At 44.0% G+C, this 57,671-nt stretch carries 56 protein-coding genes, 1 pseudogene, 2 riboswitches and 1 other annotated feature (1 of these 60 running past the window's edge); of the genes and pseudogenes, 9 read left to right on the forward strand and 48 right to left on the reverse strand.

The window, feature by feature from the left end; translation table 11 throughout:
- Positions 1-122: 122 nt before the first annotated feature.
- The 12 genes and pseudogenes from GPK81_RS18550 to GPK81_RS09480 all read right to left on the reverse strand — a co-directional run.
- Positions 123-503 (reverse strand): LysR substrate-binding domain-containing protein, encoded by a 381-nt coding sequence (locus GPK81_RS18550; RefSeq protein ID WP_334300540.1) that lies wholly within the window; start codon positions 501-503, stop codon positions 123-125.
- 9 nt (positions 504-512) lie between these two features.
- Entirely contained in the window at positions 513-1,511 is a 999-nt protein-coding gene (gene add / locus GPK81_RS09430; RefSeq protein WP_242997058.1) for an adenosine deaminase, read from the reverse strand.
- Between the two features lie 175 nt (positions 1,512-1,686).
- The gene (locus GPK81_RS09435) at positions 1,687-1,995 is read right to left on the reverse strand and encodes a hypothetical protein (RefSeq protein WP_442860744.1); all 309 of its coding nucleotides are present in this window, start codon (positions 1,993-1,995) and stop codon (positions 1,687-1,689) included.
- Complete coding sequence (locus tag GPK81_RS09440; protein WP_021976957.1) at positions 1,947-2,423, reverse strand: hypothetical protein; 477 nt, start codon at positions 2,421-2,423, stop codon at positions 1,947-1,949. The genes GPK81_RS09435 and GPK81_RS09440 overlap by 49 nt, the downstream gene beginning before the upstream one ends.
- Positions 2,424-2,554: 131 nt before the next feature.
- On the reverse strand, positions 2,555-4,345 hold the full coding sequence (locus GPK81_RS09445; protein ID WP_021976956.1) for an aminopeptidase P family protein: 1,791 nt from the start codon (positions 4,343-4,345) through the stop codon (positions 2,555-2,557).
- Between the two features lie 4 nt (positions 4,346-4,349).
- On the reverse strand, positions 4,350-5,153 hold the full coding sequence (thiD, locus tag GPK81_RS09450; protein WP_021976955.1) for a bifunctional hydroxymethylpyrimidine kinase/phosphomethylpyrimidine kinase: 804 nt from the start codon (positions 5,151-5,153) through the stop codon (positions 4,350-4,352).
- Complete coding sequence (locus tag GPK81_RS09455) at positions 5,150-5,830, reverse strand: HAD family hydrolase (RefSeq protein WP_021976954.1); 681 nt, start codon at positions 5,828-5,830, stop codon at positions 5,150-5,152. The genes thiD and GPK81_RS09455 overlap by 4 nt, the downstream gene beginning before the upstream one ends.
- Before the next feature lie 109 nt (positions 5,831-5,939).
- Entirely contained in the window at positions 5,940-7,046 is a 1,107-nt protein-coding gene (locus GPK81_RS09460) for an FUSC family protein (RefSeq protein ID WP_215706945.1), read from the reverse strand.
- Between the two features lie 11 nt (positions 7,047-7,057).
- Positions 7,058-7,933, reverse strand: a complete 876-nt coding sequence (gene citG, locus GPK81_RS09465) for a triphosphoribosyl-dephospho-CoA synthase CitG (RefSeq protein ID WP_215706946.1) — start codon at positions 7,931-7,933, stop codon at positions 7,058-7,060.
- 47 nt (positions 7,934-7,980) lie between these two features.
- A complete protein-coding gene (locus GPK81_RS09470; protein WP_174087712.1) occupies positions 7,981-8,145 on the reverse strand; it encodes a hypothetical protein in 165 nt (54 codons plus the stop codon).
- A 219-nt stretch (positions 8,146-8,364) separates the two neighbouring features.
- Positions 8,365-9,897 (reverse strand): citrate lyase subunit alpha, encoded by a 1,533-nt coding sequence (citF, locus tag GPK81_RS09475; protein WP_215707025.1) that lies wholly within the window; start codon positions 9,895-9,897, stop codon positions 8,365-8,367.
- Positions 9,864-10,058: pseudogene (locus tag GPK81_RS09480) on the reverse strand (hypothetical protein); the annotation flags it as partial. The gene citF and the pseudogene GPK81_RS09480, both read right to left, overlap by 34 nt.
- Positions 10,059-10,273: 215 nt before the next feature.
- Here GPK81_RS09480 and GPK81_RS09485 point away from each other — a divergent pair.
- Positions 10,274-10,918 (forward strand): fibronectin type III domain-containing protein, encoded by a 645-nt coding sequence (locus GPK81_RS09485; protein ID WP_021976946.1) that lies wholly within the window; start codon positions 10,274-10,276, stop codon positions 10,916-10,918.
- Between the two features lie 74 nt (positions 10,919-10,992).
- On the opposite strand, the gene GPK81_RS09490 is transcribed toward GPK81_RS09485, so the two are convergent.
- The 12 genes from GPK81_RS09490 to GPK81_RS09545 form a co-directional block, all read right to left on the reverse strand.
- Complete coding sequence (locus GPK81_RS09490; protein ID WP_021976945.1) at positions 10,993-12,405, reverse strand: amidophosphoribosyltransferase; 1,413 nt, start codon at positions 12,403-12,405, stop codon at positions 10,993-10,995.
- Positions 12,406-12,604: 199 nt separating this feature from the next.
- The gene (locus GPK81_RS09495; protein WP_021976944.1) at positions 12,605-13,072 is read right to left on the reverse strand and encodes a TspO/MBR family protein; all 468 of its coding nucleotides are present in this window, start codon (positions 13,070-13,072) and stop codon (positions 12,605-12,607) included.
- A 184-nt stretch (positions 13,073-13,256) separates the two neighbouring features.
- Positions 13,257-15,815, reverse strand: a complete 2,559-nt coding sequence (locus GPK81_RS09500; RefSeq protein WP_215706947.1) for a heavy metal translocating P-type ATPase — start codon at positions 15,813-15,815, stop codon at positions 13,257-13,259.
- 36 nt (positions 15,816-15,851) lie between these two features.
- Positions 15,852-16,163 (reverse strand): metal-sensing transcriptional repressor, encoded by a 312-nt coding sequence (locus GPK81_RS09505; RefSeq protein WP_021976942.1) that lies wholly within the window; start codon positions 16,161-16,163, stop codon positions 15,852-15,854.
- 190 nt (positions 16,164-16,353) lie between these two features.
- Complete coding sequence (gene miaB / locus GPK81_RS09510) at positions 16,354-17,781, reverse strand: tRNA (N6-isopentenyl adenosine(37)-C2)-methylthiotransferase MiaB (RefSeq protein ID WP_118062870.1); 1,428 nt, start codon at positions 17,779-17,781, stop codon at positions 16,354-16,356.
- A gap of 101 nt (positions 17,782-17,882) precedes the next feature.
- On the reverse strand, positions 17,883-19,457 hold the full coding sequence (gene cls, locus GPK81_RS09515; protein WP_021976940.1) for a cardiolipin synthase: 1,575 nt from the start codon (positions 19,455-19,457) through the stop codon (positions 17,883-17,885).
- 80 nt (positions 19,458-19,537) lie between these two features.
- Positions 19,538-19,714 carry a 30S ribosomal protein S21 gene (gene rpsU / locus GPK81_RS09520; protein ID WP_004222305.1) on the reverse strand — a complete coding sequence of 59 codons (177 nt, stop codon included), beginning with the start codon at positions 19,712-19,714 and terminating at the stop codon, positions 19,538-19,540.
- Between the two features lie 165 nt (positions 19,715-19,879).
- Positions 19,880-22,522 carry an alanine--tRNA ligase gene (gene alaS / locus GPK81_RS09525; protein ID WP_129975869.1) on the reverse strand — a complete coding sequence of 881 codons (2,643 nt, stop codon included), beginning with the start codon at positions 22,520-22,522 and terminating at the stop codon, positions 19,880-19,882.
- An 86-nt stretch (positions 22,523-22,608) separates the two neighbouring features.
- Entirely contained in the window at positions 22,609-23,835 is a 1,227-nt protein-coding gene (gene tyrS, locus GPK81_RS09530; RefSeq protein WP_174087708.1) for a tyrosine--tRNA ligase, read from the reverse strand.
- A 48-nt stretch (positions 23,836-23,883) separates the two neighbouring features.
- Positions 23,884-24,164 (reverse strand) — a binding site (T-box leader).
- Positions 24,165-24,245: 81 nt separating this feature from the next.
- Positions 24,246-24,725, reverse strand: a complete 480-nt coding sequence (gene rnhA, locus GPK81_RS09535) for a ribonuclease HI (RefSeq protein ID WP_021976937.1) — start codon at positions 24,723-24,725, stop codon at positions 24,246-24,248.
- A 231-nt stretch (positions 24,726-24,956) separates the two neighbouring features.
- Entirely contained in the window at positions 24,957-26,693 is a 1,737-nt protein-coding gene (locus GPK81_RS09540; RefSeq protein ID WP_215706948.1) for a MutS-related protein, read from the reverse strand.
- 77 nt (positions 26,694-26,770) lie between these two features.
- The gene (locus tag GPK81_RS09545) at positions 26,771-28,102 is read right to left on the reverse strand and encodes a cell wall hydrolase (protein ID WP_243003864.1); all 1,332 of its coding nucleotides are present in this window, start codon (positions 28,100-28,102) and stop codon (positions 26,771-26,773) included.
- A 176-nt stretch (positions 28,103-28,278) separates the two neighbouring features.
- Between GPK81_RS09545 and GPK81_RS09550 the strand changes: the two genes are divergently transcribed.
- Entirely contained in the window at positions 28,279-28,590 is a 312-nt protein-coding gene (locus tag GPK81_RS09550) for a hypothetical protein (RefSeq protein WP_215706949.1), read from the forward strand.
- Positions 28,591-28,614: 24 nt separating this feature from the next.
- On the opposite strand, the gene GPK81_RS18160 is transcribed toward GPK81_RS09550, so the two are convergent.
- A complete protein-coding gene (locus tag GPK81_RS18160; protein WP_021976439.1) occupies positions 28,615-28,749 on the reverse strand; it encodes a hypothetical protein in 135 nt (44 codons plus the stop codon).
- 106 nt (positions 28,750-28,855) lie between these two features.
- Between GPK81_RS18160 and GPK81_RS09555 the strand changes: the two genes are divergently transcribed.
- The 6 genes from GPK81_RS09555 to folK all read left to right on the forward strand — a co-directional run bounded on the left by GPK81_RS09555 (position 28,856) and on the right by folK (position 32,629).
- Positions 28,856-29,212: a hypothetical protein gene (locus GPK81_RS09555; protein WP_021976438.1), complete on the forward strand. Its 357-nt coding sequence runs from the start codon at positions 28,856-28,858 to the stop codon at positions 29,210-29,212.
- Positions 29,209-29,484, forward strand: a complete 276-nt coding sequence (locus tag GPK81_RS09560; protein WP_021976437.1) for a hypothetical protein — start codon at positions 29,209-29,211, stop codon at positions 29,482-29,484. Before GPK81_RS09555 ends, GPK81_RS09560 begins: the two co-directional genes overlap by 4 nt.
- Before the next feature lie 221 nt (positions 29,485-29,705).
- A riboswitch (THF riboswitch) is annotated at positions 29,706-29,802 on the forward strand.
- Between the two features lie 144 nt (positions 29,803-29,946).
- Positions 29,947-30,504 carry a GTP cyclohydrolase I FolE gene (folE, locus tag GPK81_RS09565; protein ID WP_021976436.1) on the forward strand — a complete coding sequence of 186 codons (558 nt, stop codon included), beginning with the start codon at positions 29,947-29,949 and terminating at the stop codon, positions 30,502-30,504.
- On the forward strand, positions 30,504-30,980 hold the full coding sequence (locus GPK81_RS09570; protein ID WP_118071432.1) for an HD domain-containing protein: 477 nt from the start codon (positions 30,504-30,506) through the stop codon (positions 30,978-30,980). The genes folE and GPK81_RS09570 overlap by 1 nt, the downstream gene beginning before the upstream one ends.
- 11 nt (positions 30,981-30,991) lie before the next feature.
- Positions 30,992-31,798, forward strand: coding sequence for a dihydropteroate synthase (gene folP, locus GPK81_RS09575; RefSeq protein ID WP_173761674.1), 807 nt, complete (start codon positions 30,992-30,994; stop codon positions 31,796-31,798).
- A gap of 9 nt (positions 31,799-31,807) precedes the next feature.
- The gene (gene folK, locus GPK81_RS09580; RefSeq protein ID WP_021976433.1) at positions 31,808-32,629 is read left to right on the forward strand and encodes a 2-amino-4-hydroxy-6-hydroxymethyldihydropteridine diphosphokinase; all 822 of its coding nucleotides are present in this window, start codon (positions 31,808-31,810) and stop codon (positions 32,627-32,629) included.
- Positions 32,630-32,874: 245 nt separating this feature from the next.
- Here the strand turns inward: folK and putP are convergent, their stop codons facing one another.
- The 20 genes from putP to GPK81_RS09675 all read right to left on the reverse strand — a co-directional run bounded on the left by putP (position 32,875) and on the right by GPK81_RS09675 (position 55,044).
- Entirely contained in the window at positions 32,875-34,383 is a 1,509-nt protein-coding gene (putP, locus tag GPK81_RS09585) for a sodium/proline symporter PutP (protein WP_178087509.1), read from the reverse strand.
- A 197-nt stretch (positions 34,384-34,580) separates the two neighbouring features.
- The gene (locus GPK81_RS09590; RefSeq protein WP_118071434.1) at positions 34,581-35,828 is read right to left on the reverse strand and encodes a hypothetical protein; all 1,248 of its coding nucleotides are present in this window, start codon (positions 35,826-35,828) and stop codon (positions 34,581-34,583) included.
- 18 nt (positions 35,829-35,846) lie between these two features.
- Positions 35,847-36,812 (reverse strand): ABC transporter ATP-binding protein, encoded by a 966-nt coding sequence (locus tag GPK81_RS09595; RefSeq protein WP_021976430.1) that lies wholly within the window; start codon positions 36,810-36,812, stop codon positions 35,847-35,849.
- Positions 36,805-37,590, reverse strand: coding sequence for an ABC transporter ATP-binding protein (locus GPK81_RS09600; protein ID WP_021976429.1), 786 nt, complete (start codon positions 37,588-37,590; stop codon positions 36,805-36,807). Before GPK81_RS09600 ends, GPK81_RS09595 begins: the two co-directional genes overlap by 8 nt.
- 14 nt (positions 37,591-37,604) lie before the next feature.
- Complete coding sequence (locus GPK81_RS09605) at positions 37,605-39,173, reverse strand: ABC transporter substrate-binding protein (protein WP_118071436.1); 1,569 nt, start codon at positions 39,171-39,173, stop codon at positions 37,605-37,607.
- 60 nt (positions 39,174-39,233) lie between these two features.
- Entirely contained in the window at positions 39,234-40,064 is an 831-nt protein-coding gene (nikC, locus tag GPK81_RS09610; protein ID WP_118071437.1) for a nickel transporter permease, read from the reverse strand.
- Entirely contained in the window at positions 40,065-41,003 is a 939-nt protein-coding gene (gene nikB / locus GPK81_RS09615; RefSeq protein ID WP_118062895.1) for a nickel ABC transporter permease, read from the reverse strand.
- A 189-nt stretch (positions 41,004-41,192) separates the two neighbouring features.
- Positions 41,193-41,382, reverse strand: a riboswitch (cobalamin riboswitch).
- A gap of 288 nt (positions 41,383-41,670) precedes the next feature.
- On the reverse strand, positions 41,671-42,630 hold the full coding sequence (locus GPK81_RS09620) for a M14 family metallopeptidase (protein ID WP_118062897.1): 960 nt from the start codon (positions 42,628-42,630) through the stop codon (positions 41,671-41,673).
- A 95-nt stretch (positions 42,631-42,725) separates the two neighbouring features.
- A complete protein-coding gene (gene hisIE / locus GPK81_RS09625; protein ID WP_021976579.1) occupies positions 42,726-44,006 on the reverse strand; it encodes a bifunctional phosphoribosyl-AMP cyclohydrolase/phosphoribosyl-ATP diphosphatase HisIE in 1,281 nt (426 codons plus the stop codon).
- A 19-nt stretch (positions 44,007-44,025) separates the two neighbouring features.
- Complete coding sequence (hisB, locus tag GPK81_RS09630) at positions 44,026-44,613, reverse strand: imidazoleglycerol-phosphate dehydratase HisB (RefSeq protein WP_215706950.1); 588 nt, start codon at positions 44,611-44,613, stop codon at positions 44,026-44,028.
- Positions 44,613-45,923, reverse strand: coding sequence for a histidinol dehydrogenase (hisD, locus tag GPK81_RS09635; protein WP_021976577.1), 1,311 nt, complete (start codon positions 45,921-45,923; stop codon positions 44,613-44,615). Before hisD ends, hisB begins: the two co-directional genes overlap by 1 nt.
- A gap of 79 nt (positions 45,924-46,002) precedes the next feature.
- On the reverse strand, positions 46,003-46,641 hold the full coding sequence (gene hisG / locus GPK81_RS09640; RefSeq protein WP_118062901.1) for an ATP phosphoribosyltransferase: 639 nt from the start codon (positions 46,639-46,641) through the stop codon (positions 46,003-46,005).
- Positions 46,641-47,762 carry an ATP phosphoribosyltransferase regulatory subunit gene (gene hisZ / locus GPK81_RS09645; protein WP_215706951.1) on the reverse strand — a complete coding sequence of 374 codons (1,122 nt, stop codon included), beginning with the start codon at positions 47,760-47,762 and terminating at the stop codon, positions 46,641-46,643. The genes hisG and hisZ overlap by 1 nt, the downstream gene beginning before the upstream one ends.
- A 109-nt stretch (positions 47,763-47,871) precedes the next feature.
- Positions 47,872-48,405 (reverse strand): Holliday junction resolvase RecU, encoded by a 534-nt coding sequence (locus tag GPK81_RS09650; RefSeq protein ID WP_215706952.1) that lies wholly within the window; start codon positions 48,403-48,405, stop codon positions 47,872-47,874.
- Positions 48,406-48,421: 16 nt separating this feature from the next.
- Entirely contained in the window at positions 48,422-48,979 is a 558-nt protein-coding gene (gene lepB / locus GPK81_RS09655) for a signal peptidase I (RefSeq protein WP_021976573.1), read from the reverse strand.
- Entirely contained in the window at positions 48,963-49,931 is a 969-nt protein-coding gene (locus tag GPK81_RS09660; protein WP_215706953.1) for an RluA family pseudouridine synthase, read from the reverse strand. The genes lepB and GPK81_RS09660 overlap by 17 nt, the downstream gene beginning before the upstream one ends.
- Positions 49,932-49,944: 13 nt before the next feature.
- Positions 49,945-50,565 (reverse strand): hypothetical protein, encoded by a 621-nt coding sequence (locus GPK81_RS18020; protein WP_021976571.1) that lies wholly within the window; start codon positions 50,563-50,565, stop codon positions 49,945-49,947.
- A complete protein-coding gene (locus GPK81_RS09665; RefSeq protein WP_252196636.1) occupies positions 50,528-52,447 on the reverse strand; it encodes a YgiQ family radical SAM protein in 1,920 nt (639 codons plus the stop codon). Before GPK81_RS09665 ends, GPK81_RS18020 begins: the two co-directional genes overlap by 38 nt.
- A 48-nt stretch (positions 52,448-52,495) precedes the next feature.
- Positions 52,496-53,308: a GTP pyrophosphokinase gene (locus GPK81_RS09670; RefSeq protein ID WP_021976569.1), complete on the reverse strand. Its 813-nt coding sequence runs from the start codon at positions 53,306-53,308 to the stop codon at positions 52,496-52,498.
- Between the two features lie 290 nt (positions 53,309-53,598).
- Positions 53,599-55,044, reverse strand: a complete 1,446-nt coding sequence (locus tag GPK81_RS09675; protein ID WP_021976568.1) for an aminoacyl-histidine dipeptidase — start codon at positions 55,042-55,044, stop codon at positions 53,599-53,601.
- Between the two features lie 81 nt (positions 55,045-55,125).
- On the opposite strand from GPK81_RS09675, the gene GPK81_RS09680 reads away from it, so the two are divergent.
- Positions 55,126-56,061, forward strand: a complete 936-nt coding sequence (locus tag GPK81_RS09680) for a hypothetical protein (protein WP_021976567.1) — start codon at positions 55,126-55,128, stop codon at positions 56,059-56,061.
- Here GPK81_RS09680 and GPK81_RS09685 read toward each other — a convergent pair.
- The 3 genes in view from GPK81_RS09685 to rsmD are tightly spaced (at most 15 nt apart) and all read right to left on the reverse strand, a layout consistent with a single transcriptional unit that may run on beyond the window.
- Positions 56,038-56,676, reverse strand: coding sequence for a hypothetical protein (locus tag GPK81_RS09685; RefSeq protein WP_021976566.1), 639 nt, complete (start codon positions 56,674-56,676; stop codon positions 56,038-56,040). The two genes, GPK81_RS09680 and GPK81_RS09685, sit on opposite strands and share 24 nt — an antisense overlap.
- A 13-nt stretch (positions 56,677-56,689) precedes the next feature.
- On the reverse strand, positions 56,690-57,184 hold the full coding sequence (gene coaD, locus GPK81_RS09690; RefSeq protein WP_021976565.1) for a pantetheine-phosphate adenylyltransferase: 495 nt from the start codon (positions 57,182-57,184) through the stop codon (positions 56,690-56,692).
- Between the two features lie 15 nt (positions 57,185-57,199).
- Positions 57,200-57,671, reverse strand: partial view of a 16S rRNA (guanine(966)-N(2))-methyltransferase RsmD gene (gene rsmD, locus GPK81_RS09695; protein ID WP_021976564.1) — the 3' portion only. The gene runs 77 nt beyond the window's last position; the window shows 472 of its 549 coding nt (coding positions 78-549); its start codon lies off the right edge, out of view; it ends in the stop codon at positions 57,200-57,202.

Below are 57,671 nucleotides of genomic sequence, written 5' to 3' on the forward strand. Positions count from 1 at the left end.
AAATAACACCCCTTTTTCTTTTATTTTACTAGAAAAGGGGTGTGTTCACAATTTATTTACTCATGCGTTTGTCGTGCGCAGGAGTTCATGAACCTGGAAGATTTTTCTTTCCGTAAATTTCATTAAGCACAATTTTCCCCACAAATTTCCCTGTTTTTCAGCTTTTCAAATCTGTTTCCACCGATCAGGATGTCCCTGTATTTTTTTACGATCTTCATTTTCAGAGGAGGGGTTACCTGCAAGGTTGCCGATACAACAGCCAGGTCTACTTTGCCCTCTTTCAGAGCATTTACGGAATCTGTCGTACTGTTATTCAGAATTTTAAAATGTACATTCGGGTACAGGATATTGAAATCCCGGACCGCCTCAAACAGATAACAGTGAAGAGCCGTTTCAGTTGCACTGATATAGATGGTTCCGTTTTCCAGGCTGATCAGGTTACTGAGATTGTTTTCTCCCTTAAAAAACTGAGCACATCCGGCAGCTATATATTCATAAAAAATTTATCCGTTTTAAAAGAGAAACTGTTCTTTCAGCTCCCTTTTTCGTTTACCGGAAGTAAATGCTGCTTCCACGGAATTCAGGAGCAACTGTTTTTTCTGTTCCTCTGTAAGGTTTAACAGGGAATCCATATACTGAAACTCATGGGAAAGGGTTGTTCTTTCAATGGCAGGATCATCTGTATTTAGTGTTACCTTAAGTCCCTGTTCCAGAAAATTTTTCAACGGATAGGAAAACATATCTTCCACTGCCCTGGTCTGCCGGTTGCTTGTGGGACACATTTCCAGAAAAATCCCGCTGTTTTTTACAAGTTGGATCACCTCTTCATTTCCTGCGATACGCACTCCATGCCCGATCCTGGATGCTCCCATACGGATGGCTGTTTTGACATCCTCGGCATCGCCGGCTTCACCTGCATGGATCGTAAATGGAACGTTGTACTCTTTTGCTTTCGCAAAAAGATTCTTATAGCTTTCTGTTGGAAAAAGTGCTTCTGCACCTGCAAGATCCACGGCAACTACTCCTCCATCCTCTGTGAGATATCTGCGAGCCAAGTCCAGAGTTTCCATATTTTCCTGCTGATTGGAGCTTCCACGCATGCAGCATAAGATCAGATTGCCTGGAATCGGAGATTTTTTCAGGCCACGTAATGCAGACTGGATCGCCGTTTCCTGGGTCATTCCTTTTTGTGTATGGAACTGTGGTGCAAAACGAAGTTCTGCGTAGATCACACCGTCTTTTCTCATTTCAGAAAGGATAAGATAAACGGCTTCTTCCAGTGCTTCTTCTGTCTGAAGAAGGGAAAGAGGCAGGTCAAAGCATTTCAGAAAATCATTGAGATTTTCGCAGGTATCCGGAACGGAAAGAAGGGAAAGAAGTTCCTCGTCTGTTGCAGCCGGAAGCGTGATCTGCTGCAATGCGGCAAGTTTTTTTGCAATATCCACGGTAATACAGCCATCCAGATGTGCATGTAGATCGATGTAGTGATTGGTTTTGTTTTCTGTTTTCATAGGCATTAAGTACCTCGCTGTTTGTATTTTTCTATATTATAACACAAAAATGAGCGCATGAAATTCCACATTTTATGGATACATGCGCCCTTTTCTGTTTTAACCAAATCAAGCAAGTAGCGAAGCGGATTGCGAATATCCGCTTGACTGCTTCTTCACATTTTATGAAATATTCTTATCCCTGAAATGGTTTTACATTCTTTACGGCATCTGCAGAGAGGATCTCTTTATCATCCTCATCAATGTTGATAAGATGATATCTGTCATTTCCCATGTGCATTTCTTTCATATAGCTGAGCTGGCGAAGTCCGTGACGTGTCTCGATCCTCTCTACCAGATCTTTATGATCAGAATCCTTCAGTGCATACACAAGATCTACAGAAGCCTGGTCTGCTGCAAGGATATCTGTAGATGCCACGATTCCGATATTCGGTGTTACGACAGGTGCTGCTCCAACACCCTCACAGTCGCAGGAAACAGACATATTTCGAAGAACGTTGATAAATACAATACGCCTTTTACCGGGAACTTGGCAGTTCCGTCCTCATCCAGGATATCTACCGGGCAGAATGTCCAGCCATTTACCTTCAGAGTTTCACGATGCTTCTCCGTTGTGTAACGGTCTCCCTCGTAGTAGGTGTTTGTCTCTACGATATGGGCTTCCGGGATCTTATCTGCGATCAGTTCTTTTACCCACGGTGCAGGGATGATATTCGGTCCATGCTGCTCTCCTGTGTGAAGCTTGACTGCAATCTTACCCTTAAGGATGCCGCTTACACGCTCAAAAATCTTCTTCAGTCCCTCTGCGGAAAGATCCTCTGTAAAATATACGGTGGATTTTTCTCCGGAACGGTCCTTATAAGGAATGTAATGTTCTCCACCTGTTCCAGGTACGATTTTTTTGTGTGCCATTTGTAATCCCTCCTGTGTTATATTCATAAAAAATCTCACTGCTTTTATGATACAAACTAAACTCAGGTTCAGGTCAAGGATTTTTTGTTAAATATAAAGGTTAATTCCAGACTATAAAATTTCATTCCGGTTTATATTGCCTGTGTGGCTTCTTTTAACCAGCCTTTTTCATCCTCATCCAGATACGGAGAAATTTTCTCATATACAAAGGCATGATACTGGTTGAGCAGTGTGCGCTCTCCGGTTTCCATCTGTTCGGGATCTATACCTTCCAGGTCAAAGGGTACCAGCGTCAGAGGTTCAAATTTCATAAACTGACCGTAGGCTGTTTTTTCGGCCTTTTTGCAGACCACAAGGTTTTCATGGCGGATACCAAATTCATTTTCCGCATAGTATCCTGGTTCATCGGAGGTGATCATTCCTTCTTCCAGAACAGGAGCCGGACGATCCACGAGATTTTTCCAGCGGAAGCTCTGAGGACCTTCGTGTACATTGAGAAGATATCCTACGCCATGACCGGTTCCGTGATTGTAATCCTCTCCCATAGCCCAGAGTGGTCCTCTTGCCAGGGCATCCAGATTCAGTCCGGTACAGCCATAGCGGAATTTTGCGGCTACAAGGTTCAGGTGCCCACGAAGTACTGCTGTGAAATATTTCTTTTCTTTTTGGGTAACCGGGCCAAGTACAACGGTGCGGGTGATGTCTGTGGTTCCCTCCAGATAATGGCCGCCGGTATCCATCAGAACCAGTCCCTCTGGTTTCAGAGGAATACTGGTTTCTTCTGTGGCACTGTAATGAACAATAGCTCCATGTGCACCGTAGGCAATAATGGGATCAAAGCTGTTCCCCTGGAAGTTCTCCTGTCCGGAGCGGAACTCATAGAGTTTGTCCGCTGCGGAAAGCTCGGTGATCTCCTGCTTTCCCACATTCTTTTTCAGCCAGTGGATAAATTTTACCATTGCCACGCCGTCTTTGATGTGGGCTGTTTTTTCATTCTGGACTTCGATCTCATTTTTGATGGCTTTTGGAAGAAGGGACAGGTTTTCTCCATTCAGGATTGTTACTCCATCCGGAATGCTGCTGACCAGACGGCTGTTTACATTACTTTTTGAAAGATAAACCCTTTTCGATTCAGGGATCGTCTGCACATAAGTGTAAATATCATCATATGGATAGATGGTAACGCCATCTATGGCCAGAGCTTCTTTTACAGAATCCGGAAAAGCCCTCTCATTGGCAAAAAACCGGATTTCTTTCTCATCCATTACAAGATAGGAAAGCACTACCGGGCAGCAGTGGATATCATTTCCGCGAATGTTCAAAAGCCACGCAATATCATCCAGTGACGTGAGGACAAAGAGATCTGCGTCTTTTTCTTTCAATTTGCTGCGGATTTCCCGGATCTTGTCTGCTCTGGATCTTCCAGCCCATTTTTCGGATAATTCCATTACCGGTTCACAGGAAAGTGCCGGACGGTCATCCCAGATATTTCCAATCAGATCCTCATTTACAGAAAAACGTACCTGTTTTCCCTGAAGGATTTTTTTCAATTTCCCGGCTTCCTCTGCGCTGACAGTACGGCCGTCGAAGCCGAGGCACATCCCTTCTTTCAGGTTTTCTTCCAGAAATTTATGGATCGTCGGTACATCCGGTTCCCCCATCTTAAACAGGGTAACCGGTGTTCCCTCTAACTGCTGTGCGGCCTGGATAAAATATCTTCCGTCTGTCCAGAGTCCCGCCATATCCGGCATGATGACAGCAGTTCCGGCAGAACCGGTAAATCCGGTAATATATTTCCTGCATTTAAAATAATCTCCCACATACTCGGAACCGTGGAAATCATCGGTCGGAACCAGATAAGCATCGATTCCCTTTTCTTTCATCTGTTTTCGAAGAGCGGTAATCCGTTCTGTAACTGTCATAACCTTATGCCTCCTCTGTATAACTGTTCTTTACTGCAAAACCATGATCCATAGGACCGCTTCCTTTTCCGAGATCCAGCATGGCAGCAAGAGCTCCGGAAATATAGTCTTTGGCACGATTTACAGATTCCACCATGGAAAATCCTTTTGCAAGGTTGGATGCGATGGCCGAGGAAAGAGTACATCCTGTTCCGTGGGTGTTGGGATTGTCGATCCTTTTTCCCTCAAACCACTGATATGTTCCATCCTCATAGAGAAGATCATTGGCATCATTAAGCTTATGGCCGCCTTTGCAAAGAACTGCACAGTGATACTGTTCGGAAACCTGTTTTGCAGCTTCGATCATATCATCGGCGTTTCTGATCTTTCGTCCGGTAAGCACTTCCGTTTCCGGGATATTGGGAGTGAGAAGATCCGCAAGAGGAAACAGTTCTTCTTTCAGAACATCCACAGCTTCTTCACTGATCAGCCTTGCACCGCTGGTAGCCACCATAACCGGATCCACTACGATATTTTTCGCCTGATACTGCCGGAGCTTTTTGGCGATCATGCGGATCAGATCACTTTCGGAAACCATTCCGATCTTTACTGCATCCGGAAAAATATCTGTAAAAATACTATCCAGCTCCTGACCAAGAAATTCTGCCGTTGCATTCTGGATGGCTGCGACACCGGTGGTATTCTGGGCGGTCAGTGCGGTGATGGCACTCATGGCGTATACCCCGTTTGCCATCATGGTTTTGATATCGGCCTGGATCCCTGCGCCTCCGCTGGAATCGCTGCCTGCGATGGTTAATGCTGTTTTCATTTTTCGTTTCCTCCGTTTTCTGTAAATATATAATTCTGTAACTCTGTCAGATTTTGGCAGTAGATATGTGCGTCCTTTTTTAGCTGCTCCTGATCCGGTTCTCCCAATGCGTCATAGATGCCTGCAGTCAGAAATCCTGCTTTTCCTGCGGTCTGCAGTGCATAGAGAGAATCTTCCACTACCAGTGTCATGGATGGCTCCGTTCCCAGCACTTTCGCTGCTGTAAGATAGATCTTCGGAGAATATTTGCTTTCTCCGATCTCACTGGTGGTATAAATTTCTTTTAAAAAAGGAAGAAGTCCGTTTCGCTTTAGTGCCCGGCGGATATGTTCTTTTGGGCTTGAAGTTGCCACCACAGCCGGGATTTTCTGGCTAGCAAGATATTGAAAAAGTTCTCTGGCACCTGATTTTGCAGGAACTTCTTCAAAATAGTAGTTTTGGATCCGAACTTTCAGATCCTCCACGATCTTTTCTTCGGAAAACCCAAGAGCGAACCTGCTTTTCAGCCATGCCGCTCCCTGCTCCATACTCATGGGAAAAAGGATCTCTTCCATTCCCGCAATTGGGTGATATCCAAGATCTGTAATATATCGTTTTCCAAGTTCCCTCCAGATAGAAAGAGAGTCCAGAAGGACACCGTCCGCATCAAATATTATGGCTTTTACGGGAGAAATCATGTTTTTCCTCCTGAATAAAATTTTTTATGATATAAAAAACACGGATATACCACAAAAGATATATCCGCATTTTATTATAAGCCGCAGGTCCCCAAAATGCAACCGGGAGTTATCTGACAGTTTCTTTTTCCAGGCCAACTGGTTCGTACAGCTTTTTTAATGTTTTTACCATTTCATCTTTACCGGTATCTTCGATACAGACATCGTATCTGCCTTCCACACTTCCGAATGTAATGACTTTGTCCAGATTCAGCAGTGCCTTTAAATTTCGGAGCATGTTTTCCCGGGTAGCATCTTTGATGTAGATCTTGATGTTGGCACATCCGGGATATCGGATGGGATCGTGAAATGCCACGCGGTAACTGTCGATCCACTCTTGTTCCATCAGTTCCCGGTAAAGTTTTTCCATAATTTCTTTTTTATCCAGAAGATACAGATATACCACGTTTTCGTATACCGACTGGGTTTTCTGGACGTAATTGCGATGAGGGGACCGGTGTCTCCGTTCATAAACTTCCTGGTGAAGAGGTGAGATCAGCTGATCATAATAAATCACCAGAAGATCATCCACCACACAGTTTGTAAAATAGGAAATTCCTTTCCGGTCAAGAAAATCACAGATCGTCTGTGCCTGGGACGTTGACATCTGATATTTCTGATTGAGAAGGGTGTCATCAATTCCGGAAACAAAAAGAATATCTTTCTGCCGTTTTCTTGGAAGATGCACGGTATTTACGATCAGTGCGATCTCAACTCCGATCAGGGTATCCAGTACACGGTTAAATACAAAGAGAAACGGACTTTCGTCTGTCATATGCATGACCGTTATACTTAAAAACACCACGCATGAAAAATAAGCAGTATTTTTACAGTTCAGAACAACGGTAGAGTAAATAACAATTCCCGTAAAAAGTGAAATCAGCATGTATCCGGGAAAGGTATCCATAAGACTTCCGTGAAACAGATACATCTGGATCAGAATGATCACCAGTCCCCAGAAAGCGCCTACAAAAGTTCCTGTGACTCTTTTTTTTGCCACCTGAGCCATACTGTCCTGATAGGGCTGGATACACTGAAGAACTGCCAGTGCGGAATAAAACGGGATTCCTTCTCTGTTTCGAAGATAAAACACACAGAAGCAGCATGCCACAGCGATCACAGAGCGGACGATCCGCTGTCCTGGTTTTGGAAAATGGAAAGTATTTTCAGCAGCCATATCCTTTTCTCCTATATCATTTTTTCCAGCTGGTATAAGAACAGGGTTGCCGCCAGCAGATCCGCCGCGCCGTCGGGGCTTAGATTTCTGCGGATGCATTCCTGATTCAGCTTCTCGATCTTTTTCATGCCGGTTTCAAAAAAAACGCCGCCCGGTTTCCAGATTTTTTCTGCCTGCTCCTGGATCCATATGACATCTGCATAGAATCCGCGGCTCCAGACATTGGTATCCTTTAGTTCCATCATGATCCGCAGCAGAACATTGATATTGGAACGGTTCTCATCAAGCCCGATGGCACGGTACTGTCTCATCAGAGGAAGCGCTGTTTCTCCAATGATGGGAAACCCTTTCTGGGCCTCTCCACGGATTCCACGTTCTTTGTATTTCTGAAAAAGGATCTCTCCATGAGTTACCGGTGTTCTCTGACTCATTTCAAAGAAATCCGCTTCCAGCGCTTTTTCCGTCATTTCGCTGGCAGAAGCAAGGATTTCTGCAGTATCAAACCGGCGGATCCTGGCATAGCAGTGTCCGGCACAGGCAGACAGGATTCCCATGGTAAAAATCAGTCCTTTATGTGTGTTGACCTGGCCTGTTGCACGAAACATGGCTTTTTCTGCCAGCACTCCTGTTCGGCGGATCCTGGGAAAAAGGTTCTGGAGATTCCTTTTCCAGAAATATCCTTCAAAAAACATTTTTGCCAGATAGGGAGTGATGGCATCGGCGCTTCTTTCAAAAGTATACACGTTCATATCATGGTGAGCACCATTGTCATGACGATCTACAAGTCCTGGCTTTGGAGTGGTATAAACTTCTCCAAGGATCGTACTTTTGATACACTGTTCTATTTCTGCAGAGGTAAGCACTGCCGCATTCGCTCTTGCATACATGAGATCACTCCTCCCTATCAGTCTTATGTTTTATGGAAGAACAGGAATTATGCCTGCTCTACATAATCGTCGATCACCTGAAACAGCTGTCTTTCTCTGTCTTTTTCTTTTGGGGTGTTGGAACATCTGCGTCCCGGAACCTGTCTCATTCTTAAGATGTATGGTCCAAAGATATTTGCGGTTGCGTAATTTTTTACTGTTTTTGTCATCATGATCATTTCCTCCTTATCCGGTTTTTCGTCCGGCTGCTTTTCTTCTTAAGATAACTATAACAAAGCTCTTCCACGAAATCTAATTCTCTGTCATTATGCTGTTATGCCAAAAAGGAAAGTCCCGGGAAATTTTGTGCAAAAAAAGAAAGCTCCATGGCAGCAGAGCTTTCTTTTCATAGAGAGGTTTATAATTTGTGGGTGGTTAACAATAGATTTGATTTATGCTTCTTTAAAGGTAAATGGTTTTACCTGGCGGACAACATCCATGATGGTGCCGTCACGACCTTCGATAATACCTACAACTCTGTCACCAAACTGAACCGGTTCAGGCTCACCTGTGATAGAATATGCGATATCGCGAAGTTCCTCAATGGTCTTTAACGGTACGCAGTTTGCTTTTTTCAGTGCATCCAGAAGATCCTGACGTGCCGGATTTACCGCAACACCGTAATCTGTGACAACAATATCTACAGATTCACCTGGTGTGGTAACGGTTGTAACATTGGAGCAGATCGCCGGGATACGTCCCTGTACCAGCGGAGAGATCACGATGGTACATTTTGCGCCCATGGCTGCATCCGGATGGCCGCCCTGTGCACCTGTGATCACACCGTCAGAACCCACAACAACGTTGCAGTTAAAGTTTACATCGATCTCCAGTGCGGCAAGGACTACATAGTCCAGTTTGTTCACAAATGCACCTTTATTAAATGGATTTGCGTAAGCGCCAGCACTGATTCTGTGATGGTTCGGACGTTTTACGGATTCTACTGCGGAAGTATCGAAATCCTGTGTATCCAGAAGTTTTCCTACCAGGCCCTCATCCAGAAGGTCACACATGCCTTTGGACATACTGCCCACTGCGAATCCCATCTTGATCCCGCGCTCTTTCATGATCTTTCCGAGAGATGCCGCAGATGCGATAGATGCACCTCCAACACCGGTCTGATATGCGAAACCATCTTTGAAATACGGAGTATTTACAACAACCTGTGTACAGTAATCCGCCATCATCAGCTTTCTCACATCTGTGGTTGGTTTCGCTGCACCGGAAGCGATCTTTTCCGGAATACCAATCTGATCTACCACGCAGACATAATCAACTTTTGTCATGTTGATATCTGCCGGATAATTCGGGAACGGCACCAGACAGTCTGTAACAGCAACTACCTTGTTGGCATGGTTTCCGTCTACGAAGGAATAGGAAAGGACACCACAGTCGCTTTTTCCGCCAACGCCTTTACAGTTTCCGTAATCATCACAGGTCGGCGCTCCGATAAAGGAGATATCGATTACCGTTTCACCGGTCTGGATGGCACGGATACGTCCGCCATGGGAACGCATGATGGCAAGTCCTTTTAATTTTCCTGCGGAGATGGCTTCACCGATCTTTCCACGGACACCGGAGGACTGGATGTTTGTGATGGTTCCATCCTCGATCATCGGTACCAGAGCATCGTGTGCTTTTCCAAGAGAGCTTGCACAGATGGTAACATCTTTGATCCCCATATTGTGGACTTCCTGCATAACCATGTTTACGACCAGATCTCCATCACGGAAATGATGGTGGAAACCAAGTGTCATACCATCGTGAGCGCCACATTTTACAAGGGCTTCGTGGATGGAACTTACCATTTTGCTGGTATCATGGTTCATCACTACTTTTGTAATGGGACCCTGTTTCTGAAATTCTGTGTTATCTTTGTAATAATTTCCCTGAAAATCAGTTTCAGGTTTTCCATGTTTCCTGATGTGTTGTGTGCCTCCATGATGCCGTAAGCCATGGTGCCCTTTCTTGCTTCAGATTTCTCTGCTTTTTTTCCAGTGAATGCTTCCACTTTGGCTGCTTCTGCTTCCGGTACGATCTCTGTTCCGTTTACCAGATATGCGCCGCCATCATATAACTTTACCATAATGTATTCGCTCCTTTTTCTTTTTTCACGATGTTTGTTCTTCGTGATTTTATTGTATCGCATCCAAAGCATTCTGACTAATTGCCAAAATGAATGCTGTTATAACTTTTTGTGAAAATAAATAAGGACAAAAATAACTAATCTTATAAAGAAATGTTGACAGAAATTCATTACTATTTTATAATTTTCTCATAACTACGAAGGAGGTATGAATAATGAAAAAATTCAAAAAACTTTTGGTTTGTATGCTTGCAGTTATGATGCTTATTTCATCTGCGATTCCGGTTTCTGCGGCCACCCGCCCGGCGATCCCGACCTTAAGAAGTGCACAGATGACCAGTAGCGGACGTATGTCTCTCAGCTGGAAATCTGTAAGTAATGCAAATGGATACAAAGTTCGGATCTATAACTGCAGAAAAAAGAAAGCATCTTCCATTCATCTCAGTGGAAGGTACAACAACAACTATTATACAAACAAAAGTGCGAACACAGCTTATCTTGTATCCGTATACAGCTACAGATGGGTAAATGGACAGCGAATTTACAGTATCGATTCGGATGCATTTGTATGCACCCCAAGAACATTAACTACTGTATCAAGCACAGCATCAACATTGACAGTTAAATGGTCCAAGCTTTATGGAATCAGTGGATATTATGTTTATAAATCTACCAGTTCCAATTCCGGTTACAAACGTTATGCAACTTTATCTGCCAATGCAACTTCTGTAAAAGTCAAAAGTTTAACTTCCTCAGGCAACACTTATTTCTATGTTGTGCCATACAGAGTTTATAAAGGAAAAAGATATACTTTTCCTCATAACATTTACCGTATGTATACAAGATATTATTATTACTAAATAACTGATATTCAGAAAGCAAAAAGCTTCCCTGCCAGAAGTAACTCTGGCAGGGAAGCTTTTTTTGTGTATTTTTATTCTTTTCCGTTGAAACAATATGTACATATATTATCCGGATCGATTCCAATGGATTCCAGAAGATCGTCCAGTCTGTGATAGCGAAGGCTGGTAAAATTCTGCATCTTACAGATATCCTGCACCATCTGCTCATATTTCTCTGTATGCGGATCTGCATATTCATCCAGGACTTCCTGCGGACAGTTCGGTCCTTCTCTCTTCTCGATGACCTGACGTGCGATCAGCTCCATCTCGGATTTGGAGCGGGAGAAGTTTAAGTATTTACATCCGTACATGATCGGCGGGCAGGCAGGACGAACGTGAACTTCCTTCGCACCGCTACGGTACAGGAATTCGGTTGTCTCACGAAGCTGGGTACCACGTACAATGGAATCATCAATGAGAAGAAGTTTCTTGTCCTTGATCAGCGCACGTACCGGGATCAGTTTCATTTTCGCGATGAGGTTACGCTGATTCTGATTGGTTGGCATAAAAGATCTCGGCCAGGTTGGTGTATATTTAATGAATGGTCTTGCATAAGGAATACCGGATTCATTTGCATATCCGATGGCATGGGCAATGCCGGAATCCGGAACACCTGCTACAATATCCGGGTGAACAGAATCTCCGTCTCTCTTTGCAAGCATGCTTCCGCAGCGATAGCGCATCTCCTCTACATTTACACCTTCATAAGATGCTGTCGGATATCCGTAGTAAACCCAGAGGAAAGAACAGATCTTCATTTTCTTTCCAGGCTCAACCAGAGTTTTAACTCCGTCTGCTGTTACAAATACGATCTCTCCGGGGCCAAGTTCCTTATAATCTTCGTAACCCAGATTAATATAGGCATGACTCTCAAAGGACAGACAGTAGGACCCCTCTTTGTGGCCAATCTCCACCGGAGTTCTGCCCATCTTGTCCCGGGCTGCATAAATTCCGTCTTTTGTCATGAGAAGCAGCGTCATGGAGCCGTCGATCAGACCCTGGACATACTGGATACCCTCCACAAAATTGTCCTTTTCACAGATCAGGGCAGCGATCAGCTCTGTCACATTGACAGTTCCGTTGGTCATCTCCTGAAAATGTACCTTGGTCGTATCATACATCCGCTGCAGAAGTTCATCATAATTGTTGATCTTTCCCACAAAGGTAAGGGCAAAGCTTCCAATCCTGGAACTGAACAGAAGGGGCTGAGGTTCATAATCAGAAATACATCCGATTCCCATATTTCCCTTCATGGAACCCACATCCCCGTCAAATTTTGTACGGAAAGGTGTGTTTTCAATGTTGTGGATGGCACGGTCAAATCCATGTTCTCCGTAAACAGCCATACCGCCGCGGCGTGTTCCCAGATGAGAATGATAATCCACTCCGTAAAAAAGTTCCAGTACGCAGTCGCTTTTCGATGCTACTCCAAAAAATCCGCTCATAATGTGCTCCTCTCTGCTTCCATAGTGTTAACGATTCCTGTCATCGTTCGTACATCCATAATCGCTACCAGTATAGCATAAGAGAACGGAAAATAACAATCAATTCAGCGGATATTCCTGCTTTTTCAGAATAAATTATAATGATATTAGCCGGATTTATAAAAGCAGAAAACATTTTCTGTATGTGACAGAAGTTCCGTCAGTTCCAGAGTGCGATAAACAGATTCAGGTAACCGGCAAAAGTCAGCCATGCCAGATATGGGATCATCAGGTACGCAGCGTTCCGGGAAAATTTCCCGAATGTACGGATGCAGCCGTACACAAGTCCCCACAAAAAAATAAGCCAGAGAAACGCAAAACCATACCATCCCGCTCCAAAGAAGAAAAACGGCCACAGGAAATTCACGGCAAGCTGAATCCCGTACAAGGCAAGAACCCTGTCCCTGTCTCTGCTTTTTGGTCTGGATGCGATCAGGAAAGAAGCAATTCCCATCATGATAAAAAGGATCGTCCATACAACAGGGAACAGCCATCCAGGTGGTGATAAGGGCGGCTTATTTAATTTTGCAAATACCTTCATTCCATTTCTGGTAAAAAATCCGGAAACAGCTCCTGTTGCCAGGGGCACTGCAATACAGGTGATCAGTTTTCTGGTATCTTTTTTCAAAAATATTCTCCTTTCTGCTCTGGGAAAATCTGAGGACAACATTCGTTTTCTCTGTTTATTATATTTCGGAATACCGGTTTCTATACAATTACACAGAAAAAAGAAACAGCTCTGTTTTTATGCAGAACTGTTTCTTTTCAGATTGTTTAAATGCCTTGATTCTTTGACAAATATACGTTTTTTATTATTCCTGAGTGATTCCTTTGAACTCGTAACCAGCCTCTTTGATCACCTCTTCGACTTTTACCTCGTCAACTTTCTCAGGTACTGTAAATACAGTCGTTCCGTTCTCGTGGGAAGATACCACGTCCTCTGCACCGAAAGCCGCCTGGATTGCTTTGTTTACGTGTGCCTCACAGTGTCCGCACATCATTCCTTCTACCTTTACTGTTACTTTTACCATTGTTTTGTTCTCCTTTTCTTCTTTTTTATTTTCATCATGAGTGATGTTTAATGTTACCGGATTTTTAATCACTTTGTCTCTGGCTGTGTTATGGATCTTAAACAGATTCAGTCGCAGCGCATTTGTTACAACACAGAAACTGGAAAGACTCATGGCTGCGGCTCCGAACATCGGATTCAGTGTCCACCCGAAGATCGGGATCCAGACACCTGCTGCCAGCGGAATCCCAATCACATTATAGAAAAATGCCCAGAAAAGATTCTCGTGGATATTCCGAAGTGTGGCACGGCTCAGACGTACTGCAGCCGGAACATCACTTAACTGGCTCTTCATCAGAACAACATCTGCCGCATCAATGGCAATGTCTGTTCCTGCACCGATGGCAATTCCGATATCTGCTCTTGTAAGTGCCGGCGCATCGTTGATACCGTCACCGACCATGGCAACTTTCCCCTGCTCTTTCAGGGCACGGATCACACTCTCTTTTCCGTCTGGAAGGACTCCCGCGATCACATCGTCAACTCCTGCCTGTGCCCCGATGGCTTTTGCGGTACGCTCATTGTCACCGGTAAGCATAACCACGCGGATTCCCATGTTCTGGAGCTCTTTTACTGCACGGGGACTGTCTTCCTTGATCACATCCGCAACTGCGATAATTCCCAGGAGTTTTCCGTTTCTGGTGAAAAGAAGAGGGGTTTTTCCCTGCTCCGCAAGCTGCTCTGCTCTTTTATTAAGATCTGGGGAAACCTTCGTCTTGCTGCTGATAAATTTCATGCTTCCACCTGTCAGATTATCACTTCCAAGTACAGCAGAAAGTCCGTTTCCTGGAAGCGCCTGAAATCCGGTTACTTCACCTGCAGTAATTTTCTCTTCCTCTGCTTTTTTGAGAACTGCTTTTGCCAGAGGATGTTCACTTTTTTTCTCCAGAGCGCAGGCAAGTGTGAGAAGTTCTGTCTCTGTAATTCCCTCTGCCGGAAGAATATCAGTTACTTCCGGCTGACCGCTTGTAATGGTTCCGGTTTTATCCAGTGCGACGATCTGGACTTTTCCTGCTTCCTCAAGAGAAACTGCTGTTTTGAAAAGAATTCCGTTCTTGGCACCCATACCGTTACCGACCATAATGGCAACCGGTGTTGCAAGGCCAAGTGCACAGGGACAGCTGATAACCAGCACGGAAATTCCTCTTGCCAGTGCATAACCAAAAGGATGGCCTGTAAGAAGCCAGATGATCGTTGTGATCACTGCAATGGTGATCACTGCCGGTACAAACACTCCGGAAACACGGTCTGCGATCTTTGCGATCGGTGCCTTTGTGGCTGCCGCGTCACTGACCATTTTGATGATCTGGGAAAGGGTGGTATCCTCTCCGACTCTGGTTGCTTCACATTTGATAAATCCGGACTGGTTCACAGTTGCCGCAGAAACCATATCTCCGGCTTCTTTGTCAACCGGAATACTTTCACCGGTCAGCGCGGATTCGTTAACTGCAGTAGTTCCTTCCAGGATTACTCCGTCTACCGGAATATTCTCTCCCGGGCGGACAACAAAAGTTTCTCCCTTTTGAACCTGTTCAATAGGAACGGTAAGTTCCTGTCCGTTTCGTACTACAACTGCAGTTTTCGGAGCCAGCTTCATGAGGCTTTTCAGTGCATCGGTTGTTTTTCCCTTGGAACGGGCCTCCAGCATTTTTCCTACAGTGATCAGTGTCAGGATCATGGCCGCGGATTCAAAATAGAAATCCATCATGTAATTCATAACTGCGGCAGAATCTCCGTCTACCTGCGCTCTTGTCATGGCGAACAGTGCATAGACACTCCACAGAAAAGATGCCATGGAACCAAGTGCTACCAGAGTATCCATATTCGGAGAACGGTGCCACAGACTCTTAAATCCGCTGATAAAGAATTTCTGGTTGATCACCATGATGATTCCTGCAAGAAGCAGCTGTACCAGTCCCATGGCAACGTGGTTGCCGTCAAACCATTTCGGCAGCGGCCATCCCCACATCATATGTCCCATGGAAAAGTACATCAGCACCAGCAAAAATCCTACGGATGCGATGAGGCGCCTTTTCAAAACCGGGGTCTCATGATCTTCCAGCGCTTCTTCCGCTGCAGACATGGAGATTTTTTCTCCGGCAGCGCCTTTTAAAGATGCGCCATATCCGGCCGCTTCCACAGCAGCAATGATTTCGCTGGATGAAGCGGTTCCTTCCACTCCCATGGAATTGGTCAGAAGGCTGACTGAGCAGCTGTTCACTCCCGGAACCTTAGATACAGCTTTTTCCACACGGGCCGAGCAGGCAGCGCAGCTCATACCGGTTACATTATATTGTTCCATTTCCTTTCAGTACCTCCTAAAATAAATTATGTCCCTTTATTTCATCAACTTCTGGAGGGTTGCCACAAGCTCATCAATGGTCTCATCTTTGCCTTCGCGGATATCTCTTGCAACACAGGTTCGAATGTGGGTGGCAAGCAGTTCTTTATTAAATGAATTAACTGCTGCATTGACTGCTGCAGACTGGATCAGAATGTCATTACAATAGGCATCGTTTTCCATCATTCCTATAATTCCCCGGATCTGGCCTTCAATACGCTTCAGGCGATTGATCAGCTTTTTTTTCTCCTCTTCTGAACGGGCAGTGTGTTTTTCACTGCAGCAGGGACAGGCTTTCTTTTCAGACATGGGCTGTCTCTCCTTTCTCAAAATACCCTCATGGGGTATCTGCTTTACATGGAACAATATATACCCTCGAGGGGTATTTGTCAATAGGAAACTGAAATTTTTTACCGCCGCCATAAATCGTACAATAAAAAAGCCCGCTCATTACCGATGATCGGATGAACGGGCAGTATAAACTTATATTAACCAAAATTTACTCTTCTACTATATGACCAAAATAATAAAATCCTTTACAGGTATCCAGGCTTACGTTTACGTATTTACCGATAAGTTCCTTATCTCCCGGAAAATGTACCAAAAGATTATGCTGGGTACGGCCTGTAAGAGTACCTTTCTCACGGTTTTCATCTTCTACCAGGACTTCCTGTACGCTTCCCTGGAAACGGGAAGAATTCTCACGGCCTTTTTCCTGCACCAGGGAAAGAAGACGGCTGAACCGGTCTTTTACCACATCTTCCGGTACCTGATTTTCCATACCGGCAGCCGGAGTTCCGCTTCTCTTGGAATAAATAAATGTAAAGGCGGTATCATAATTGGCTTTTCTTACCACATCCAGTGTTTCCTGGAAATCTTCTTCTGTCTCTCCAGGGAAACCAACCATAATGTCAGTTGTCAGAGAGATATCCGGAATTGCCTCACGGATTTTATCTACAAGCTGAAGATATTTCTCCTTGTCATAGCGGCGGTTCATTTCTTTTAAGACTCTGCTGCTTCCGGACTGCAGCGGAAGATGAAGATGATGGCAGATCTTTTTGCTCTCTGCCATGGTCTGGATCAGTTCATCCGAAAGATCTTTGGGATGGGAGGTCATGAAACGGATACGTCTCAGTCCCTCGATCTTCTCTACTTCTTTCAAAAGCTGTGAGAATGTCACCGGTGTTTCCAACGTTTTTCCATAGGAATTTACATTCTGGCCAAGGAGCATAATCTCGGTAACGCCATCTGCTACCAGCTCTTCGATCTCACGGATGATGGCCTGGGGCTCACGGCTCTTTTCGCGGCCACGAACATAGGGAACAATACAGTAGCTGCAGAAGTTATTGCACCCAAACATTACACTGACACCTGTCTTGAAGGAATATTTGCGGGAGGTTGGCATACCTTCCACGATCTCATCAGATTCTTTCCAGATATCAATGATCTGGTCATCAGTCTGCAGTGCCCGGTAAAAAAGTTCCGGGAATTTATGGATATTATGAGTTCCGAATACAAGATTTACATATTTATAATCCTTACGGATCTTTTCCACTACGTGATGTTCCTGCATCATACATCCAAACAGTACGATTTTCATATCCGGGTGGTTGCGCTTGATGCTCTTTAAATGTCCCAGGTGTCCGTAAATCTTCTGATTGGCATTTTCCCGGACTGTGCAGGTGTTAAATACAACTGCATCAGCATCCTCGGTATCTACCATTTCATATCCCATTTTTTCCATGATGGCCGCAATAGACTCTGTCTGGATGGAGTTCATCTGGCATCCTTCATTCTGGATGTGGAAGGTGGGACGTTTCGTACTGCTTTTGGCAAGAAGCTCTTTACATTTTTCAATGTACTGAAGCTGGATCTCTGTTTCTTTGTTCTGGCTCAAATCAATTCCTCCAATAACTAAAAATTTCATATGTATCTATAAATTATTTTTCTTTAGACAATATCAGACGGGAGCATTGAACTCCCGTCTGATATATCATACAGAATTTACAGTTGTCTGTCAAAGAGTTTTTATAATAGCGGTGCAAAAACTCTCAATACATTCTGAATGGCACGTACCACAATATTTCTCTTCTGGCAGAATGCCAGATCAATGGGATCACAGTACTCCAGGGTTTCTGTAAAATCATCCCGGATGTCCAGGATCACATCATTCTTATACATCCAGACACCATCTTCAAAATGCAGATAAAGGCTTCGGTAATCCAGATTTATGGTTCCTACGACGCCTACTTTGTCATCACAGACAAAAGATTTTGCATGTAAAAATCCCGGCTGGTATTCGTAGATCTTTACACCTGCTTCCAGAAGCTGCTTATAATAAGACTGTGTCAGCAGGAATACCATTTTTTTGTCCGGGATACCTGGTGTCATGATCCGGACATCCACACCGCTTTTTGCAGCGAGGCACAGGGCGGTCATCATCTCATTATCTATGATCAGATATGGTGTGCAGATATAAACATAGTTTTTGGCGCGATTGATAATATTAAGATAAACGTTCTCTCCTACGATCTCATCGTCCAGGGGGGAATCGCAGAATGGCTGGACATAACCGTTTCCCGGAAATTCGTTGGGGTGCCACCTGTGCGGAACATAATTTCCGAAATCAAGAGAAGTATCTGTTCTGGTAACGATTCCCCACATATACAGGAACATAGCTGTCATATTCCAGACGCCTTCTCCTTTCAGCATAACGGCTGTATCCTTCCAGTGGCCAAACCGTTTTCGCTGATTGATATATTCGTCAGCCAGGTTGATGCCGCCGGTAAAACCGGTCCAGCCATCGATCACACAGATCTTACGGTGGTCACGGTTATTCTGGATTATATTAAGAATCGGACGGAACCGGTTGAATACTTCGCATTTGATTCCTCGCCGGCGCATCTCCTGATCATACTTGTATGGCAATGTGGTAAGGCAGCCGAAGCCATCATAGATCAGTCGGACATCCACTCCTTCTTTAGCCTTTTTTTCAAGGATATTAAGGATCGTCTGCCACATTACCCCGTCATTTATGATGAAATATTCGATAAAAATAAAATGCTTTGCCTGCTCCAGTTCATGCACCAGAACCGGAAACATATCATCTCCTACCTGAAAATACTCTGCTGTGGTATTCTCGTGAACCGGATATCTTGAATACTGCCAGATGTAATCCGACTGGATCCTCATGGAACGGTCGTCTTCGTTTAAACGTTTTCTTGTGAGCTCTGAGCCTTCCAGGTATTCAGCAGTTTCATCAATAAGATTCTGATAATGCTGCTCCATTACAGCGCCGATCCGTGACTTACCGAAAAGAAGGTACAGGGAAACACCAAATACCGGAAAAATAAGGATCAGCATCGTCCAGGCGAGCTTATAAGATGGATTGATCTTTTTATTTACGATCCACAGAACAACCAGAAAACCTATGGCCTGCATTCCGATCGTCACCCATCTGGAGTATTCCATAAGCCGGAAAAGGGCGATCAGCAGCCATGCCAGCTGCACAACAAGAGCCAGAGCTACATAAAAAATTCGATTAAATAATAATTTAAGGAGCGATCGCAATGGTTTGATAATCAGTTTAATAAACAAATTCATATTTCTTTCCTTCGTCAAACGTTCCTGTTTCTATTTAATTAAAAATCCCTGACCATACAGCCAGGGATTTTTGCGCACAATTAATTATATTTACGTTTTCTTGCGGCTTCAGATTTTTTCTTACGACGAACGCTTGGCTTCTCGTAATGCTCTCTCTTACGGATTTCCTGCTGGATTCCCGCTTTAGCACAGCTTCTCTTGAATCTGCGAAGAGCGCTATCTAAAGTCTCGTTCTCTTTTACGATAACGTTTGACATAGACTCACACCTAACCTCCCTCCAGTTGTAGATTGTGCTAAAATACAACTGTCTGGGTATTTTTCTTGCACGAGTGTTATTATATAGCATAACATGTGGTTTCGTCAACATCTTTTTCGATTTTTATGAAAAAAATGTCAAAATTGTAGATCACGCACAATTTTGTTATTTTGTGAGCTGTTTTTCAAGGATTCCTGCTGCTGCGTCCATAGCTTCCTGTGCCTTCTCCGGATTCTTTCCGCCGGCCTGTGCCATGTTCGGACGTCCGCCGCCGCCACCGCCAACGATGGCTGCTACAGCCTTGATCAGATTTCCTGCATGGGCGCCTGCTTTCTGAGCTGCGTCAGTCGCCATTGCAAGGAGATTTACCTTGCCGCCGTTTACTGCTGCAAGAAGGACAACTCCTTCGCCAAGCTGCTCTTTCAGTTTGTCACCAAGGTCTCTCAGGCCATTCATGTCAACGCCCTCAACTTTGGCTGCAAGAAGTTTTACGCCGTTTACTTCAACAACTTTATCCATGACATCGCCAAGTGCACTCTGGGCAGCTTTGCTCTTGAGAGATTCATTTTCGCTCTGAAGAGCTTTTACCTCAGCCTGAAGATGGCCGATCTTTTCTACAACCTCTGTTGTATTGGCTTTTAATGCTTTTGCAGCCTCGTGCAGAAGCTCTTCCTGTTTTCTGTAGTACTCGATAACGGCTTTGCCTGTAAGTGCCTCGATACGACGGACACCAGCTGCGATACCGGACTCGGAAACGATCTTAAAGAGCATAATGGAGCTTGTATTCTTTACGTGGGTACCACCACAGAGTTCTTTGGAGAAGTCTCCCATAGATACCACACGTACCTTCTGGTCGTATTTCTCACCGAAGAGTGCCATTGCTCCGGATTTCTTAGCCTCTTCTACATCCATGATGTCTGTGTGTACTTCAAGGCCTGCCTGAATCTCTTTGTTTACAAGATCTTCTGTTGCCTGGATCTCCTCAGCTGTCATAGCCTGGAAATGAGCAAAGTCAAAACGAAGTCTGTCCGGTGTTACCAGAGAACCTTTCTGCTCTACGTGGGAACCAAGAACTGTTTTCAGCGCTTTCTGAAGAAGATGTGTCGCACTGTGGTTCTTCTCGGTATCTTTTCTTGCATCTTCGTTTACTTTCAGGGATACGGTCTCACCTGTGGAGATCATGCCGGACTCCATATGTCCTACATGGCCGAATTTGCCGCCACGGAGCTTGATGGTGTCCTCAACAACAAACTTGCCATTTGCTGTCTCGATCACACCGATATCGCCTTCCTGTCCACCCATGGTTGCATAGAAAGGAGTCTGCTCTACAAATACGGTACCCTTCTGTCCCTCTGTAAGAGAATCCACGATCTCTGTCTCTGTAGTAAGGACAGTTACTTTTGAGTCAAATGTCAGATGATCATAGCCAACGAATTCAGTTGTTACATTGACATCAATATCATCATATACAGTTGCGTCCGCACCCATATAGTTGGTTACTTCACGGGCTGTACGGGCTTTGACTCTCTGCTCTTCCATGGCTTTCTGGAATCCTTCCTCGTCAATGCCGTAGCCTTTTTCCTCAAGGATCTCCTTTGTGAGGTCAAGAGGGAATCCGTAAGTATCATAAAGTTTGAATGCATTGTCACCGGAAAGAGTTTTCTCGCCGGCTTTCTTCATATCCTCTTCCATGTCGGAAAGGATGCGGAGACCCTGATCGATGGTCTTGTTAAACTGATTCTCCTCGTTTGTAAGAACACGGAAGATAAACTCTTTCTTCTCCTCAAGTTCCGGATAACCGGCTTTGGAGCTCTCGATCACCTGTGCGCTTAATTTTGCAAGGAATGTTCCCTCGATGCCAAGAAGACGTCCGTGACGTGCAGCGCGGCGGATCAGGCGACGGAGAACGTATCCACGTCCCTCATTTGTCGGCATGATTCCATCGGAGATCATAAATGTCGCGGAACGGATATGGTCTGTGATCAGACGGATGGAAACATCGTCTGCATAGTTCTTCTCATATTCTTTATGTGCGATTTCGCATACAAGGTTACGAAGTGCACAGATCGTATCTACGTCAAAAATAGAATCTACATCCTGGACAACTACGGCAAGTCGCTCAAGTCCCATACCGGTATCGATGTTCTTCTGTTTCAGTGTTGTATAGTTTCCGTTTCCATCGTTTTCGAACTGTGTGAAAACGTTGTTCCATACTTCCATGTAACGGTCGCAGTCACAGCCTACCGTACAGCCAGGTTTGCCGCAGCCGTATTTCTCTCCTCGGTCATAATAGATCTCAGAACATGGACCGCACGGACCTGCACCATGTTCCCAGAAGTTATCTTCTTTTCCGAAACGGAAAATACGTTCAGACGGAATCCCTACCTCTTTGTTCCAGATATCGAAGGCTTCATCATCATCCAGGTAAATGGATGGGTAGAGGCGGTCTGCATCAAGCCCTACAACCTCAGTAAGAAACTCCCAGGACCAGTGGATCGCTTCTCTCTTGAAGTAATCACCAAAAGAGAAGTTTCCAAGCATCTCAAAGAATGTACCGTGACGTGCGGTTTTACCTACATTTTCGATATCACCGGTACGGATACATTTCTGGCAGGTTGTTACTCTTGTTCTTGGCGGCTTCTCAGCACCTGTAAAATATGGTTTCAGCGGAGCCATACCTGCATTGATCAGCAGAAGACTCTTGTCTCCCTGAGGAACCAGGGAAAAGCTTTTCATTACAAGATGACCCTTGCTCTCCATAAAGTCAAGGAACATCTTACGAAGTTCGTTCACTCCGTACTTTTTCATGTTGTTATCCTCCTTGTGTCAACCCCATCTGTCAGCATTTCCGGAATGTTGTAGCTTTATCCCGGAAATGTCACAGATATGGGAAATTATTTTACACAGATCTTTTTGAATTTTTTCTTGCCTCGTTTCAGGACGATCCCGTCTCCTGCAAAAGCATCCTTCTCAACCGTGTGGTAAATGTCGGTGAGTTTCTCACCATCGATGGATACACCACCCTGCTGGATCGCACGGCGGCCTTCGGAACGGCTTGGTACCAGCTCTGCTTTTACAAGAAGTGTGATCAGATCGATTTTTCCTTCCTCGTCAAAATCTTCCGCTGAAAGCTCTGTTGTAGGCATATGAGAAGTATCTGCACCTGAGAACAGTGCGCGGGCACCCTCCTGTGCTTTTTTGGCTTCTTCCTCACCATGTACAAGCTCAGTCAGCTGATATGCAAGAATCTCTTTTGCTTTGTTCAGCTCATTGCCTTCCCATTTAGCCATCTCATCAATCTCTTCAAGAGGAAGGAAGGTAAGAAGACGCATACATTTGATAACGTCTGCATCGTCTACATTTCTCCAGTACTGGTAGAAATCAAACGGGGATGTCTTATTCGGATCAAGCCATACAGCTCCGGACTGGGTTTTTCCCATCTTCTTGCCCTCTGAGTTGAGAAGCAGTGTGATGGTCATGGCATAAGCATCCTTACCAAGTTTACGGCGGATCAGCTCAGTACCGCCAAGCATATTGCTCCACTGATCATCACCACCGAACTGCATATTGCAGCCGTATTTCTGATACAGCATGTAGAAATCATAGCTCTGCATGATCATGTAGTTGAATTCCAGGAAGCTTAAGCCTCGCTCCATACGCTGTTTGTAGCACTCTGCTGTCAGCATACGGTTTACGGAAAAGTGAGCGCCTACCTCACGGAGAAGCTCTACATAGTTAAGGTTCATAAGCCAGTCCGCATTGTTTACCATAAGTGCTTTTCCATCAGAAAAATCGATAAAACGGCTCATCTGCTGTTTAAAACAGTCAATATTATGCTGGATGGTTTCCTTGGTCAGCATCTGACGCATATCCGTTCTTCCGGACGGGTCACCGATCATACCAGTACCACCGCCAAGAAGGGCAATCGGGCGGTTGCCTGCCATCTGCAGTCTCTTCATCAGGCAAAGAGCCATGAAGTGTCCTACATGAAGGCTGTCTGCTGTCGGGTCAAAGCCGATATAAAATGTAGCTTTACCATTGTTTACCATCTCTTTGATCTCGTCTTCATCTGTAACCTGCGCGATCAGGCCACGTGCTTTCAGTTCTTCCCAAACTGTCATTGTTCTTTCCTCCTGTATAGTCATATAAAAAATGCCCGGTTCCTGTCCGTTTAGGACGAGAACCGGGTCCCGCGTTACCACCTAAATTTACAGAAAACTCGCATTTCCTGCCTCATAAAGTGAATCTATATCCTGTTATATCCAATATAATACGATATAAAATCACTTCAGCACAATAACGGGTGCTATTCCGTCGCAGCCTATCTGTAAAGCCAGATTCGGTACGCAGCTCCGGGATGTATTCACAGAAGTTCCACCCTGCGCCTCTCACCTGCCGGCTGCTCTCTGTGGGCTTTCCTTAAGTTACTTCTTCCCTTCCATGCCTTTTACTATACTATATGAAGTATACAAACTGCTTTTTTGTTTGTCAAGAAATTTTGGTATCGCTTTGACAACTTAAAGTGACAGAATTATCCGTTTAACCCCTCATCTACATAAAGTTCATCGCCGTCTGCAGCGGATGTGGCAAGCTGGTCACAGCGCTCATTTAACGGATTATCCGCATGTCCCTTAACCCAGTGGAAGCTTACCTGGTGCTGTTCCTTAGCCTTTAAAAGGCGTTTCCAGAGATCTACATTCTTCACATTTTCGTTTTTGCCACGTTTCCAGTTCTTTTTCAGCCAGGAATCGATCCAGTGCTGATTGAAGGCATCTACCAGATATTTGGAATCGGAATACAGCTCCACCTGGCAGGGACGGTTCAGTGCCTCCAGAGCTACGATAGCTGCCATCAGCTCCATCCGGTTGTTTGTAGTTTTCTTGTAGCCTCTGGACAATTCACGCTCATGTAACTGGCCTTTGGTATCAATATACTGAAGAACTGCTCCGTAGCCGCCTGGGCCGTCCGGATTTCCGCGTGCTGCGCCGTCGGTATAGATTTTTACCTGCATGTTTGATTCTCCTTGGATTTTGAAATAATGAATTTTTTATTTAATAGTCAAGCGGATATTCGCAATCCGCTTCGCTACGTAGCTCTACACCAAATAACTGCTCCGCAGTTTATCAGGAGGAGCTTGCACTCCTCCTGATACAAGCAAGTCCCCACCCACTGCTTATTGCTTTTCGCAACCCCGCAGGGGACTTACTTGATTTGGTTTAATTTACAGTTATGCTGTTCCTGATTATACCTGTCCTTTTTCTCCAGTGCAAGAAATTTTTGTCCATACACCGGTACGTTCAAAGTCTGCCGCTGCATTTCCCGCATTTTTCACAAGCTTTGGATCATATCCCAGCATATCCAGAAGACGGATGGCATTTCGTGTTGTTGCCCTTCCCGGTTGGAGGAGATAATTAAACACCACTTCCTGTTCCCTGACTTCCTCTTCGAAATGATAATTTGTATAAATTTCATCCAGAATATAGGAAAGCTCAATATCATGGGTTGCCGCAAAAGAAAGCAGCCAGTTTCCCCGAAGTGCATTTAAGATCTGTGAGGAAGCCGCAATCCTCTCAATGGTGTTGGTTCCCCGGAGAACTTCATCGATCACACAGAGCAGCGGTTCTTTTTTCCGGCTTTCATCCAGGATCCGTTTCAGGGAACGAATCTCTACGATGAAATAACTTTCACCGCTGCTGATATCGTCCCTCAGAGCCATGGAAGTCATTACCTTCAGAAATGGTGCCCGACAGGAGGTTGCTGTGCAGGTGTGGATAGTCTGCGCAAGAATGCTGTTGATCGCCACATTTTTCAGAAATGTGGATTTGCCGGAAGCGTTGGAACCGGTAACCAGGGTGCATCCCGTTGCAATGATACTGTTTGCCACCGGATTTCTGATCAGCGGATGGTAGAGATCTTCTGTTTTAAGCTGCACCGCCGTATCCGATTCTTCTGTCCACGGGACAAATTCCGGTATACACCAGAGTTTCAGTGTCCGGCGAAAAGAAGCTACGGAAATCAAAGCATCCAGTTCTCCGATATTATCAATCAGCAGCATGATCGTATCGGCCTTATCTTTTATTTCCTTTAATACGGAATTGTATGCCAGAATATCCACATGAAATACCATCCGCACATAACTCATCAGTAATTGGAAAGGGTCCCCGGAATCTGCATTTTTTCCGGTAATCAGAATGGCTTTTTTTCGGAAACGTCGGAATTCCTTTTTTCCTTCCGCAATCACTTCCATCTGTTTTCTGGCTTCCGGATATTTCACGATCTGCATCTGGTCTGCCGCTTCCAGCATTTTCAGAAGATGGTTAAAGCAGTCCATATAGGTTTCAATAACTTTCTGCCCTGCACTGGCATAATAAATTGAGATATTGGCGATCATCAGACACATAAACACCAGAAAGCCCACCATCGGATACAATGGAAGCAGCACAAAAATACTCAAAAGGAGTGCTGCCAGCATCAGAATATGGATTTTCATATTGATCACCGGTGCATCATTGAGGGCAAGAACTGTATCCGCCAGAGAACCAAGCCTTGTCTTCCCGATGGAAGCCAGGATCAGCTGAAGATCTGTCCGTTCCTTTTCATGGGTATCAAAAAAATGGATCAGTTTCTCACGTTCTTCCAGTTTTTCTTTGTTGAAAACAGGTCTTCGAAGCATATTATAGAGCACGTCTTCTCCAGGTGAGGAAACCGTCTGATTGATCTGTATAAAAATCCGATCCATATCCAGGTCGTTCCAGGTAATATCATCAATATAAAATTTCCCGTTTTCTTTTCTGCGAAAATAGTGGGAGATACGCTCCAGATCATCCGGAGAGTATTCTCTTTCCGGGATTTTTCCAAAAATTCTCTTTATTCTGTTCTTTTGTGCTTTTTTCCACTTATGGTTGTTCCATGCCATCAGGATAATAAACAGTACAACGATTCCTGCTGCCCACAGGATCACCTGTAAATATGGATGCATATTTTTCCCTCCCTGTGTCTATGATAAAAAAAGCCCCTGTCAGCAGCTGTACTGCTGCTGACAGGGATAATGTATCATTATACCCAGTCTACAAAAAATGTATGATCTTTATAAACTTCGTATTTAACCTTGCTGAAAGTTAACGGTTGTTTTTTGAAAGAACTGTTCATCATAAAATACATATAATTAAAATCTTTCTGTTTAAATCCGGTCAGAGTTCTTGATTTCCCGTTCTTGACATAATTATTGAAAATCGTCATTGCTTTTTTTGCTGCCTGATATGCAAGAGTGCGGTTCTCAAAATTGCCGTTAAGACGTTTCAGAAGAGCTCCGTCACGAACTACAGAATATTGCGGATAAGTACCATTTACCATGCTTTCGTAAATTACACCGCGAACTGTGGAAGGAAACTCTTTATCTTTTTTAATTGTACGGTTAAGAACACAAAGTGCTACTGCTTCCATTCCAATCTTTCCCTGGTCTCCTGCTTCGGATTCACATAATGCAGCCAGAAGTGCTTCGTCTGTTGTCTTACCGTTAGCAATTCCCGGATGAGTCTTGTATTCTTTCACCATTGTGTAATATCTGGAATTCTGAGTGTCATAAACTTTTACGTTTCCATTACTCAGATTCTGATTTGAATGGCTTGTCTTAACAGTAGCTACACCTGTCGAAGAAATTGTATAAGTAACTCCACTGACGGTTACTGTTGTACTGACAGCCATAGAACCATCTGTTTTAAAATAATATTTCTTTCCATCAATAGTTTTAAGTCCGGTAGCCATAGAACCGTTACTGGTAGAAAAATAGTATTTCTTTCCGCTGATGCGCCTCCATCCGGTAGTCATATATCCGGTTTCAGGATCAAAATAATAGCTGATATTTTTGGATGTATTTTTCAGCCAGCCGGTAGCCATTACACCGGAAGTGCTGTGAAAATACCGTTTCTGGCCTTTGCTGTTTTTTAACCAGCCAGTAGCCATGATACCTTCGCCACTTGTAAAATAGTATTTCTTACCTTTACTGTTTTTCATCCAGCCTCTGGTCAGTTTACCTGTTTTTGGATTAAAATATCGTTTCCGCTTCCTGGAATCTGTCAGCCAGCCAGTTACCATAGCTCCCTTCTGACTGGTAAAATAATAAGTCTTTTGGCCATTTACGTTTAGCCAGCCCTTAACCTGAACACCTGTAGTTTTATTAAAATAGTATTTATATTTTCCAAGTGTCAGCCAGCCTTTTTGTTTGCTGCCGTCGCTTTTTATGTAGTATGTTTTTCCTCCAACTGTCTTAAAACCGGCAGTTGCTGCCTGTACTTCAGTTGCAGAATGTGAAAAAAAAGCGCAGCCGGCCAGAAGTAAACATACCAGCATCAGTCCCTTCATCCACTGTCTTGCTCTGAGATTTTTCATAATTTTCCCCATTTCTTTATGCCCGATAACAAAATATCAGTTCTGTTTCAAAAATTACAAAAGTGTTACATTGTGTTTATTATATCGTAACGAATAAATACTGTCAACTTTTTTGTAACCAGGGACATCTCCTACCCATATGATGAAGTGTAAACAAAATTCTGGAGGACTTATCGATGAGTGACTTAGCGGCTACAAATTGCGGTTGTAATGACTGCGGGTGTGATTCCGGATGTGGCAATAACTGCGGATGTAATAACAACGGCTGCGGATGCGGCAATAACTGTGGCTGTGGCGGATGGGGAACTTCCCTGTTTGGCGGCGGAAACAGCTGCTCCTGCATTCTCTGGATCATCTGCCTTCTGTGCTGCTGCGGCAATAACGGATGCGGTAATAACAATGGCAGTTGCAATGACAGCTGCTGGATCATCATCCTTCTTCTGCTCTGCTGCGGAAATAATGGATGTGGCTGCAACAACTGCTGTTAAAAAGATTCGCAGAAAGGGCAGAGGTTACTTCCTCTGCCCTTTCTGCCGGTGTTTTTTTGCGGCTTCCTGTTTCTTCTTTTTTTCTTCCAGACACTTCAGATCTATCTCATAAAAAGCATTCCCATCAATCACAAGCCTTTGCTTTTTTTCTGATTCCATAGTTTTCTCCCGAAAATAAATTCTTCCATTTATAATATGAAACTTTTTGTATTTCTGTCATATTCTTTCACGAAGAAACATAGATTTCATGAAAAAGGACTTTTTTATGGAACAGGATTTTGTTGCCAGAACTGCACTTGATGAGATGGTAGAAAGTGACCGGAATCAAATGCTGAAAGCCATGATTCCATATTTACCTGCCTCTGGCCAGCAGTTTCTGTCTATGTATGCAAAAACTCAGGAATTGATCAATACCATGACCCTCTTCAAAAATCGCAAAAATTATCCGGATATGCAGGCAGCCAGTCTTTCCATGTCTGATCCGATGGAAATACTTCAGGATATCCGAAGATGCTGCGGTGGTGAAAAACGCAGACAGATCGACCAGATTACAAATCTTATAGCTGTCATGCAAATGATAAAAATTATGAATGAGGAACCGTCAGGAGGTGAAAATCCATGAGTGATGACTGGAAAAACAATCCAAAGCTTTCCCAAATGGATCCGCAGAAACTTTCCATGCTTCAGAATCTGGCTGATCAGGGACTTGGGAAAAATCCTTCTGAACTGATGCCGTTTATTATGGGCGCAGCTTCTCAGGGAAAAAATGCGGGATTAAATTTTAGCTCTGATGAAATCTCTGCGATTATTGAAGTGCTTAAGATAGGAAAAAGTCCCACGGAAATCGCCCGGCTTGACCGTATTGTAAATCTGATGAAAATGATACGCCATTAACAACCCTGTGATCCCGGAACAGCGCCTTTTCTGTTCCGGGAATTTTCTGTCTTATATTCCTTTTCCCATCTGTCTGAATATAATCTGCAAAAATCCGACATATCTATAGATTCTATCGCATAATTCATAGAACATATTCTCTATTTTTGTGATATTTTTTTATCATTTTCACTTCCTTCTTATATCAGTATATGGTATACTTGTCCATGAAATGAATGATATGCAAAATAGGATTTTATGCGTCAAGTGTTTGGCGAATGGGGAGTTGTCGCCAGAACGAAAAGTACGTCTTACGGTATGAAATCCGCACCCGTTGCAGCAATATAAGAGAATATCTCATATTGTGTAGGGCTTTTTCGACATACGTTCTATTACAATTGGAGATATCTTTTTTTATGCGCAAAAATAAAAGAGACGGTCTCCGAAAAACGTGATTTTTTTAACAAATGGAGGTTGTTATTTATGGTAGACAAAGCAAAAGTTGAAGAGGCGATCAAGCTTCTTCTCGAAGGAATCGGCGAAGATGTAGACAGAGAGGGACTGCAGGGAACTCCGGAACGTATTGCCCGCATGTGCGAGGAAATTTATGGCGGACTTGACAACGAGGCGGACGAATATCTTCAGAAACAGTTCCATGTAGAAAACAACGAAATGGTCCTGGAAAAAGATATTACCTTTTATTCCATGTGCGAACATCATCTTATGCCGTTTTACGGAAAAGCTCATATCGCATATATCCCAAATGGCAAGGTTACCGGCTTAAGCAAGCTGGCCCGTACCGTTGATGTGTACGCGAGAAGACCTCAGATCCAGGAACGTCTGACTGTGCAGATCGCAGATGCCCTGGAACGTGTTCTCGCTCCAAAAGGAATCATGGTAATGCTGGAGGCGGAGCATACCTGCATGACCATGCGTGGGATCAAAAAGCCGGGAAGCAAAACGGTTACGACTGTCACCAGAGGTGAATTCAAAGAAAATATGGAGCTCCAGAAACAGTTCCTTGCTATGGTTAAGGACTGATGGACAGAGTAAATCAGATCTGGAATCATCCGATCTATCAGAATGAGCTTAATAAGCTTCAGCTTCTGGAGACTGACCGTGAATTCTGCAGACATACACCGGAGCATTTTCTGGATGTGGCACGCCTTGCCTATATCCGGGCACTTGAGGAAAATGCTCCGGTTTCAAAGGAACTGATCTACTGTACTGCCCTTCTTCATGATATCGGACGGGCCAGACAGTATGAAGATGGCACTCCTCATGATGAGGCCGGTGCTGCTATCGCCGGGCAGATCTTAAACGAGCTTGGATTTTCTATGGAAGAAATTGAAGCGATCGTTTCGGCAATACGTGGTCACAGAGCTCAGACGGATCAGACAGTTCTTGGAAAACTGCTCTATACTGCGGACAAAAGATCCAGAAACTGTTTTTCCTGTAAAGCAGAGCCGGAATGTTACTGGTCTCCTGCCAAAAAAAATATGACGATCCAATATTAGGAGGTTTTTTCATGAAAATCGGAAATCGTGAGTTTGATGTAAAAAACAAAACATACATTATGGGTATCTTAAATGTCACACCGGATTCTTTCTCAGACGGTGGAAAATGGAACGACATGGACCATGCCCTGAAACATACAGAAACTATGATTGCTGAGGGTGCTGACATTCTGGATATCGGTGGAGAATCCACCCGTCCGGGCCATACACCGGTTGGCGCTCAGGAAGAAATCGAGCGTGTACTCCCTGTTATCGAGGCTGTAAAAAGCCGTTTTGATATCCCGATCTCTGTAGATACATATAAGGGATGCGTTGCGGAGGAATCCCTGAAACACGGAGCAGACCTCATCAACGATATCTGGGGACTGAAATATGATCCGGAAATGGCTCCTGTCATTGCAAAATATCAGGCTCCCTGCTGTCTGATGCACAACAAAGATAATACAGAATATAACAACTTTATCGTGGATATGCTGGCAGAAACACAGGAATGTGTCAATATCGCCAAACGTGCAGGTATTGCCGACGACAAGATCATCCTTGATCCAGGTGTGGGATTTGGTAAAACATACGAGATGAACCTGATGACAATGGATAATCTGGAGCTTTTCCAGAAACTGGGATATCCGGTACTTCTTGGTACTTCCAGAAAATCCATGATCGGACTTGCCCTTGATCTTCCGGTGGATCAGCGTGTGGAGGGAACTCTTGCCACATCCGTGATCGGTGTTATGAAAGGCTGTGCGTTCGTCCGTGTTCATGATATCAAAGAAAACAAGCGTGTCATCCAGATGACAGAAGCCATTCTGGGACGCTAGGAGGAACCGATGGATAAAATCGAAATCAGAGATCTTGAGATTTTTGCAAACCATGGTGTATTTCCGGAAGAAACTGCTCTTGGACAGAAATTTGTTGTTTCTGCTGTTATGTATACAGAGACACGTCCGGCAGGGCTGGCAGATGATCTTTCTGCTTCCATCAATTATGGGGAAGTCAGTCATATGATCACCGATTTTCTTCAGAAAAACACTTACAAACTTCTGGAGGCTGCTGTGGAGAATCTGGCAGAGCTGCTGCTGCTTTCTCTTCCGCTTCTTAAAAAGATCACCCTTCGTATTGAAAAGCCCTGGGCTCCGGTAGGCCTTCCACTGAAAACCGTTGCTGTGGAAATTACCCGAGGCTGGCATACAGCTTATGTTGCTTTTGGTTCCAATATGGGGGATAAGAAGAAATACCTGGACAATGCGATCCAGGGGCTTCGGGATATGAAAGAGATCGTTGTTGAGAAAGTTTCGGAGTATCTTGTGACAGAGCCTTATGGCGGTGTGGAGCAGGATGAATTTCTCAATGGAGCTTTAAGAGTCCGGACTTTGCTTTGTCCGGAGGAGCTTCTTGACAGGCTGCATGTGCTGGAGCAGGCTGCGGATCGGAAGCGGATCATACATTGGGGGCCACGGACACTGGATCTGGATATCTTGTTTTATGATAATGAGATCATTGATACGGAGGTATTGCATGTGCCTCATATTGATATGGAGAATCGGGATTTTGTGTTGAAGCCTATGGTGGAGATTGCACCGTATTTGCGGCATCCGGTGTTGAATTTAACAATGGAGCAGTTGTTAAAAAAGCTGCTTGAAAATGCATAATAATCTAATTTTATTGCAATTTGGAAGTTGTGAAAAGCGTGGGGAAGGGAAGCATTCGTAGTTGCGAAGGCCATTTCCCTTCCCCACACCCCTTCCCTCCGGCCACGCTTAGAACATTTTGGCTGTGTGACTTTATTTAATTATAAATAAAAAAAGATGACAAGCCCGATACAGATGTCTTGGCTACAATCTGTATCGGGCTTGTTTTGTTTGAGTGTAAGTTATTGAATAAAATCCTTAATTCTTTATTTCTGGTTTACCAGATCGAATTCGTCGGTGATCTCTTTGGATGGGGCTTTGGTGAGGAGGCTGACGATGATGTTTGCTGCGATGGCTACCATGAAGGCGGGGAGGAGTTCGTAGATTCCCCAGGCGCCGCCGAGTTTGCTGATTCCGTATTTCCAGATGAATACCATGGAACCGCCGCAGATCATTCCTGCCAGGGCTCCCTGCCAGTTGGAGCGTCTCCAGAATAATGCCAGGAGGACTACAGGGCCGAATACGGCTCCGAAACCTGCCCAGGCGAAGGATACGATGGTGAAGACGGAACTGTTCGGGTCACGGGCGATGAACATAGCTACTACTGCGATCAGAAGAAGTGTGATCTTATCCGCTACCATGCTTTCTTTTTTGGTTTCTTTATCCTTCAGGATGCTTCCGAGAAGGTCGGAAGAAACTGCTGAAGATGCTGCCAGAAGCTGGGAATCTGCAGTTGACATGGTAGATGCCAAGATTCCTGCGAGGATAAGTCCTGCAAGGATCGCTGCGATCACACCGTGCTGGCTGAGAAGATTTGCAATCTGAACGATGATGGTCTCAGATGCGGAACCTTCCAGAAGATCAAACTCTCCTGCTGCTGTCATTCCAAGTCCTACCACACCGATCAGTACTGCTACTGCCAGTGAGATCACTACCCATGTAGTTGCCACTCTTCTGGAAAGTGTAAGTTTCTCTTCATCTTCAATCGCCATGAAACGAAGAAGAATATGTGGCATTCCGAAATATCCAAGTCCCCATGCAAGCATGGAAATAATGTTAAGCAGTGGATATGCCTGTTCTGTTCCGGTTGTGGGATCATATGTAGTAAACATAGTCAGATATCCCGGCAGGGATCTTGCATGGTCTGCAACTGCCTCAATACCACCGGCAGTGCTGATCCCGAATACGAATACGATCACAAGTGCGATGGACATGATGATACTCTGGATAAAGTCTGTAGTAGATGCTGCCAGGAATCCTCCCAGTGTAGTATAGCCAACGATAACCAATGCACTGATAATCATAGCCGGCAGATATTTTACGCCAAAGAGACTTGCAAAAAGTTTACCACAGGCTGCAAATCCGGAAGCTGTATACGGAATAAAAAAGATTACGATAAAAATCGCTCCGATGGACTGCAGGATCTTCTTCTCATCTCTGTAACGGTTACTGAAAAAGGATGGCAGTGTAATGGAGTTTCCTGCCACATGTGTGTAGCGGCGGATTCTTTTTGCCACGATCCTCCAGTTTACGTATGTTCCGATGGCAAGGCCAATGGCTGTCCAGCCTGCGTCTGCAATACCGGTAAGATAAGCAAGTCCCGGTAATCCCATCAGAAGCCAGCTGCTCATGTCAGAAGCCTCTGCACTCATGGCTGTTACCAGAGGTCCAAGTTTTCTTCCTCCCAGATAGAAATCAGAACTGTCATTGTTGTTCTTGGAACACAGATAACCCACAAAGATCATTGCACCCAGGTAGACGATAATGGCTGCCATTATACAAATATGTGCTGTTGTCAAGAATAGTTCTCTCCCTTCATTTATCTATGTATGTTTTCACATATTTATAGATTTTATTATATTAACTTAAGAAAGTAAAGAGGATTTTCCATTTTTTTGAATAAAAATGTCTTTTATACGAAGAAAAAGGGCTGAACCCATAAGACAGCCCAGCTCTTTTCCAAAATTTCTGTTTAGTTTTCCTCAATACGCTTCTGCACATCTTCCACTGTGTACGCTTCTGTCAGTGCTTTCAGATCATCCGGTGTGGTATCTGTACTGTAAGCTTTGATAACTTTCATCAGATCCGCACAGCTGTATGCATTTTCGTAAATATCCTGTGTATATCCGTAAAGCTCATTGAAGGTATCTTTATCGGATGCGCTCCAGAATCCCTGATACAGACGAACAGTATTGCTATCTGCATCATCGGTGTTTGCCTCCGGATGACCGGACATTGCATTGTACAGGATCGCAAATGCAGGACCGCCCATGGATGCATATTTTCCTGCAATGTAATCAATCTTCGGATTACCAAAAGAATCGTTATCATTGATCTCATCATGATTTTCCATGGAGAAGCAGTCAACAGCTCCGACCTTGATATTGGAGCCCTGCTCTTCTTCCTTGGAAGTAATCGTCTTCATGATCTCATCTACATTGAAGGTACAGAGAACTGCATCATAATTTCTATCTACAAAAGCATGTTTCAGGTTATTGATTCCTTTCGGATCTGTCATATATCCAGGGCAGATGGTAATGCTGACATCATCCTTTCCTGCATCTACAACCGTTGTTTTCTCAGATGACGCAAGTTTTTCAACATCCTCCGAATAAGTCAGTCCTTCTTTTTCAGCCAGTCCTTCCAGAACACCAATGGTTCTCTGAAGGTGCATGTAGTTTCCTGCGGAAGAACCACCGGTCAGCACAATATAACTGCTGGTATCTGCATCTGCAAAATAATCTGCCATATTGTAGCCGGCTTCATAATCTGCCTTTGCATCCGGTCCTACACTTCCAAGAAAATACGGGCTGGTTTTTACCTTGTCATAATCTTCATCGCTGATACTTCCGGAACCAAGAACATAATACATTTCTTCTTCATCACAGGCTTCTACAATCTTCTGAATATCCTGTCCATAAAAAGAAATGATTCCGCTTACGCCCTGCAGCTTCATTGCGCGGATAAAATTGATCTCGTCCTCTGCAGAATTAATGCTGCCTGAAAAATAGAACTTTACCGGAAATCCCTGCTGGATATATTCTCTGTAATAGTTCATAAACATGTTCATTTCCGGGCTGTTCTGATTATATACTACAACACCTATTGTATATTGAACATCTCTGTCTTCCACAGCAGCGGAAACTTTTTTCCCGCCAACTGCAAAAACGGCAAGCAACAACAGCAGAATGCCCATTACTTTAAAGTTTTTTAATGTCATACTGTTTTTTGCCTTTCTTTATTTCTCAGTTACATAATGGCAGGCTACTTCATGTCCGGACTCTACCTCTGTAAGCACCGGACGGATCGTCTTACATTTCTCCATGCAGTGCTCACAGCGATTCTGGAACGGGCAGCCATGAGGAACATCCAGAGGGCTTGGAGCCTCACTTTCAATACTCTCGATCTTTTTGTTCTGATCCATATGAATGGAAAACTGAGCGCCAAGAAGAGCCTGTGTATATGGATGAAGAGATTTTTCTGCAACATCCTCTCCTGGAATTACCTCCACGATATTTCCAAGATACATTACCGCGATCTGATGAGCAAAAGAACGGATCAGCGCCAGGTCATGGCAGATAAAGAGCATGCTGATGTTTTTCTCCTTCTGGAGACGTACCAGCAGCTGGATCACGGACTCCTGTACAGAAACGTCAAGTGCAGAAGTCGCCTCATCACACACCAGGATCTCCGGTTCCAGGGAAAGTGCACGTGCAATACTGATACGCTGTCTCTGACCACCACTCATGTTATGAGGATAGCGGTCTACAAAATCTCCGGGAAGTTCTACCATTTTCAGAAGTTCTCTGGCTTTGGCTTCTTTTTCGCTTCTTTTCAGTTTCCCGTAATTGATCAGCGGCTCTGTAAGAATATCCACGATCTTCATTTTCGGGTCAAAAGATGCCAGTGGATCCTGGAATACCATCTGCATATTCTGACGGTTCAGCCAGGTTTCTTTCTTGGAAAGATTGGAGAGATTTTTTCCATGATAAAGGATCTCGCCACTGGTCGGCTTGTCAAGAGAGATGACCATACGGACAAAGGTGGATTTACCACAGCCACTCTCTCCTACGATTCCCAGAGTCTTTCCTTTATAAACATTCAAGTTCACATCATTGCAGGCTGTCAATGTTCTGCCACCGGAAGCCGGGAACTGTTTTACGATATGTTTTGCACTGAGCACGATATCGGATTCCTTAAACATAACGCTGTCCCTCCATTTCCGGCACTGCAGCCAGCAGTTTCTTTGTATAGTCACTGGTCGGATGATTCATGACTTCATCACGTGTTCCCTGATCCACAACTTTTCCGTGCTGCATAACAACCAGCTGATCGGCCATATAAGCCGCTACACCAATGTTATGGGTAACGATGATGATGCCGGTTCCGAAATCATCACGGAGCTCCATCATCTGGCGTACGATCTGTGCCTGCGTGGTTACATCCAGGGCACTGGTCGGCTCATCTGCAAGAAGCAGTTCCGGGTTAAAAGTCATAGCCATGGCAATACCAACTCGCTGGCGCATACCACCGGAAAGCTGGTGAGGATAACTTTTCATGATATTTTCCGCGTCTGGAAGACGCATTTTCTGAAGCATGGAGCAGCCTTTTTTCCATGCTTCTGCTTTGGATACGTCAGTATGTGTACAAATATACTCCACATACTGGCTTCCGATCTTGCGGATCGGATTCAGGGTTCCACCACAATCCTGAAAAATCATGGAAATGCGGGTACCTCTTAAATTTCTCCATTCATCCTTGGTATTGGAAAGCAGGGAATGTCCGTTGAACTGAATATCACCGGCACTGACCCGGCCACCCCCGGCAAGAGCGCCGAGGACAGCACGGATCACGGTTGTTTTTCCACTTCCACTCTCTCCTACAACACTGATGATCTCACCCTTCTTCATGGAAAGATTGAAATGCTCAATGGTAGGTGCCTGCTTTCCGTACTGAACAGAAAGATCCTTGATTTCAAGCATAAATAAACGCTCCTTTACTCGGCAAGAGTGATATCCTTTGTCAGCCAGTAGTAATCCATCGGATACATCTTAACTCCAGTTACTTTCTTATTGGAGAAGAGATAAGTTGTCTCATAACCGAAGAATACAGTTGCTGCATCATCCATAATATCCTGCTGGATGTCGATGATCAGATCTTTTCTTGCATCCTCATCGAATGTCTGAGCAAGCTCATCAAGAAGCTTATCTACATCCGGATTGTTGTATCCTGCAGTATTGTTTGCGGAAGAGCTGTACCAGTTCTCTCTTAAGTAGTTCTCCGGATCACCTGTGTTGGCAACCAGTACGTTCCAGATCAGAAGGTCATACTGACCGGAATCTCTCATGTCAAGAAGTGTCTCATAACTTACAGTATTCAGGTTTACATTGATACCGATCTCTTTCAGGCTGGCCTGTGCTGCCTGTGCGTATACACCAAGCTCTGCACGGCTTGTGTAAATAACGAAATCAAGAACAAGCGGATCTCCGTCCGGAGTCTCTACAAATCCGTCACCGTCAACATCTTTGTATCCAGCTTCCTCAAGAATCTTCTTTGCGCCATCCGGATCGTAAGCATTCTCATCTTTCAGATCATCAAATCCAAAGTCAAGTGTTGGCGGAACCGGTGCTTTACCAGCTGTTGCACCACCCTCAAGAAGAGTGTTACAGTATGTCTCTTTGTCAAGTCCGCGGAGAAGTGCCTGACGAAGTGCCTTGTCGCTGAGTGCATGATCCTCGTTCTGGTTCATGAACGCATAGGTGGAACGAAGAGACTGAAGTTCCTGAATATCATAGTTGTCATTTCCCTCGAACTCAACCAGGTTCTCTGTTTTCAGGTTGTAAGCGATATCGATCTCACCTGTCTGAAGAGCCATGGAACGTGTTGTCTGGTCATCCACACATTTCAGTGTAACTTTGTCAAGGGGAACTTCGCCATCCCAGTAGTTCTCATTCTTTACTACAACACAGGAGTCTGTCGGGCTGAAAGACTCTACTGCGTAAGGTCCTGTACAGATCGGTCCTTCCATTGCAAATGTGGAATCATCGACATTTGTATCAACAATGAGGAACAGCGGGTCTGCAAGGCAGCCAGCCATGTTTGCGTTAGCTCTGTTCAGGTGGAAAATCAGGTTCTGTCCGTCAACTTCGATGTTATCAAGATCAAAGAACTCCGGAACTCGGTCGCTCTTCTCGGCAGTACGCTCGATGGAAGCTTTTACCATCTCCGGTGTCATGTCATCACCGTTGGAGAATTTTACGCCCTCACGGATCTTGAATGTCCATGTTTTTCCATCTTCGCTGTTATCCCACTCTTCTGCAAGACATGGAACGATCTCACCGTGCTCATCGAATTTTGTAAGGCACTCACCGATCGCATAACGGGATACAACCCAGCTGAAATACTGCTCTGTCGGCTCCAGTGTATCTGCAAAGCTTGTTACTCCGATGGTGATCTCCTTATCACTTTTTTTGTCACCTTTTGCCTGAGCCACTGTTGTCATGGAAAAAGTCATCATGCATGCAAGTGTAGCAGCCAGCACTTTTTTAACTACGTTATTTCTCATTTCATCCTCCTAAAGATAAATAATACTGATCATATGGTGTTGGTTTGTTACAGAGTTGTTTTATTGATCCTGGCGCGGATCCAGTACATCACGGATGCTGTCTCCAAGCATGTTGAAAACAACAACACAGATCACGATAGCGATACCAGGGTAGATCATAAGCCATGGCGCTTTTGCCATGTAGGTCCTTCCTTCATTCAGCATCAGTCCCCATTCCGGTGTCGGCGCGGTTGCACCAAATCCCAGGAATGAAAGGGAAGCCAGTTCCAGCATCATGGTTCCGATATCTGCCGCTGCAGTTACCACCATCTGGGTTACCATGTTGGGAAGAACGTGTACAAGAAGAATTTTCCAGGTCTTTGTTCCGTTTACCACAGCTGCCTCTATGTAAAGACTCTTCTTGACTTTCAAAACCATACTTCTTGCAAGGCGGGCATATTTTGTCCAGCTTACAGCCGCAATGGAGATAACGGCATTGACCAGATTCGGTCCGAGCATACCGGCAATGGCAATGGCCAGAACAAGGCCGGGGAATGAGATCATCATATCCGCGATACGCATGATCACTGCATCCACAACACCACCGAAATATCCGGCGATAACTCCTAAAAATGTACCGATCACAAAGATCACCGCAACCAGACATAAGGTCATGATCAGAGAGGTTCTTGTTCCGAAGATAACACGGGAAAGAAGATCTCGTCCAAGCTTATCCGTTCCGAACGGATGAGCGGAGCTTGGCTCCTGCAGTGATTCGGTCATAACTGCATCCAACGGATCATATGGAGAAAGCTGCGGTGCAAAGATCGCAACACCGATCACCACGAGACCCAGAATAAAGAAAAGAGTGAACTGTTTATTTTCTTTGAATGTTCGTAATACCTTTTTCAATTATCTATCCTCCTTAAGTCTTGGATCGAGATAAGTATAGGACAGATCCACAAGCAGGTTGATGCACATGTACAGGATCGCGATCCAGAGTACATAGCCCTGTACAAGAGGATAGTCACGACAGGAAATTGCCTTTACTGCCATATTTCCCATTCCAGGCCAGTTGTAAATGATCTCTACAACTGCAGTACCTCCCAGAAGACTTCCAAGGGAAAGCCCCAGCAGTGTTACCAGCGGAAGCATTACATTAGGAAGAACGTGTTTCCAGAGAATGACGCTTTCCTTGATCCCACGCATTCTTGCACCTGTGACATAATCCTGGTGAAGTTCCTCCAGTACTGCACTTCTTACCTGTCTGGTATACTTTGCAGACATGGCAAGTGCAAGTGTCAGCGCCGGAAGGATCATGGATTTAAAATCTGTACTGCCTCCGGCAACATTGATCCAGCGAAGCTGAACACCAAAGATGCTGAGAAGGATCAGGCCCAGCCAGAAGCTTGGAACAGATACTCCCACAAAGGTAATTCCTCTTACAAAATAATCCGGGAATTTGTTCTGATATACAGCGGCCAGTATTCCAAGCGGTATGGAAATAATGACCATCATCAGAAGTGCCAGCAACGACATCCTCAGCGTCGGCCAGAAACAGGATACCAGTTTATCCGTTACCGGCATTTTGAAAGAATAGGACTGTCCCATATCTCCTGTTACAACACCTTTCAGCCAGGAACCATACTGCACAAGAAATGGCTGGTCAAGGCCGAGATCATGTCTTGTCTGTTCCAGAAGTTCCGGTGTTGGAAGATTACCACACTCTGTCAACATGATCTCCGCAGGATCACCAGGTGACAGGTAGGTCAGTCCAAATGTGAAAAAGCTGATTCCAAATAATACAATGATAATCTGGAGAAATCTTTTTCCTACTTGTTTCTTTGTCACGTTTTACTCCTTTCCTCATTTGATGTGATTTTTAGCATAGCCGTTTCAACTTATATAAGATAATAATAACTATAATGGGATTCTTTATATGCAGAAAATGCATGGAATTTTAGAAATACGCACGAAAAAAGCCCGTGACGAAATACGGGCACACACAAAAAAACTTGCTTCCTATCTTCCGTAAGAATCATCTTAAAACAATTACAAGCAGGTCTCCTGACTCAGGCTCCTCACCCTCAGACACCTTCCCGGCCCTATTTCTCACGCACCCGGCCAGTGGTATTTTATCTGAGGATTCCCCATTACAGTGACGGGATCGTACCGGATTTACACCGGTTTCCCTATTAATCCTCTCGGAACTTGCAACGACTGATGTAAAAATCAGCAAATGCTGTTAAATTACGGATTTATTATATGATAAATCTATTGCTGTTGTCCATAGAAAAATGTTGTATTTTTAGAATATTTATCAATTTTGTCAAAGCTGTTTGAATTGTACATATACCCCGTTAGGTATTTAACAACTGAGTTTATCCGATTTGTCAAAAAAATACGGATTTTACGCGTTTGTTTTTACAAATAGAACAACAAACGGTAAAATCCGGTTTTCTTATCGTTTCTATAGGAATTGAATAAAACAATTTTTGGTGGAAAAGCTCTGCGAATATCAGGTCAGCGTCTCTGTGATCGCTGCATAGGCGATCATCGGTCCGTCCTCAATAATATTCAGGCTGGCTGTCTGATAAAGTACAACTCCATTTTCTGTTGCAATGGATGTATAAAGCAGGTTTCCGTAGTAATCTCTCAGTTCACCCAGGTCTTCTCCTTTAAAGAAGTACTCTCCAGGCTTTTTGGATGGATACCAGCATCCGGTATATGGTGCATATTCATATACCACATTTTCCAGAAGCATCTGACGGTAATGTTTCAGTCCGTGACATTTCTTCCCCTGAAGATGAAACACAAGATGACGGACGTCTCTTTTGTCCTGTTCCACTTCCTCCCAGGTCCAGTAACTGTGTCCGCCCCTCTCGATGAGAATGCTTGGAATTCCAAGAGAAGAAGCATAATTATAGGCACCACCTGTAGCAGTTGTAGAGCGGACCACATATTTGACACCGATATGTCTTGCCATATGTAAGGACTTCTCTGCCGTCTCTTCATCTACAACCCCTACATAATAAACATATGGATGAAGCTGCTCATATCCGTCTCCGCTGTGCAGATCAATATAATAATCCGTTATGGAAAAAAGTTTCGTCACCATGGTATAGGCAATGCGGTCTGCAGCTGTCCCCTCAGGATCTCCCGGGAAAACACGGTTCAGATTCTTACCATCTTCATAGACCATACTCATGGTACGATGTTCAAATCCACTGACATTGACCAGCGGAATGATGATCACATTTCCCTTCAGTTCCTCCGGCTGAAATTCTTTCGCAAGTTCCATCGCCGCCTGTATTCCTACATACTCGGCGCTGTGTACTCCTGCTGTGATCAGGATCGTCGGTCCGTCTTCCACCCCGCAGATCACAGTCGCCGGCATCGCCATGCCGCATCCTGTGATCTCAATCTTACCTTGTGCTTTTTCTCCTTTTTCGATCACCCAGTCATCAATTTTGATCATTGGCTGTTTCCCTTTCCCTTTTTCTTATATTTCCGCACTTTGTTCCGATAAGTATACCATGCCTAACCAAAATTGTATATGTCTTTTTTTTAATTCTATCTTTTTGCCAGTTCTCTGGTGATCTCTTCCCAGCTGACACCTTTTTCCACCATCAGTACCATCATGTGATAGAGAAAATCTGAGATCTCATACTTGATCTCTTCTTTATCCGGATTTTTGGCGGCAATGACGATCTCTGTACATTCTTCACCGACTTTTTTCAGGATCTTGTCAATTCCCTTATCAAAAAGATAATTGGTATAGGAACCTTCCTTCGGATTCGCTTTCCGGTCTGTGATCACATCGTACACATTCTGGAATACGTGGAGTGGATTGGTATCATCGTACTCTTTCTTCATCAGTGGTTTGAAGAAACAGGTACGGTTTCCTGTATGGCAGGCAGCCCCCACCTGATCCACCTTGGCAAGGATCGTATCATTGTCACAGTCAATGGTAAGGGATTTTACATACTGTACATGTCCGGATGTCAGGCCTTTTGTCCAGAGTTCATTCCGGCTGCGGCTCCAGTATGTCATTTTTCCCAGTTTCAGTGTAGTATCAAAAGCCAGTTCATTCATATAGGCCAGCATCAGCACTTCATCTGTCCGGTAATCCTGGACAATAACTGGAACCATTCCATCACTGTTTAATTTAAAATCGGACCATGCAATATTGCTTTTATAGGTATTCACCGGAATTCCGGCTTTTTCGCAGGTCTCTTTTAATGTATGCAGATCATTTTCAAGGCTGCTCACATAAGCACCGCAAAGTCCGGACACGGCGGTTTCCCCTAAAAGCTCCAGAACTTTTTCCTGACTGCTTTCGTCCGTGTGGAGAACAATGGAAATCTGCGAAATCTGTGCGATTTCATTTTCCACTGTATCCAGAGCCAGAACACTGTCTGCATAAGTTTCGATCAGCTCCTGATTTTCTGTAAATTCCTTCAGATCAGAAATACTGATCATCATACGTTCTTTTCCAAAACGTCTGGATACTTCCTCAAGAAGCTCAATATTACTTTTCTTTGAAAAATTTAATACAACCTTGGCACAGCCTGCATAGATCAGTTTTTTTACGTCTTCCATACGTTTGATGTTTCCTGCTGCGATCACCGGGATCTCGGATGCCTGGCAGATATCCCGGATCTTTCCGATCGCACGGTCATGCTCAGCATCTGCGGAAGAAAAGTCAAACACCAGAAGCTCATCTGCTCCATTGTCGCCGTAAAATTTTGCAAGTGTCTCTACATTTCCATCTCCGAAAAGATTTCTCTGTCCAAATCCTGTTACTGCCTTTTCTGCCTGAAGATAAAGGCATGGGATCAACTGTTTGTTCATAAGTAGTCTCCTTTATGTATCAGAGGCTTCCCTTGGTAGAAAGCACGTCTGTGATCCGGGAATCGTACTGTGTTGCCGCATCAAGGGCTTTGGCAAAGCTCTTAAACATAGCCTCTGCCACATGATGGCTGTTTCCTCCGGAAAGAACTTTGATGTGAAGATTCATTGCTGCGGAATAAGACACTGCATAAAAGAATTCCTTCACCATCTCTGTTGCCATATCTCCCATTTTCTCCGTAGAAAACTCCGCATCCCATCCAAGATACGGTCTTCCGGAAAGATCCACCGCACAAAGCACCAGAACTTCATCCATGGGAAGGATACAGCTGCCATAACGCTTGATTCCTTTTTTGTCGCCAACTGCCTCACGGATCGCATTTCCAAGGACAATACCTGTATCTTCAATAGTATGATGATCATCCACATTCAGGTCACCGTGTACTCTCAAAGTAAGATCATACAGTCCATGACGCGTAAAGCCGTCCAGCATATGATCAAAAAAGCCAATACCTGTATCAATATCGGAACTTCCTGTTCCGTCAATATTCAGCTGCAGACGGATCTGTGTTTCTTTTGTGTTTCTTTCGATCAGTGCTTCTCTTGCCATTATTCGTTCTCCTTATCCTCTTCCTCAAAACGGACCGCAATGGAGTTTGCGTGTGCAGTCAGCTGTTCCGATGTGGCAAACTGGATAATGTCCTTGTGGATCTTCCGGAGTGCTTCTCTGGAATAATACACAATGCTGGATTTCTTAATAAAATCATCTACAGAAAGTGCGGAGAAAAATTTCGCGGTTCCATTGGTAGGAAGTACATGGTTCGGTCCTGCAAAATAATCTCCAAGAGGCTCAGAGCTGTGCTCTCCGATAAAGATCGCACCTGCATTTCGTACTTTCATCATATCTTCAAACGGATTCTTTGTGACGATCTCCATATGCTCGGAGGCAATTTCATTGGCTGCCTCAATGGCCTCGTCCATATCTTCTGCGATCAGGATATATCCAAAATTCTCCAGAGATTTCTCGATAATGGCTTTTCTGGAAAGTTTTTCAACAAAACCTTTTACCTCTGCGTCAACCTTATCTGCAAATTCTTCATTTGTTGTGATCAGGATCGCGGACGCCATCTCATCATGCTCTGCCTGAGAAAGAAGATCTGCCGCGATATAACGTGGATTTGCAGTCTCATCTGCAAGAACAAGGATCTCGCTTGGTCCGGCAATGGAGTCAATGCTGACATAACCATAAACTGCTTTTTTTGCAAGGGCAACAAAAATATTTCCAGGTCCTACGATCTTGTCCACTTTCGGGATACTCTCAGTTCCGTATGCAAGAGCTCCGATAGCCTGGGCACCGCCCACTTTATAAATTTCATCTGCACCGGCCTCATTGGCAGCAACCAGTGTGCTTGGATTCACCTTTCCGTCTTTTCCCGGAGGGGTTGTCATTACAATACGGTCCACACCTGCTACTTTGGCAGGAACGATATTCATCAGTACAGAAGATGGATATACAGCTTTTCCGCCTGGAACATAAACACCTACACGGTTCAGTGCAGTTACTTTCTGGCCAAGCATAGTACCGTCTGTCGTACTTGTGAACCAGCTGTTCTGAAGCTGCTTTTCATGATAGCTGCGGATATTTACCAGCGCTTTTTTGATCACATCAATCAGAGACGGATCTACCAGCTTATAAGCTTCCTCGATCTCCTCCGGTGTAACACGGATCGTCTCCTTTGTCACTTCAACTTTATCAAATTCTCTGGTAAAAGCAAACAGCGCTTCATCTCCCTCTGCCTTTACTTTTGCGAGGATATCTGCTACTGCATCCTCATATTTGCCATAATTATTAGGACTTCTTTTTAAGAGAGTTTCCAGAATATCTTTTGTAGATTCCTTGGTGAGTTTTACCTTACGCATAATAACTTCTGCCTTCTTTCTGTATTTATTCACAATCCGTTCCACTACATGCTCATAAGCAAATAAACAGCTTCACAGCTTATTTGACAACGTTTCGAAGTTCTGTGATCAGTTTACGGATCCTTTCATCTTCCATTTTCATGCTGACCTGGTTGACTACCATACGGGCAGACAGCGGGCAGACTTCCTCCAACACCTTCAGACCATTCTCGCGAAGGGTACTTCCTGTTTCCACGATATCCACGATGACTTCGGAAAGACCTACGATCGGTGCAAGCTCAATGGAACCATTCAGTTTGATGATCTCCACAGTCTGGTGTTTTTTATTATAGAAGTAATCCTTTGCTATGTTCGGGTATTTGGTAGCAACACGGATCAGCTGGTTGTTATTTAAAACTTCTCTGGCGCTTTCCGGGCCACATACGCACATGCGGCATGCTCCGAATCCCAGATCCATAACTTCGTAAAGTTTTCTTCCCTCTTCCAGAATGGTATCCTTACCTACGATACCAATATCTGCGGCACCGTACTCTACATAAGTCGGCACATCCGGGCCTTTCGCAAGGAAAAACCTGAGTTTCAGTTCCTCATTGGTAAAGATCAGTTTACGGGAATCCTTGTCACGCATCTCCTCACATGTAATACCGATCTTTTCAAACATATCCAGTGTTTTGTTGGCCAGACGCCCTTTTGTGAGGGCAAATGTAAGATATCTCATTATTCCTGCTCCTCCTTTTTCGGGCATAATGCCACTTTTTTACCTTCTCCTCGAAGTGTAATTGCTTCCTGGATCGCTTTTTTCAGCTCTCCCGGAGCATAGGTGATCACAACGGTCTTATCACCGGATGGAACGGTCAGCTTCTGTCTGGAAAGAGCAAGCATCAGGTTATCAACCACAATGGCAAATCCGATGGAAGAAGCCGGTTTTCCGAAATGTTTCATCAGCTCGTTATAACGTCCACCTTTGATCAGTGGTTCGCCGGTTCCATATGTATAAGCCTGGAAAATGATTCCTGTATAATAACGGAATTTACTGAGCATTCCAAAATCAAAAGCAATGTATTTCTCACAGCCATATACTTTCAGGATCTCGTAGATCTCTTCCAGACGTTTTACTGCGAAAAGTGCCTCCGGATTGGAGGTAAGTTTTTTTGCTTTTTCCAGAACTTCCACGGAACCGAACATCTGCGGCAGTTCCGCAAAAGCTTCGGAAAGGCTCTCGCTTAAATTCTGTCCCTTCAGAAGTTCTTCCACACCAAAATAATTCTTCTGGGAGATCAGTTCACGAAGATGTTCTTCCATCTCCGGTTCCAGATCTGCTTCTGCAAGCAGGGATTTATAATAATCTACCTGACCCACACTAACCTGGAATTCTGTAAGTCCTGCTGCTTTCAGGCACTCTACTGTCATGGCAAGGACCTCCGCATCTGCTGCTGCGGAATCATCTCCCATATGCTCCACACCCATCTGGGTATTTTCTTTCATCTGTCCTCTGTAACTGGAATTGTTGATAAATGTATTTCCTGTATAACAAAGTCTTACCGGTCCCTTTTCCGGATCAAAATATGTAGCACACGCTCTGGAAACCGATGGTGTGAAGTCAGGCCTTAGAACAAGGGTATTTCCCTCTCTGTCAAAAAATTTATAAAGATCTTTGGATGGGATTGTTCCCACTTCATTACTGAACACTTCAAAGTATTCAAATCCCGGTGTTTCTATATCTTCATATCCATATCTTGAAAACACCTGGTGGAGCTCCCTCTGGAGCCGTTTTTTGCGGCTGCATTCCTCTCCATAAATGTCCCGCACACCTTCAGGTGTATGAAAAATACGCTGCATGTTCATTTCCTCCGTAACACTTTTTGAATTTTCTGCGTTTCGCTTTAGTTCGCTACCATGCTACCACAGAAAAACTTAAATTTGATTATATAGGAAACTTTTCCAAAAGTCAATCCCGTAATTGCAGATCTTTCTGGATCCCCTCCAGATAAGGAACCAGAAATCCGCTTTTTGCCGGAAGATAAAATTCCTCGTCCAATTCTTCCCGGCGGAAACTTTTTCGTCCGCCCGCTTCCATCCGTTTCCAGAATTCTTTCAGTTTGCGTAAAGTAAGATAATAAAAAACATTATCTGCGCTGAAATAGATCAGAAAAAAAGAAATCCCCTTCTGCTTCTCAAACTCCTCCATAAAAGCTACCTGATGAGGATGAATGTTTGCAAGGGGAAAGGTCTTTACACAGCATTCTTTGGCATCGAAGCAGACAGGAATTCCCTGCACTGCTCCGATATAATCTACAGTACTTTTCTGTTCAAAATATGCCAGTGTGATATGTCTTGTATTCTTGTCCATTTTTACCGGCGTGATGGGAGTTGGAATTTTCTGGATCAGAGCCAGTCCTTTTTCGCGGTACTGCTCATTGGTACGATTGACAAGTTCCTCCAAAGTGGAGCCTCGAAGCCCTCTGCTGTTCCACGTTGCCATAAAATAAAACCCTTCTTTAATTTAAAAGCTTGATGGACGGGAAATAACGGATCTCCGCTTTTCCAACAATCTGATCGAAACGCACAAAAGTATTGGTCCAGTATCTGGAATCCTTTGAATTGTTTCGGTTATCGCCCATCATAAAGTAACAATTCTCCGGTACTTCATAAGGGCCGAAACTTCCAAGCGGTGTCTCCGGTACATAGGAATCTTCCAGTGGCGTTTCCGAATCATTGATATAAACTTTACCATCTATAATCTCAACTTTGTCTCCCGGAAGTCCGATAATACGTTTGATAAACAGCTGGGATTCGTCATCCGGATACTTAAAGATCACAATATCAAAACGCTCCGGATCTTTCCATTTCTTGGATATTTCATTTCCAAATACATTCATATTAAAACCATACGCCAGGCGAAAACCAAAGATCCGGTCACCGGTCATGATGGTATTTTCCATGGATTCCGACGGAATCTTTGCATTGATCAGTACCACATTGTTGATAACAAGGACCACCACTACCACAATGATGATCATTTTTACATAATCCCACACTTCATTCCAGATTTTCATAATAAATTTCCTCCAACTGCTCCTCTTTTAATGTTCTGAGAAAGATTTCCGGTATCGGCGCTGTGAAGATCTTTCCGGAAAGATAAGAAAGTGTTCCTGTAAGAACCGGAAACTCCATGCAGAAAGAATGCAGAAGCTGTCCTTTCAGATTGCTTTCATTTTTTCCGTACTTTGGATCACCCACGATCGAATGCCCTTCTGATGCAAGATGTGCACGGATCTGATGTGCACGTCCTGTGATCAGTTCTACCTTAAGAAGAGTCCGTTTTCCATTGTTACCAAGCGGAAAATATCGGGTCTCCACAGGAAGGGTATTCTCTTTCTCCTGTTTGTATATTGTTACTTTATTATTTTTTTTATCTTTGGAAAGATATCCTTTGATATATTTTTCCTGTTCCAGTACACCCTCCACAAGACACAGATAATACTTATGGAGATTTCTGGATTTAAACATTTCCGAGAGTTCCTGAAGACCGGCAAGACTTTTTCCGGCTGCGATCAGCCCGGTAGTGTTGCGATCCAGACGGTTACACACAGATGGCCGAAAAGTTCTTAAATCCTCCTCTGTAAGGCTTCCAGTTTCCAGAAGATACCCGGTCAGATATTCCACCAGTGACGGAGTGCCATCATCTCCGGGCTGGGAAAGCATCCCTGACGGTTTGTTGATCAGAAGGATATTCTCATCTTCATAAATAATGTCCAGTTTATGATATGCCCTGGGAGCTTTATCGGTACCGCTGAATTTCTCGAAAGTTTCATCACTTAAAAATAACTTCACATGATCACCAGAAAGCAGTTTCTCATTTCCGTTTGCTTTTTTTCCGTTAAGTGTAATATTTTTTTTACGCATCATTTTGTAAAAAAAACTTTTTGGCGCTTCTTTAAGAAGCTTGGCCAGATATTTGTCAAAGCGTTGTCCGGCCTCATTTTCATTAATGATAAATTCTTTCATTATAACAGTGCTCCTACAGACAGATTGCCAGGATTGTATGTTTGATCAGCTCTTCCCTGGAAAGATCCGGATACCGTTCATCTGGTGTAAACTTGATTCCATTCCGTAAAGATTCTTTATGTTCATTCATAGAATCCAGACGTTCCAGATAGGGCTTCAGATCTTTCAGGATCTTTACATCTACTTTATAACCGTTTTTGCGGACAATCTTCTGAGACTGTTCTGCAAGATACGATATATCCACCTTTGGATCACTGGTATATCCCACAACCGTATTTCCACATACAGCCACAGCATCAAGATAACCGCTCTTTTCATAAAAAGTCATATACATTTCATATGCCATCACAAGATCACCGGCATGTTTCCGGATTTCTTCATACAGTTTCCTGTCCATAGGATGCCGCATCAGGATCATGATCAGGCTTACCATGGATTTACAGCCAGGAAGACATCCTACAACCGTCAGAACTGTCCAGACAGTCATCCTTGTACCATTGACCGCCCATGCTACGAAAAAAACGAGAAGCGGAAGCGAAAATAATCCAGCTGTGATCAGAAGTCTTCGCTTCTTTTCGCTACTGAAATAGCCAAAATCACCTTTTTTTGTTTTTCTTTTTCTGGTATTTTTCATGTGCCGAACTCCTTGTCTGTGTTTTTAGATTTCTTCGATCTGTACTTCTGCTTTCAGGATTTTTTCCTTTAGAATTTTTTCTCCGAAGTTCTCTTGGATGGATCAGGCACTTTGGTCCAAAACCTACCAGATCCATACGTCCGGTCATTTTAAGTCCCTCAAGGATCAGTTCCCGGTTCTCCGGATTTTTGTACTGCATCAGAGCACGCTGAATTGCCTTTTCATGAGGATTTTTCGGAACATAAACTTTCTCTCCGGTCAGAGGATGTATTCCCGTATAATACATACAGGTAGAAAGAGTTGAAGGTGTCGGGTAAAAATCCTGCACCTGTTCCGGTGTAAATCCAAGATCACGAACATATTCCGCAAGTTTTACAGCTTCCTTCATGGTACATCCCGGATGAGATGACATAAAATAAGGAACTGCATACTGCTGCTTGCCTGTGCGGGCATTGGCCGTTTCATATTCTTTCAGAAAACTTTCGTAAACTGCATGTTTCGGTTTTCCCATATATTTCAGCACTTCATCAGAAACATGTTCCGGTGCCACACGCAGCTGGCCGCTGACATGATATTTTACAAGCTCATTCAGAAAAGTTTTATCCGGATCTGCCACCATGTAATCAAAACGAATACCGGAACGGATAAATACTTTTTTGACTTTTGGTAAATTCCGAACTTTTCGTAAAAGCTGCAGATAATCTTTATGATCCACCGTCAGATTTTTACACGGAGAAGGAAACAGGCACTGGCGTTCCCTGCAGACTCCTTTTGTCAGCTGTTTCTTACAGGAGGGATGTCGAAAATCCGCAGTAGGACCTCCCACATCATGAATATAGCCTTTAAAATCTGGGTCCTCTGTCATTTTTTCTGCTTCTCTCAGAATGGATTCATGGCTTCTTGTCTGAAGAATGCGGCCCTGATGGAAAGTCAGCGCACAGAAATTACAGCTGCCAAAACAGCCTCTGTTGCTGGTCAGACTGAACTTGATCTCTTTCAGTGCCGGAATCCCTCCGTCTTTTTTATACATGGGATGATACTGGCCTGTGTAAGGCAGGTCATAAACATCATCCATTTCCATCTGTGTCAGAGGCTTCGCCGGAGGATTCTGGATCACATAGCCGCGGTTTCCATAAGATTCCACCAGCGGCCTTGCAGTGAATGGATCCGTGTTGCGATATTGGATGGCAAAACTGTCCGCATAAGCTTTTTTGTCTGACTGAACCTGTTCAAAAGCCGGAAGGATCACGGGTTCGTAGACTCTGTTAATATCATGGCTTTTAAAAACAGTGCCTGCCACATAAGTAATCTCCTGTACCGGAATTCCGCTTTGCAGTGCCTCGGCAATTTCCAGAATCGAGTGTTCTCCCATTCCATAAGAAATAAGATCTGCTCCGGAATCAATAAGAATACTGTGCTTGACTTTGTTTTCCCAATAATCATAATGTGCCATTCTGCGAAGGCTGGCTTCAATTCCGCCCAGAATGATAGGCGTATGTTTATAGCTCTGACGAATCAGATTGCTGTATACCACACTTGCCCGATCTGGTCTTAATCCCATTTTTCCCCCGGGAGAATAGGCATCTGTACTTCTGTGTTTCTTGGAAACAGTATAATGATTCACCATGGAATCCATGTTTCCTGCTGTAACGAGAAAACCCAGGCGCGGTTCCCCGAACACCTGGATACTCTCTTTCTTTCGCCAGTCCGGCTGTGGGATCATCCCTACACGGTAGCCTCTGCTTTCCAGAAGACGTCCGATGATAGCTGATCCAAAAGACGGATGATCTACATAGGCATCGCCTGTCACATAGACAAAATCAACCGTATCCCAGCCTTTTGACTTCATATCTTCCCTTGTAACCGGTAAAAAATCCTGCATTTATAATTCCTCATATGTATTATGTGCTTACTGCTTCTGGTCTATCTATTACATGCTATGATGTACAGCCTGGGCACGGTATCCCTCGGCAATAATATCCAACTGTCTGTGGAATCGCTCCAGCTGACGTAAATCTTTGGTTTTGAATACTCTTAAAAATTCATCCTGGATCTTGCTGACTTCCCGTTCGCTGGAAACACGGTAAAGATTCTCAATATTATTCAAAATATCTTTCACAAGATTGGATTGCATCTGTGAAGAATTCTGTGCATCCATGATCTCATTCCGGACAGAAGACATTTCATGATCCAGGGAAATGATGGCATCTGATGCTTTGCTGAGACGTTCTGCGACATGCGGCGGCATGTCGCCTTTATATTTATATTGAAGAGAATGCTCAATGGTAGCCCAGAAATTCATTGCCATCGTACGGATCTGAACTTCCACCTGAAGTCTCTTGGGGCCGTTGATCGTCTCTACTATATAGTAAAGGATCATGTGATAACTCCGATAACCGCTCTGTTTAATATGAGTCAGATAGTTCTTCTCACTTTTTACTTCCATATCTGTTCTTCTTCGGATGATTGCAGCGACTGTATCAATATCTTCTTCAAACTGACAGATGATCCGGACACCTGCAAGGTCTTCCACCTCGGTTTCCATCTGTTCAATAGGAATATGTTTGCGCTGCATTTTCTCCAGAATACTGGATACACTTTTTACTCTTCCACTGACTTGTTCAATGGGTGAATATCGATCATTCTCACGGTATTCTTCTATCATATGTTCAAATTTGACTGTCAGTTCCTTGACAGCCAGCTCGTAAGGGCACAGAATACTTCGCCATAACTGTATTTCCATGTTGCTCGCTCCTTATTATCTGCCGTCAGTCTCTTATTTTTTGTTGTGGTGATGGCGGCATACATTTTTTATTATAACATATGTTTTGAAAAAATAGGGATTCTTTATCAATTTTTTATTAAAAAATTATAGAAAAATTTTCTTTTTTGTGTGATGCATCCACAAAGCTATATATATGCAGGAATGAATATTTTATGAATTTTTTGCTCATTTTTTCAGAAATCAGAAAAAGCCCTGAAGAGAAACATGTTTCTGCTTCAGGGCAAAAGATACCGTTGATCCGGTTATGATCAGTCTTTCAGATTTTCAAGAACCTTTACAAGGTAATTCCATACTCTTTCTGTGGAAGCGATACTTAATACTTCTTCCGATGTATGAATATCCTTCATATCCGGTCCAAGAGATACACAGTCAAGGCCTTCCATTTTTTTGTAGAAAAGCCCGCATTCAAGACCTGCATGGATTGCCACAACTTCCGGTTTATGACCATACATTTCTTCAAAAATCTCCACCATCTTATCTCTTAATGGAGAATCTTTCCGGTATTCCCATGCAGGATATGCACCCTGTACTTCATAATCTCCCCCAAGAAACTCTGTAAGATATTCGATTTTATCAGATATTGCGCTGCATGCCGCATCTACGGAACTTCTTACACTTGAACTTGCAAAGAGCTCGTCCTCATCCAACCGAAGAATTCCGATATTACTGGATGATTCCACCAGACCTTTAATAGTCCCACTCATTTTCTGGATTCCAAATGGTACATTCTGAAGATAGAATACAATCTTCTCCTGGCTTGTAGGATGAAGGACCTGAGCTGTCCCTACTCCATTCTCTTTCACTTCAATGGTAATATTCTCATCAGAGCCGGTATATTCCTCCCTGATCTGCTCCTGGAGTTCTTTTGCGTATGCTTTTACTTCTTCTGGTGCATCAGTCAGAAACTCTGTGATGCATTCTCTCGTAATGGCATTATCCTTCTGGCCACCTGCAAGAGAAATCACTGCATAATCTGCCTTTTTCTTAAGGCCATAAAGGAAACGTCCCATCAGCTTGTTGGCGTTAGCTCTGTTTTTATCAATCTCAGCACCGGAATGTCCGCCCATAAGTCCGCAGACCTTAACCTGTATCTTAGTTCCCTCGCCCTCGACGCGCTGAACCGGAATATGACTGATCCCTGAAAGGCCACCTGCGCAACTGATCCAGAGACTTCCCTCTGCCTCAGAATCCAGATTGATAAATCTTCTGCCTTTCAGTACGCTGCAATCCAGTCCTACTGCACCAAGAAGGCCAATCTCTTCATCAACCGTAAATAACACTTCAAGTGGTGGATGCGGAATATCTGTACTCTCAAGAAGAGCAAGGCCATAGGCAACAGCAATACCATCATCTCCGCCAAGAGTTGTTCCATTAGCAGTTACATAACCGTCTTTTACAGAAATATTTAATCCGTCTTTTGTAAAATCATGTTCTACATTCGGACGTTTCTCACATACCATATCCATATGGCCCTGAATGATAACTGTCGGAGAATTTTCATATCCTGATGTACCTGGTTTATAGATGATCACGTTATTCATTTCATCCTGTACGTATTTAAACCCGTGATCTTTCGCAAAATTCACAAGAAAATCACTGATCTGTTTCGTATTTCCGGAACCGTGAGGAATCTTACAGATCTCCTCAAAATAATGAAAGACTCTCTTAGGTTCACAATTCTCTAATGCTGGCATAAATTCTGCCTCCTTCTGCTCCATAAATTCATTTATTTTTATAATAATCATATACTGTAAAAAAAGCAAGGCCGGGATCTTATGAAATCGAAAATATTAACACTTTTCAGTATCTGTCTGCTGTTTTTTCTGCTTCTTCACCCGGACGAAGGGCTCCTGGGTGCCAGGGACGGATTGACGCTGTGGCTGAATGTTATGCTTCCAACCCTGCTTCCCTTCCTGATCTTCACCGGAATTCTTTTAAAATCCGGAAATCTCACAAAACTCCTGAATCCATTTTCCCTTCTGTGGAAAAAATGTTTCGGTCTTTCTCCAGCCGGAGCCTATGTTCTGATTCTGGGTTTTCTGTGCGGTTACCCTATGGGAGCAAAGATTGCCCATGATCTTTACATAAATGATCAGATTTCCAAAAAAGAAGGCGAATATCTTCTTTCTTTTTCCTGCAACGCCAGTCCTGCTTTCGTTGTTTCCTATCTGACCGGCAGCATTTTGCAGAACAGAATCCATCCGATGCAGATAGTCCTGATCCTGTTAACTGCTGATCTTTTCTGCATGCTTTTTTTTCGATTTCTGATATATCATGGAAACACACTGACTCCTGCCAAAGTTAAATCCATAAAAAAAGAGACATACCAGCAGGACTCCACAGGAGTCATCCTGGATGTCTCGATCATGAACGGATTTGAAACCATCACACGGCTCGGGGGCTATATTCTGATATTTTCATTGGTATTTACATGTATCAGACATTACTGGCCATTCTCCGAACAGACCAGTATCCTGTTTACAAGTCCCATCGAGCTGACCACAGGATTACAGCAGATCGCTCACTCCCGGTATTCATGGAGATTTCGCTGTATATCCTCCATAACTCTTACCGCATTCGGTGGGCTCTGCGTTATGTTCCAGACAAAAAGTGTACTGGAAAACCGATTATCACTGTTTCCTTATGTTACATCCAAATGTCTGAATACATCCCTGGTTTTCCTGTTCTTAGTTCTCTCCGATATCGTCTAACAGTTCATCCTCATCACTATCACTGGAAGCACTGTCTTCGTCCTGGAAAGTATTGGAAATTGCAGCTGCCTGTGCAGTCTGTGGCGCAAGTTCCTGTCGGTTATGGTTTACAACTTCAAGACAACTCTGCAGTGCATCGATAAATGCTTTATATTTACCGCCGGCATCCTCAAGTGTCTGGTTCAGAACAGAACCAATATTCGCCATCATATCATCTGTATATGTGATCGCACTGAGACGGATACTGTTGGCATCCTGTGTTGCAGAATCAAGGATCTCCTGAGCCTGCTTGTTGGCAGCATTGATCGTTTCATTTGCCTGTGCATACGCCTTCTGCATGATCTCATGCTGTGTAACCAGCTCCTGTGCTTTCGTCTGCGCATCTGCGATCAGGCTGTCAGCCTTGGACTGTGCATCCTCAAGGATTGCATCCTTATTGCTGATGATCTTCTGATAACGTTTGATCTCATCTGGAGTTTTCAGACGCAGTTCACGTAAAAGTTCCTCAATCTCTTCTTTATTCACTACGATCTTGGTAGTGGAAAGAGGCTGAAATTTACAGCTGTCCACATACTCTTCAATCTCCTGAATGATCTGTTCAATTCTGCTGCTCATAAATACACTCTCCTTATTTCTCTGTTTCTCTTTTTTTCAATTTTTCTTCGACTGCTTCCGTAATCTCACTTGGAGCAAACTTACTCAGATCTCCTCCGAAATTCGCAACCTCTTTCATGATCGTGGAGCTTAAGTATGCATATTCCAGACTGGTTGTGAGAAAAACGGTATCCACATCCGGTGCAAGAACACGGTTGGTCTGCGCCATCTGCAGCTCGTATTCAAAATCCGTGACAGCACGAAGACCGCGAACGATCACCTGGGCATGATTCTCCCTGGCAAAGTTCACAGACAGGCCCTCAAATGCTTTCACCTCCACATTCGGGATATCTTTTGTTGCCTTTGCTAGTATCTTAACACGTTCTTCCACAGAAAACAACGGACTTTTTGCAGAATTGTGCAAAACGCCCACTATAACCCGGTCAAAAGAAATGCTTGCTCGTTTAATAATATCAAGATGACCATAAGTTGCCGGGTCAAAACTTCCTGGGTATACGGCTGTTATCATATGTCTGTCTCGCTTTCATTTTTTTAGGAAAACATGCTTATTTGTTTTATATTCCTTGGAACGTATCAGATGATAGCCCAGTTCCTCCACATAAGAAAAATCCGTGTAAAGATCTTCTTCTATGATAATAAGCGTGTTCTCGTTTGCAAGAGTACTGTCAGCCAGATATTCGAGAACCGGCTGCTCCAGATGCTGTTCATAAGGTGCATCCATAAAGATACAGTCAAAAGGTTCTCCACCTTCCAGTGAACGCAACGCCTGCAGTACATCCATGTTCAGCAGTTTACCACCTTCAGAGAGTTTTGTAAATGAAAGATTTTCACGGATACATGCACATGCCTTGGGATTTTTTTCAACAAATACTGCATAATCAGCGCCTCGGCTCAATGCCTCGATACCAATAGCTCCGCTTCCGGAAAAAAGATCCAGGAACCTGCAACCTGGTATTTCAGGCTGGAGAATGTTAAAAAGAGTTTCCTTAATACGG

The organism is Blautia sp. MCC283 (genome assembly GCF_018785565.1).
Taxonomy (GTDB): domain Bacteria; phylum Bacillota; class Clostridia; order Lachnospirales; family Lachnospiraceae; genus Blautia_A.

What these genes read in the sequence shown, in the direction of transcription:
- add (WP_242997058.1), bottom strand. Translation starts at nt 1,511, where the DNA reads ATGAAAACAGAAAACAAAACCAATCACTACATCGATCTACATGCACAT.
- GPK81_RS09435 (WP_442860744.1), bottom strand. Translation starts at nt 1,995, where the DNA reads ATGTCTGTTTCCTGCGACTGTGAGGGTGTTGGAGCAGCACCTGTCGTA.
- GPK81_RS09440 (WP_021976957.1), bottom strand. Translation starts at nt 2,423, where the DNA reads ATGGCACACAAAAAAATCGTACCTGGAACAGGTGGAGAACATTACATT.
- GPK81_RS09445 (WP_021976956.1), bottom strand. Translation starts at nt 4,345, where the DNA reads ATGACAGTTACAGAACGGATTACCGCTCTTCGAAAACAGATGAAAGAA.
- thiD (WP_021976955.1), bottom strand. Translation starts at nt 5,153, where the DNA reads ATGAAAACAGCATTAACCATCGCAGGCAGCGATTCCAGCGGAGGCGCA.
- GPK81_RS09455 (WP_021976954.1), bottom strand. Translation starts at nt 5,830, where the DNA reads ATGATTTCTCCCGTAAAAGCCATAATATTTGATGCGGACGGTGTCCTT.
- GPK81_RS09460 (WP_215706945.1), bottom strand. Translation starts at nt 7,046, where the DNA reads ATGGCTGCTGAAAATACTTTCCATTTTCCAAAACCAGGACAGCGGATC.
- citG (WP_215706946.1), bottom strand. Translation starts at nt 7,933, where the DNA reads ATGTATGCAAGAGCGAATGCGGCAGTGCTTACCTCTGCAGAAATAGAA.
- GPK81_RS09470 (WP_174087712.1), bottom strand. Translation starts at nt 8,145, where the DNA reads ATGATGACAAAAACAGTAAAAAATTACGCAACCGCAAATATCTTTGGA.
- GPK81_RS09485 (WP_021976946.1), top strand. Translation starts at nt 10,274, where the DNA reads ATGAAAAAATTCAAAAAACTTTTGGTTTGTATGCTTGCAGTTATGATG.
- GPK81_RS09490 (WP_021976945.1), bottom strand. Translation starts at nt 12,405, where the DNA reads ATGAGCGGATTTTTTGGAGTAGCATCGAAAAGCGACTGCGTACTGGAA.
- GPK81_RS09500 (WP_215706947.1), bottom strand. Translation starts at nt 15,815, where the DNA reads ATGGAACAATATAATGTAACCGGTATGAGCTGCGCTGCCTGCTCGGCC.
- GPK81_RS09505 (WP_021976942.1), bottom strand. Translation starts at nt 16,163, where the DNA reads ATGTCTGAAAAGAAAGCCTGTCCCTGCTGCAGTGAAAAACACACTGCC.
- miaB (WP_118062870.1), bottom strand. Translation starts at nt 17,781, where the DNA reads ATGAAATTTTTAGTTATTGGAGGAATTGATTTGAGCCAGAACAAAGAA.
- cls (WP_021976940.1), bottom strand. Translation starts at nt 19,457, where the DNA reads ATGAATTTGTTTATTAAACTGATTATCAAACCATTGCGATCGCTCCTT.
- rpsU (WP_004222305.1), bottom strand. Translation starts at nt 19,714, where the DNA reads ATGTCAAACGTTATCGTAAAAGAGAACGAGACTTTAGATAGCGCTCTT.
- alaS (WP_129975869.1), bottom strand. Translation starts at nt 22,522, where the DNA reads ATGAAAAAGTACGGAGTGAACGAACTTCGTAAGATGTTCCTTGACTTT.
- tyrS (WP_174087708.1), bottom strand. Translation starts at nt 23,835, where the DNA reads ATGACAGTTTGGGAAGAACTGAAAGCACGTGGCCTGATCGCGCAGGTT.
- rnhA (WP_021976937.1), bottom strand. Translation starts at nt 24,725, where the DNA reads ATGCAGGTAAAAATCTATACCGACGGCGCAGCACGCGGAAATCCGGAC.
- GPK81_RS09540 (WP_215706948.1), bottom strand. Translation starts at nt 26,693, where the DNA reads ATGCATCCATATTTACAGGTGATCCTGTGGGCAGCAGGAATCGTTGTA.
- GPK81_RS09545 (WP_243003864.1), bottom strand. Translation starts at nt 28,102, where the DNA reads ATGAAAAATCTCAGAGCAAGACAGTGGATGAAGGGACTGATGCTGGTA.
- GPK81_RS09550 (WP_215706949.1), top strand. Translation starts at nt 28,279, where the DNA reads ATGAGTGACTTAGCGGCTACAAATTGCGGTTGTAATGACTGCGGGTGT.
- GPK81_RS18160 (WP_021976439.1), bottom strand. Translation starts at nt 28,749, where the DNA reads ATGGAATCAGAAAAAAAGCAAAGGCTTGTGATTGATGGGAATGCTTTT.
- GPK81_RS09555 (WP_021976438.1), top strand. Translation starts at nt 28,856, where the DNA reads ATGGAACAGGATTTTGTTGCCAGAACTGCACTTGATGAGATGGTAGAA.
- GPK81_RS09560 (WP_021976437.1), top strand. Translation starts at nt 29,209, where the DNA reads ATGAGTGATGACTGGAAAAACAATCCAAAGCTTTCCCAAATGGATCCG.
- folE (WP_021976436.1), top strand. Translation starts at nt 29,947, where the DNA reads ATGGTAGACAAAGCAAAAGTTGAAGAGGCGATCAAGCTTCTTCTCGAA.
- GPK81_RS09570 (WP_118071432.1), top strand. Translation starts at nt 30,504, where the DNA reads ATGGACAGAGTAAATCAGATCTGGAATCATCCGATCTATCAGAATGAG.
- folP (WP_173761674.1), top strand. Translation starts at nt 30,992, where the DNA reads ATGAAAATCGGAAATCGTGAGTTTGATGTAAAAAACAAAACATACATT.
- folK (WP_021976433.1), top strand. Translation starts at nt 31,808, where the DNA reads ATGGATAAAATCGAAATCAGAGATCTTGAGATTTTTGCAAACCATGGT.
- putP (WP_178087509.1), bottom strand. Translation starts at nt 34,383, where the DNA reads ATGGCAGCCATTATCGTCTACCTGGGTGCAATGATCTTTGTGGGTTAT.
- GPK81_RS09590 (WP_118071434.1), bottom strand. Translation starts at nt 35,828, where the DNA reads ATGACATTAAAAAACTTTAAAGTAATGGGCATTCTGCTGTTGTTGCTT.
- GPK81_RS09595 (WP_021976430.1), bottom strand. Translation starts at nt 36,812, where the DNA reads ATGTTTAAGGAATCCGATATCGTGCTCAGTGCAAAACATATCGTAAAA.
- GPK81_RS09600 (WP_021976429.1), bottom strand. Translation starts at nt 37,590, where the DNA reads ATGCTTGAAATCAAGGATCTTTCTGTTCAGTACGGAAAGCAGGCACCT.
- GPK81_RS09605 (WP_118071436.1), bottom strand. Translation starts at nt 39,173, where the DNA reads ATGAGAAATAACGTAGTTAAAAAAGTGCTGGCTGCTACACTTGCATGC.
- GPK81_RS09620 (WP_118062897.1), bottom strand. Translation starts at nt 42,630, where the DNA reads ATGATCAAAATTGATGACTGGGTGATCGAAAAAGGAGAAAAAGCACAA.
- hisIE (WP_021976579.1), bottom strand. Translation starts at nt 44,006, where the DNA reads ATGAACAAACAGTTGATCCCATGCCTTTATCTTCAGGCAGAAAAGGCA.
- hisB (WP_215706950.1), bottom strand. Translation starts at nt 44,613, where the DNA reads ATGGCAAGAGAAGCACTGATCGAAAGAAACACAAAAGAAACACAGATC.
- hisD (WP_021976577.1), bottom strand. Translation starts at nt 45,923, where the DNA reads ATGCGTAAGGTAAAACTCACCAAGGAATCTACAAAAGATATTCTGGAA.
- hisG (WP_118062901.1), bottom strand. Translation starts at nt 46,641, where the DNA reads ATGAGATATCTTACATTTGCCCTCACAAAAGGGCGTCTGGCCAACAAA.
- hisZ (WP_215706951.1), bottom strand. Translation starts at nt 47,762, where the DNA reads ATGCAGCGTATTTTTCATACACCTGAAGGTGTGCGGGACATTTATGGA.
- GPK81_RS09650 (WP_215706952.1), bottom strand. Translation starts at nt 48,405, where the DNA reads ATGGCAACGTGGAACAGCAGAGGGCTTCGAGGCTCCACTTTGGAGGAA.
- lepB (WP_021976573.1), bottom strand. Translation starts at nt 48,979, where the DNA reads ATGAAAATCTGGAATGAAGTGTGGGATTATGTAAAAATGATCATCATT.
- GPK81_RS09660 (WP_215706953.1), bottom strand. Translation starts at nt 49,931, where the DNA reads ATGAAAGAATTTATCATTAATGAAAATGAGGCCGGACAACGCTTTGAC.
- GPK81_RS18020 (WP_021976571.1), bottom strand. Translation starts at nt 50,565, where the DNA reads ATGAAAAATACCAGAAAAAGAAAAACAAAAAAAGGTGATTTTGGCTAT.
- GPK81_RS09665 (WP_252196636.1), bottom strand. Translation starts at nt 52,447, where the DNA reads ATGCAGGATTTTTTACCGGTTACAAGGGAAGATATGAAGTCAAAAGGC.
- GPK81_RS09670 (WP_021976569.1), bottom strand. Translation starts at nt 53,308, where the DNA reads ATGGAAATACAGTTATGGCGAAGTATTCTGTGCCCTTACGAGCTGGCT.
- GPK81_RS09675 (WP_021976568.1), bottom strand. Translation starts at nt 55,044, where the DNA reads ATGCCAGCATTAGAGAATTGTGAACCTAAGAGAGTCTTTCATTATTTT.
- GPK81_RS09680 (WP_021976567.1), top strand. Translation starts at nt 55,126, where the DNA reads ATGAAATCGAAAATATTAACACTTTTCAGTATCTGTCTGCTGTTTTTT.
- GPK81_RS09685 (WP_021976566.1), bottom strand. Translation starts at nt 56,676, where the DNA reads ATGAGCAGCAGAATTGAACAGATCATTCAGGAGATTGAAGAGTATGTG.
- coaD (WP_021976565.1), bottom strand. Translation starts at nt 57,184, where the DNA reads ATGATAACAGCCGTATACCCAGGAAGTTTTGACCCGGCAACTTATGGT.